Here is a 57,671-nt window from a genome sequence, read left to right on the forward strand (position 1 = left end):
GGCAGCAACTGCTTTTACCTATCTCCTGATTATCATGACAGGTAAAGAGGTAACCCCTCATTTTTGGCAAGAGGTTGGTATTGCGATATCTATTTTCCCACTCCTCGCTATGCTTTATTTACCGATTCATTACTGGTTAGGGGCTAAAGGAACGCAAGTGGTTAATCTCGTTTTTATGATGATTATAATGGTTGGTCCGAATGTGATCGGTAGTTTGCTTCAATGGTTTCCTAACCTAGATAACTGGCAGAGCTTTGGCGCGAAGTCTAGCTTTATTCCTTATATCATACTAGGACTCGCTTACGTGCTTTTACTCAGCTGTTCTTATCTCATTTCTTTGCGGATTTTTGAGAAGAAGGATCTGTGATGTTAATAATTTGAGATTTAGATTGAATTCATATACCATTATCACTACAAAGATAAATACTGTAGGGGAAGGGTATACATCTAATGCCTAAAATGATTTATAGTTTTCGTACAAAAATGATTATGCTGCTGATGGCCAGTATGCTAGTATCCGGTGGGATAACCTTTTTAATCTATAAGGCGCTCCAGCGATATTATCACTCTGAGGTGAAATTTGAGAATCCACTAACCAAAGTTCGCTATGTAATAAGAGATATTGGAGATGTGAATACATTTTTAATTATCTTTATACCATTAGCCATTCTATTTTTCTTCTTATTCACTAAGCCTTATGCAAAATACTTCAAAGAAATATCAAAGGGGATTCATCAACTAGCATCAGGTGATTTCTCCGAACGAGTAGATATACCCTCCAAAGATGAATTTGGAATGATTGGTCATGATCTCAATCTAGCCATTGAGAATATGCAAGAAGCCATTGAGCGGGGAGACATTGCCGAGAGCAGTAAAGATCAACTCGTGTTGAACCTGGCGCATGATTTGCGTACACCCCTAACCTCGGTTATCGGCTATTTGGATTTTATTTTGAAAGACAATCAATTAACCCCTGAACAGACCAGGCATTACACGACAATTGCTTATACTAAATCACAACGTTTAGAAAAATTGATTGATGAGCTGTTTGAAATTACAAGAATGAATTACGGCAAGCTTAAGCTTGAGAAATCCTCGATTGATCTCAGTGAGCTTCTCTTACAATTAAATGAAGAATTATATCCTGTCTTTGAGAAAAATGGCCTAACCTCCAGATTGGATATGACACAACCTCTGATGATTTACGGTGATGGGGAATTGTTAGCACGTGTATTTGAGAACCTTCTTACGAATGCGGCCCGATACGGAAACGATGGTCAATTTATTGATATTCACGGTTACTTGGACGCTAACGAGGTAGTCGTTGAAGTAATCAACTATGGAAATTGTATTGAGCCGGAAGAGCTGCCACGAATTTTTGATATGTTTTACACGGGTGATCGTTCACGAACACATCCAACAGGAAGTACGGGACTTGGCTTGTTTATTACTAAAAATATAGTAGAACAGCATAATGGAGCCGTATCTGCGCAAAGCAGTGTGGTGCGGACAATCTTTGAAGTGAGACTCCCGAGAAACAGTAATTGAAGACCATTTCTATACGATGAAGTACCAACCTAAAGAGGATTCGTTGGTGGGTGATATCTAAAAATCGTCCACCTTTGAAATCCTCTTAAAAACATGATATAATTAGCATGCTAATTAATTTGTAAGGTGGTTCGGGGGAACAAGCTGTGATTGAAAATGAGATAAGAGAACTACTGGATAGAATTTCAGCAGAAATGCGTAGAGATTATGCAGCATTGCTTAGAGAATTTAATCTTCATGTGGGCCAAGAACAGTTATTATGCCGGTTATGGAGATCAGATGGAATGACACAGATCCAGTTAAGCGAAAGTCTGAATTGTGAGCCTCCAACTATTACGAATATGGTGAAATCACTTGAGAGTCATGGGTTTGTTGTTCGAAAAAGAGATCCTGAAGATGGCAGAGTAAGCCGAGTGTATCTAACTCCAGCCGGACGTAATCTTTGTGAACCTGTGGAACGTATATGGAATAAGCAATTGGATAAATTATTAACAGGAATTTTACCCGAAGAACGTTTATTATTAAGAAGGCTTATGAAACAGATGGTTGTAAATTTATTAGCAAGCTAATCAAAACTTAGAAAAGAGGAACATAGATGATTACCAGTTTGACTCGTATTAATGAACTAGCCAGGAAAGAACGTGAAGAAGGTCTGACAAAAAGTGAATGGGTGGAACAGATCGCTTTGCGTGAAGATTATCTACGTGAAATTCGTGGACAAGTTCGTAACAGTCTATCGGGAGTAACGATTGTAGATCCTGAGGGAAATGATGTTACGCCTGAAAAAATTCGTTTATCGCGTAAAGAATCTTTGAACTAAAATGTAGCTAATGAAGTGAATTTACACCTTTAGAATATCGTTGAATGGTCTTATGGGCTAATCAGCGAATATCTAAAGGTGTTTTTTTATGATATCAAATGGACGAAAGTGGAATCATATTTATAAAAGTTATCTTAACGGAAGCTTAATTTGATTTTGTTAGCTGATGCTGAAAGTTAAGGTTCACTTAAACTTGTGTTTCACAGGATCTAAGACTGGATTGTTAGAATGAAATGGACAGAAGAGAAGATATAAATATGTGGGGAGCGGGAATTACATGATGAAAAAGACATTTTTCTTTTTACTGAAAGCAATAGGAGTTATAGTCATAGCCATAGCGCTTTTTCTAGCCATTGTTTTTACTGTTAATGTGATCTGCAACAAAATCGAGAAAGGAAAAATTGAACCCTATGGTCAGCTTGTACCTGTAGATGGAAAAAAAATGAACGTCACGATTCAAGGAAATGGTGAAGAGACGGTAGTATTATTACCAGGATATGGAACTGCAGCGCCGGGTATTGATTTTAAGCCGCTTGTAGACGAGTTATCTCCATTTTACAAAGTGGTTGTGATTGAGCCATTTGGCTATGGATTAAGTGATATCACCGAAAAAGAACGAAGTACTGAAAATATAGTGAGTGAGTTACATGAAAGTTTACAACAATTAAATATAGACCGTTATATTCTGATGGGACACTCCATATCCGGAATTTATGCTCTAGACTATGTAAACAAATACAAAAACGAAGTTAGTGCATTCGTAGGGATCGACAGCAGTGTTCCGGCACAAGGAGCCGGCGATGAACTTCCAACAGCAGCCTTAAAATCACTTAAACAATCAGGTTTCTACAGATTGCTGGTTAAACTCTCGCCTGATCAAATCATTGCACCCGATGTTGATGCTAAAACGAAAGAGCAAAATAGAATGCTTTCGCTGAAAAACATGATGAATCCAAATATCATCAACGAAGCAGATCATTTCTCAAGCAACTTCAAAGACGCAGAAAACTTAAAGTTCCCTAAAGAACTTCCCGTGATGTTCTTCTTAGTAAAAGATAATTCGGATGTTGAGGGTTGGGCAGCTTTACACGAAGAGCAGATCAAAGATTCCTTACATGGGAAGATGATGATGTTTGAAGGCGATCATTATTTACACCATACCCGATCGAAAGAAATCGTGGAGAACTTCAGAAACTTCATGAGTGAGATAAAATAAGAGTGAATAAGAAAACGTCGAACGATTCATATAGTGAATCATTTGACGTTTTTTTTAGCTTATATCATACTACTCATATAACAAGAGATAAACAGCGAGGTAAATCATGAGCAAAAGAAATAGAAAAAGAAACATCCTAGTATCGATATTGGCAGGTATAGTTGGGATATGTTTGGTATCCATTTTATTAAATAAGACCTACCGTACTACGTTTGAATCCTTGCCTGAAACCGATCGGCTGATGCTGACGGAGTTATCCGAGTTGTATAACAATTTCGAGCAATCCAGTGATCAGCTCTGGAATGAGGATTATCGATTTGACACCAAACCTTTGTTGCTGGTGCGAACGACTAAGGATAACGGTCTGATTCGTAGCGAAGGGTTTGCCGTGAATGTACCTATGCAGGAAGGGATTTTTGCCGAAGAAATCAAAATGCCCGAGTCGATGAGCTTACCGAAGGTCTATCGGATCAGTCGTTTTTCACCGACAACCCTCTCGGCATGGTTTCCAGCTAATTTTGGGACGCTAAATCTGAAAGGTATAGAAACAATGTATTTTAAGTATTATCCCAAAATGTTCAGCGATCCCGCGCTATATTTTGATTTTTCTTCTTTTTTATTGCATGAAGGGTTTCATATCTTCAAACAAAAAGACTGGAAGTATGATGCCAATGGGGCTGAGCATATCGATAACTATCCTGTAAATGATGAGAATTACGCTTTGATGGGCATCGAGTTTAAACTGTTGGATCAAGCAATGGCTGAAAACAATCCTCAACGCATTCAACAGTATTTACGTGATTGGACAGTTGTACGAAATTACAGGTACTATAAATGGCCCCAATTAATTGGCGAGGCGAAAGCAGAAGCCATTGAAGGTTCTGCAAGGTATTTGGAATATCGCTATAGTAAGTTAACTGGCGGTAATTTAATGGTGCTGGCCACCAAGCAGGAGCCTTACCATGTGACATTTATGCAGGCATATGATTTTATTGCTAACGGACAAGCGGAGTCACCTTCTTTTTTGGAAAGAAGTATGCGTTATGAAACTGGGGCCGCTTTGGAGTTAACGATGGATAAGGCAAACTTACCATGGAAAGAAGCGATAGAAGATGTACCAGGGAAGAAACCAGGAATGACACCGCACGAGATTTTGAGTGACTATTTTAAAATGAATGATCTAACTACTATTGAAAGCCAGTTAGGTAAAATAAAAGAAGTGTACGATTATGATGCCTTACGCAAACAGGGGGCGAAGATAGTTAAGCAGGTTAATATCGAATAGTAACATTAAACGTCGAACGATTCATATAGTGAATCATTCGACGTTTTTTTATATGTTCTAATTTTCACACTAATTCTTATGAATATTATCATTTCATAATGAAACACTAGAGCTAAGACATATTCAACGAGGGGGGACTTCATATGATTCAGCCTAATCATGAATTTATTGATTTTTTCGATCGGATATTCACAAACTCAACTGGCTCATTATATAGACATCATGGAGCGGAAGGACTATGGGTTGGTTTTGTTGCACGAGGGACAACTCCCGAATCCATAACTTTAGAAAAATCCTGGTCATATAACATAGGCAGTTACGTTTTTTGCGAAAAGGAACCTGCAGACCATAATGCCTTTCTGGATTCCATATTGAAACATATGAACAATCAGCAAGGTCCTTGTTATGAGAGTGACAGTCCAATGTTTGTGTCTAGGTACTTTTTTTGGTGTGACTGTAGCGATAGAGGCGAGGCTGTAATAAAAAACTGCTATCTTGTATCACATGTTAATGGTGGTAGTGGAATATCACAGTTTAACGACCCATTATTTATTAACAACACGAGCCTGAAGCTTGAATTTATCGAAAAGGTCTCTGTTCATCCGACTGCAGGCAATCAATTTCTGTTTAATCAGTATGGAGATCAAGGGATAATTAATTTCCTTTCTTATACTAATTCTTCTGTAGAAATCAGTTATATACAAGTAGGGATTCAAAACTTAGTCCTAGCACTTCATGGCAAAGAGTCAGGTTCATTTAAGTTTGATACACGAGCGAAATTAAATGATAAAGGATTAAATTTCTATCCATCTCCAGAGTTACCTGTGACCCAGTTACCTGTAGGTTTGCGTTATCATTTTTTCTATGACGAAGCCGGAAAACAAAAAACAAAAAGCCAGCATTTCGGAATAACAGGAACTAGAGATACCGATACACCATACCGCTTTCAGTGTGTTTTAAATCCGCTTTTCCCACTCGCCAAAGAAAAGCTTCCAACAGCTTTCCGGTTTGGAATATTACCAGATGAAAGTACTGATATAAACATTAATCTGTTTAAGACTCCTTTTCGTTCCGATTTCGGACATCCCATTATGTTAAAACCTATAGTTTTTAGCTCTGAGTTTAGACTGGAGGATAACGATTATGAACCGTACTGGACTCCAGGTGGACCTTTCCAAATTCAGATGGCGAAACTAAGCGAGCGAACTAAGGATGTGCGACATTTACTCTGTGGATTATCCGGCACTGAAACTATAGGTTTCAGAAACGGGCACATACTTAATTTTGTTTCCTATCAACCGGCGTTAGCCCCGATATTTCCTGTTCCTTCTCTTGAAGAACAAAGGTTCACAAGTGGTGATGCGACGATTCCGGAGCTGTTACAATCTCATCGTACAACTTCATGGATTTCTGTCCAAAATAATCAATCACAAGAGAATATCTACGTCTCCCAACCTGAAGATGCTGTTTTATTTAAAACAACAGAAGTACGATTAACACCACCAAACTTACCCAGTCCATTAATTTACGATCAACAAAAAACTTCCCTGTTAACTGCAGAGCATCTATATCCTCTTGTTCCATACGTGGGTATGAAGAACAGTGATATATCAGATTTTGAGGATGAGGTAGCGACTCAGTATGAATACCAGGTTATTCATCCAGTCCGTAAACGAAATATTACAGGACTATCAAATCAATCGGTCATTACTTTTCCTACTATTGAGGGTGAATTGCGAAAAACGACAACTCCACAAGGTCTACTGGTTGAAGCAGATATAAATGATAATTGGGAGAGTATTTTATTAGCACAAATAGCTAACGGCACAGGGACTACTCAATACCTGAAATTAGGAATGATAAGTTCGCAACTGAAAAGTGCGTTTTTAACCAATCAGTTATTTCTTGTCATCACTAATCCGCTGGATCCATTTGTTGGTCAATTTATGGATGAAATAGATATTTCGGAATGGCCGTTCCATATCAACAATAAAAAGGATGACAATAAATACGGCAACTATCAGAATGTAATAATTTTGAAATTTTGTGAAGGAACGCTTAAGGATTTAGTAGAAAAACCGCAAAATTGGACTAACGCGGATACGTTTAATAAATCTGATAACGGTGAATTATTCGCGCTTTCTGCTTGGTTGCGCGAATATTTCGAGGATGCCTTAACGCAAAAGGACCCTTTCTATGCTCTTTTTAATCATAAAATTCAACAAGCCAGTTGGACTGGGATATTAGCTTTAAAGGTAGACATTAAACAAAAGGCAATGCCGAGTGATTTGAAAGTGTTGAATGCCGGGATGGAGAAGGATCTCTTTCACGCGCATCATATAGGTATTAATGTGAATATTCCTGAGGAAGTGAATGGTAAGATCGTTCTCGAAAAGGATAGCTCTTTATTCGCTTTAGTTCACTATATGGATCCAGTTTACGAACAGGTGAACAACTTTGGAAACCCAATTCCTGTATACACTGAAGATGATTTCGATTTTAAAGTTTTATCTGTACGTGCACTTTTTTTTAACTCAGAGATTCAAGACTTTACAAGCGAAGTACAGTTGACAGTAAAACATATATTTGAGGAATCGGTAAACGAAGTAATTTCGCAGGGAGATCAACTCACTGTATCATCAGGCTTAACATCCATTTTCTTTACAGGGCGTAGAGAAAATCACGGTGAAACCAATCTCTACATCTTTAATACCCCGAAATCAAACAAATGTCAGCTGGAGAGTAGTGTATTCCATCATGTGGAGATTTCTGGAGCAAGCATTGATACTGTACAAATAGCAAATGGACCCAAATTTGAAACAAGGTTTAATCTTATGGGATTTATGGATTTTCAGAACATTAAAGGACTTGATGCTTTCTCGTATGGCAGTTTAAGTGTGGAGGATGCAAGCAAATCGAAGAAATCCGGACTTCCATTTTCGAAACAGCTGATCCGCCTTGTCTTTGATGAATCCACAATGAAACGGGATAGTATCTGGATGGATACTTCAGATATCCTGATAACCCCTGAACAAGTACAACCACGTAAGGAAAGTTTGATCTTTGGATTGCCTTTAAAATTTAAAAAGTTTGTATCGTTCGCTTCTTCTGGAAAATTGCCCTCAGAATTGGGTTATATCCCACTTATCCTCGTTAACACTGCAATTTCTGTACCACAGCCTCTTGATATTAAAGGACCTTGGTCAGGCTTTGAGTTTGAGCTGGATCTGGGGAATGCGGGTATGCTTGCAGCGGATACACTTTTCACTACTCGTGTGTTGTTAGCGTGGACCAAATCAAATGTTCCGGTGAATATTGAACGTCCGAAATATAACTTCTTTCTTGGATTGCAATTACCCGGAGGGGGAGAACAGGGTAAGCTCTTTAATTTACAGGGGGTTATTAAAATGGGCATTGGTGATATCGTGTTAACAGCAGATCCAAGTAGCGGTACAACATCATACTCGATGCAATTTAATAATGTAGGCTTACAATTTTTGAATTTCAAATTTCCACCTGGAGGTACGATGAATTTTGGCCTACAGCCTCACCCTGGAGCTACAGCTGATCAAACCAACGGGCTTGGCTGGTATGCGAATTATATAAAAGATTCCACTAATCCAATTTGTTAAGGAGGGTACCATGAGTATTTTTATTTTAAGCCAGAAATTAATGGAGCAGAAATCATTGTATCAAGCAGTGGCTGAAGCTAATTTGATATCTCCTACTGATCTTGTGACGTTGAGACAATTATTGGTGAATTCGTTTGGAGTCGCAACTGACGATGTCTTGGTCATAACTAATCCCGTAATTGATGATGCAACTGCAACTCATCTGAAGCTCAAAGGCTCTATGCAAGTATTAAAAAAGACCACACATATAGCTGTTGAATTTATCTGGGATGGAACAGAATTGAAAATTGTTCTTGCAGCGGAATTCAGTTCGAAATGGAAACTTCGCGATAGCTTTCCAGGACTTCCACCATCACCACTGGACTTGTTAGAGATGAATGGCATTACGTTCTTCTTTACAACTACGGATTTGACTGATTATCCAGTTGAAGGAGGCCAGTTAATTCCTTATTTGAAAAAAGGGCAAAATTTAGTGTGCGATTTTTCAGTTAAGGATAAGCTATTTCAATCCTATAAAGCCTACCTTCCAGATTCGAAGCTTTATTTGTTCTATACTCCTCTTGATGTTCAAGGCTTATTACGTAAAGAGTTGCCACACTGGGAATGGATACAACAACTTTCTGGCGTTATGACGAACATGCCAGATTTTTTAAATGTATTGAATCCGGGATTAGGATTATCAATTAATGATGTACGAATCAAAGCTTTTTTGGTAGCTGAACTACGCGTTCCGAATGGGTCACTTATTAAGGTACGGTTGGAGCAGCTCACAGACGGCAACTACCAACTAAGCTTAGGAGATGTTAGGGAATTAATCACTCCTCCTCAGGTATTTTCGCTCATGGATGGACGAAATTGGTTTAAAGGAATTCCCACAAAAATGCTATCTTTTTTTGTTGAAATGACGCTGTTAGATTATAAAGTAACTCTAAATGGAACTAATCATCAGATGAATTGTCATGAGATAACTGTTGCTTCCACCCAAGCATGGGAGGTGGGGAATCTCTCTATGACCCCGGAGATTTATTGGAAGGTTGGGGATTGTCTCCATCCGGGTGAACAGGAATTGATTGTTCGAGGGCGCATATTAGTAAGTAGATTCAAGGAAGCCGTTCTTTTATTAGAAGAAGATCTTTCTTTTCATGGGATCTTTGATGCAGAAAATGACACGACTCAGGTGAACGATATTCTATATGCATTTGAAGATAATGTCATCAACATACCTGGAACCTTACACTTTCCAATCAAACAAATGGATTTGACCATTACAAATGCTTTGAATGGTGACTATAAAGTTATACTTATTGGGAAGAGTGATCTCAATCTCTTGAATTTTCAAATTCAAGATCCTACCTTCGAATGGCGCAAATTCAGATATATTAACCAGATAAGATATCATTACGTGTTTCGAGGGAAAGTAGTGATTGGACCATTGAGCTTTGATGTGGAAGCTCAGCCGAATTCAGTGGGGTGGTTATTGAAGGGGATGACTTTGAAAGAGGTCAAGATGAGAGATTTGGCGCCTTCATGGCCATTCTCAAATGTAATTGCTGACAGTATAACCTTTGAATATCAAATCACTGATAATGCATATAACGATTCGTATAGTATATACGCAGATTTCAAATGGAAAATTAATGAACGATTTTTACAGCTAGAAATCGATGCCGTATTAAAGATTGAGGGAGGCTCCACCCATAACAATTATACAATTGAAACGGAAGTGGAGATACCAAGGTTAGGGGCACAAGTGTGTCTAACTTATATTCTAGGTGGAGCTCCAATTTACAAGGTTCGATGGGAAGGTATGACATTTGATTACTCACCAGATCAAGAATATATGCGTTTTGCTTTTACAGGTAATAACATAAGATTCCTACTGACAGCTATGATGAAGTTAACAGGGAGACCTTACTTCCATCTGCCTGAACCCTTAGACCAGCTCTTAAATAAGGTGGGACCTGCTTCCGTTCTTTTTGATTTAGGACCTGCTGAAAAGGTTACTTTAGAGACAGATTTGAACATAAGTATTTTGGGGTTAGATTTGAAAAAACTTAACGTTAACAAAGATAACTTAGATCACGTATTTGTTACTATTACAACTAACCAGTCCGACCTTGAATGGGATCTTAGTGACCCAAAAGAGCAGCCTAACATTAAATTGTTCCCCGATTTTTCAACAACGTTTGACCTTGAGTGGCTAGGACTAGCGCAAAGATACACCATGAATCAAACTAAGTTTGATTCCGTGGGTGATGCGGTCAACGCGATGAAATGTGCCTTTCAAAATGGAGCCGGATCAGCTGAATTACCTTATGATGCGGCTAGCCAGTGGCTGATGGGTACGGAGTTTAATTTGTTACAATACAACACAGGGGATTATTTCCTCAATATGCAGCTTGTTTTTAATGATCCCAAGTTATATGGGTTAAAGATTGCATTAAAGGGTGAATTGGCGAAGCTGTTCGACGGTCTTGAGTTGGAGGTTATGTACACTAAGCTTTCAGAATCCAAGGGGGTTTACTCAGCCGAACTAACACTTCCAGATTCCATGCGATATATTCAAACCCCACCGTTTACGATAATCATTCCGATATTTGGCATCAAAATTTACACGAATGGTGATTTTGAGATTGACGTAGGTTTTCCTCGGGATCTCGATTTTTCAAGATCTTTCACCATTCAAGCTCCCCCATATTATTCAGGTGCCGGTGGGTTTTATTTGGCTCGATTGAAATCGGATGTTTCAGAGTATGTTCCAATAGCAACGAATGGCCATTTTGGACAAGTCTTAGCTTTTGGTTTAGGTATGGCTCTTGGAGTGGGTAAGGACTTCAATAAAGGAGTTCTAAAGGCAGGATTTAATGTGAGTGCGGTTGGCGTCTTCGAGGGTGTTCTCGCAACATTTCATCCCGATAACGCAAATAAGGAGGAACGTTATTTTTCATTAGATGCAATGCTTGGTGTCATTGGACGAATCTATGGAAGTGTGGATTTTGGTTTTGTGATGGCTGATCTTAACATAGCTGTTAACCTGGTCATTCGTACTCTGATCGCTGCTTACAAGAACTTGGTTCTGGAACTAATAGCGACTGTGGATGTATCCATTAAGTATCGTATTAAAATTTGTGGTGTGAAAATCACAGCCTATAGCTCTTTTCATACAGATGTGAATGAATCGGTTGATCTTGGAGGAGGGAGTAAGGCACCGTGGATAATAGAGGGTGAGAGCCTAATTGCACCATACATTACAAATGAGTGTAAAGCACCCGTTTGGAAACAGCTTCCGATAAATCGCAGAATTAAGATCAAGACGTATTTTGTTCCTCAGCTTACAGTAGATCAACCGAAAGAGACGGATTCAGTTAATGCTCATTACGTTGCAATGCTTTATATAAAGAAAGATGAATTTAAAGGCTTGTTAGAATCACTTTTCTTATGGGTATTACAAGCCTTTGGTCAAGGGGATCTGGACCAAAATAACCCTATTATCACTAAGCAAGTTGTTAGTGATGCACTTTGTTGGTTCAGGGATGAAACAAACGGGACTCCGATGGATTATGATCATTTAGTTCAATATTTTTTCACTGATGAAGGTGCGATCCAAATCCATCAACCTGGCAGTGATTTGAGCGATATTTCTGTGTTCCCAATGGTTCCAGCCCTTTCGATGCGAGTTCCCTATTATAACGGGACTTCACCCGTAGATGTAGACTTTAGCTTATACAACGAGTTAACACCAGTATATCTTGATAATCTTAGATTACATTTCTCACAAGTCCGAGCACGTTATTTATCGGAACTTGGTCAATCGATATCAAAACGCAGCTATTCATGGACTACAAGTCATAAATCGGCCTCTAAAGTCTTGTACGAAGATTTCTTTGTTTCACTCGCCAAACAAGGACTTCAAGCTACAATGGATCTATTTAAGGGTGATAACAGTTTAGAATGGGATGCTATAAAAACCGAATTGGAGTCTAAAAGCTCTGATATTTCAGCAATGGCGAGCCATTCATTGTTAAGCGGTATGCGGCCACCCAAACTAGACGGATTTGAAAATAATGTTTCAATGGTATGTACAGGCAATCCTCCAGTCTCCACCATGTCTCTTTACCAACTGACGGGTCAACAGTTTCTTTTACCAATCTTTACTCAGGTGCCTGATTGTAACGATTATGGTATTAAGATATCCTCAAACCAAACCTGGGTTCGTCTCTATGATTCGTCTAATATTGAGACAAGTGAAATCTGTGTGAGCCTCCTACGAGAGGATATCGCAAACATCCAAGAGTTGACAATCGAAGCGAACAATGGCATCAAAACAATGTCTGGTATTGGGATATTGCCTACCATGAAGCAAGTTACAAAGTGGTATACACTTGTTTCCCCTACAACAGTTGGTAATTTGCAGCTATGGAGTTTCCCCAACAGCCTGCTAGGACTTATAGCGAAACAAAGCCCAATAAATGCATCTTTGTATGCTCAAGTGAACCAGGATGGTAACGGGGACGGCGCCATTGATTATCGGTCAGGTGTTATGATTAATGTATCGCTGAAGAAGCTGCCGGAAAGGGATAGTGTTACTGGAGTCAAGCTAGATGGAGCACTGTTTGAACTAGTAGGTACGGATGAAGCCGGTACAACTCTTTTAGAAAGATGGCTTACTTCCAATCAAGGGAATCCAGAAATACAGGTGAGTTATTCAACGAAAAGTGGTGAATGGACTCTAGGTGAAGGTATACCTACCGTTGTGAAAAGCAACCTTTCTACAGAAACCAATCCGATGAATGGTTTATCTTTTCAGAATACGTATGAAAGTATTCTATGGGCATGGGAGTGTAGTATCGTTCGTTCTGGAGGCTTCTATCTCCATTATGAGAATAATGGGAATACACTTCCCGAAGAGATCTTTAATGAACAGGGCATAGGTCAAATCCGTCTGATCCTGTTGAACGAAGTAAACTCAACAACCTTGGATACCTATTCAAATTGCTTAATAACCATGTCTGGACAGACAGCACCACTCTATATGAGTCTGACCAAGAATAGAGCAACGATCGCTAATAACGATGATACACTAATGAGGATTTCTTCTCGCCTAAGCTTACCTTTCATGGATACGGGACGTCTTCTTCAAAATCAGCTACTTAATACGATTGAGCTTACTATTCCGAAATCCGGTGGGTTTGTTCATTCTGTTGCCCGAAGTGAAACCCTTCTGTCTATATCTGAGAGTTATGATGTATCTCTGGAATCTTTACTATGGGAAAACAGGAATCTAAAGAACCTCTTTCTGGTCGGTGATCTCCTTGACGTTTCATGGCCCATTCAAGAAAAGGTTAACACGATGCCTGTGGGGCATGTAGGTTTCTCAGTCCTCAGGGATGAGGTAGCAGATAACGATACTATCGAGAATTATTTGGAACAGATTTATCGACTACTAGGATATCGTATTCGAGGGAATTCGGATTTTTGTCAGAGCATTGATGGACTACCAGTTGCTATTCACAGTTTAAATGATGATGAGGGGAAGTATGAGAACGTAGTTCCTATCTTCCCTTATGCGAAATATAATCCACTGAATTGTATGCCTACGGTTCCGAATAACTATTGTGTGCCGGAGTTTGACTTGAATCCCTATTCCGGAATAGGAAAAACGGTTCAAATCGATTTCTTTTGGCATGATTACTTTGGAAACCAACTGGTGATGAAACAATTCCCAAATTTCATTCAAATCCCAATTGGATTTACTGATCGTTTATTAGCTATTGAACAGTGGCCTGGTATAACGACTTCTTACACATTTAGTGTAAAAGAGATGAAGCGGAGATTGCATATCGAACTTCTGTTGAATTTTGAGTTATATAAACAACAGCCAAATGAAGAGTACGGGGTCTATCTTAAGCGGTTGGAAGCAGACATGCTAATTTACACAAAAATTTATTATCAGCTATGCCAGTGTGACGAGACTGGTAATCCTTTAGTTTCGTACAAAGTGCAAACCAGTCTTGATGAGTATGTAGATCATTTATTTGACACCGTTCAAACTGACGAATTAAAAGCTTTTATCACCGATTGCTGTATCTACTTAAATAACCTGTTAAATCCTCTCGACTGTGATGGGAGAAGTGAAATTAGGAAGTCATTCGATTGGCTCATCGAAGATACGAATCCATTGGATATTTATGAATTAAAAGTACTCTTGTTTATAGAGCGTCCGATTGATTTAGTGGATATAAACTTCAAAGACGAAGACACTGTTCGAGCCGCTGTTTCGGAAATTCGACCGATGATCAAAGAAAACAACTTAGTGGACTCTGATCCTAAGATGCGTTCTCTGAAGAAATTCGCAAGAAACTTTGAGATGGTATTCAATATGGATGCTTATGATCTGAAAGTGGCCATGGGAAGAACTAGGTTCGGCAGTACAGGAACAGATGCTGATAAACTATGGGCTGTCCGTGTTGCAAAACCTGGAATTACAGATCATGATCCAGATGCCACTTGTGGGGACGAGAAAGGACTGCGATATACGGTCGGTGCTTATCCGATATTTTTCGCTCCAAAGTTAATGTCCAAAAGTAAGATTTCCCGGCTTGTTAGCATCCCTGAGTTTGATGGGGCTACTGGAACATTGGGGATATATAGGAATCAATTAATCGGACCGATTGATATGGATAATTGGGCAAGATTGTATTTAAGTGCAATAGAAAATCTATTGTCAGCTTCCATGGGATGCAAAGTGTATGAGAAAGATCCACCTATGTATAGAAGTATACTTAGTCTAAAGGAACAATTAGCTAAGATCATACCGGAAACACTTGACCCCATACTAGAACCTACTGAGAGTGAGCGAATTAATGTTCCAATGGAAAAGTTAAAAGCCGATGCTGCCGAGAAACTTAAACAGCATTTGCTGATAAAGTTAACTAATGCCTATGACATTGAGACCATTGTCTCGTTTCCAGTTTCCGTTCCTTGGAGTCCATGTACCGACTCTCAGGCACAGCTTCCACAATTGTATGGGGGCATTAAGGTTCAAAAAAATACCAAACCTCTACGAAATGAGGAGCAGGGTGGAACTGAATCAGCTTATCAAACCTCGAATTCTAAAGTACTACTTGAGAAAGGGGGTAGTGCTCTTAGTTTTACATTCGATGCGAAGTGCGCTGAATGTCAATCCAGTGTAACGGTTGATTTAGCTTATGAAATTCAACATATTGAGCACGAAATAGGGAGTCTCCCAAATATTGAAGGTTATAAGGCTTCTTCATGGCTAAGTTTTATTCACCCACTGCAGCAAGTTGAAATAGCTAAAGATGTAACTGTCCCGATACCACTTCGTTTTTATCCGGATGAACCTAAAATGATTAGACATGAAGGGGTTTCCATGCTTCAGGGTCTAAACAATACATCTGAGGAAACTACGGTGCAAACAGCCGTGAAGTGGAGATATGGGTTTGAGTTTGAAAGAGAATATGCTTCTCAAGATATTCTGGAATGCCAAGTGATGTTTAATCAGAAATCTAATGATGCATTTGTGAAGGTGGAAGACTTTTATGATAAACTCACTCGATGTGTACAAGTATACAAAAAGATGGAAGAGGTTCTAAAACAAGATAACATTGATGAGGAGCTTCTGCTGAAGATTGTATCTTCCTTTATGTCATTAGCAATTCCAGTAGCGTCTTCTTGGAAAGAATGGTATGAACATGGAAACAGAAGAGCAATGAACGTAATTTCTGATACTGAGTATCGCTTTAGAATTCTACAAACACAATGCGATTACAACGGTGAGAAACAGATTTTCAATACGATTATCAACCCTGTATCTGTACCAGTGGAGCTTAAAGATCTAGCTCCAAAGCTTCAAATTGACGGCTATAATCTGGAGAAGATCGCCGACAATAGTTATGTGTATCAATTAAAGAACCCAGGTGGAGGGAATAAGTATTTAAGTTGGGCGGACGGGTTGGAACTTCCGAAAAGGAGTATCCAATTTGATGATTTACATTTAGCTTATTTACAAGATGCATGGGCTGGATTAATGGTAATTCGGAATGCGGAACTCGTTCCAGGAAGAACAACGAATGAGAATTTTGTATATAGAACACCTGTCATTCGCTTCCCAATGAAATTAACACCTCAATTGGATATCTACCCAACAATCCATATAGCAGCTATAGGAGCAGCAGGAGGGCAATTAGTAAGACGTTCATTGGATGAACATCTTACTGCATTATTTACAAGTTTGTATGGAGAAATGAATACAGGCTCGAAGATAGACAAATCAATTATTAAGGTAAAACCACGGTACCAACAAAAACTAAGTGGTAACTTGAGATTTGGTACATTACCTATATCATTGATTTTACCTTCAGATTATCAACTACCTGTTGATGATGATTTTATCAAAATATTGGGAGGCAACATTCGGGATTGGTATAATCAAGTTGAACCGTTTAAGGACGGGGTTTACCAATTTGAACTTACACTATACACAAGTGTAGATGATGCTAAAGCTCCTTTGGTTCGTCTTAGAAATTTGGTGTTAGATCGTAAGGATATTACACATGAATAAGATAAGGATTGAGAATAGCCTTGCAAAAGAACCAACATAACTACTTCGAGAAAAGCTTGTTCATTCAGGCTTTTCTTTTTTTATTTATTATAAAAAAGTAAATCGTTTAGAAAAAAAGATGATTGATCAACGCAATTGTGGGCACTCTATATCCTAATCTTTACTATAGGAAGGACTACAATAGCATGTGCGGAATAGCAGGAATCTTAAAATGTAATGGACAACCCCCGCAAGAGGAAACCTTAAAACAAATGACAGGTGCAATGAATCACCGAGGTCCTAATCATGAAGGCGTATGGCTCGATTCTCGAATTGGGCTCGGTTTTCGTAGGTTATCCGTTATAGATTTACGTGATGGAAATCAACCGATGACGAATGAAGATCGTTCCCTTTGGATTGTTTTTAATGGTGAAATCTATAATTATAAAACACTACGAGATCAGCTTAAGTTAAAGGGACATCACTTTCAAACGCAATCAGATACAGAGGTCATTGTGCATTTATATGAGGAATACGGTAAGGACTGTGTCCATCATTTACGAGGAATGTTTAGTTTTGCGATTTGGGATGTTAAGGAACAGACGCTTTTTGCTGCCAGAGATCATTTTGGCATCAAGCCTTTTTATTATTACAAAGATGAAAACAACCTTTTATTTGCTTCGGAAATTAAAAGCATTCTTGCAGTTCACGGAGTACCAAGAAAGCTTCAGTATCAAAGTTTATTTAGCTACTTAACTTTTCAGTATGTGCCGCAACCGGATACGATGTTTGAACATATTCATAAATTAGGACCTGCAGAGCGAGTATTTGTTAACGCTAAAGGTGAAATGAAGATCGAGAAATATTGGGAACCCCATTTTCATCCGGTAAAACGATCTTTAGCAGACTATGCGGAAGAAATTCAGTGGAAATTGAAAGAGTCTGTAAACCTTCATTTACAAAGTGATGTGAATAGAGGATGTTTTTTGTCCAGTGGAATTGATTCTACAGCTATAGCTGCAATGATGAAAGCAGAAGAATCCACAAAGACCTTTTCGATTGGATTTGAAGGGGTAAACAATGAAACGATCATTGCAAATCAAACGGCAGCTAAATTGGGAACGGATCATTATTTTCACATTTTATCTACAGAAGACTTTTTTGAGAGTATTCCGAAAACGGTATGGCATCTTGATGAGCCTGTCGCGGATCCTTCCGCCATTGCTCTTTATCATCTAAATCAGCTTGCAAAAGATCATGTCACGGTTGTCCTATCAGGGGAAGGCGCTGATGAATTATTCGGAGGATACCGGATCTATAGAGAGCCTGATGCATTAAGACCCATCACATGGATGCCCAACTTCATTAAGGATACGTTACGAAAATCATTAACCATCTATCCATATCATTTTTATGGCAAAAACTATTTACTTCGGGGGCTGACACCTTTAGAGGAACGCTTTTTCGGTAATGCTAATATCTTTAACAAAAGCGGAAAGATGAACTTGCTCCATGAGTCGGTACACGCTCAAAATAGCTTTTTACATCCGACGGATATCGTTAAGCCTTTTTATGATAAGACAGTGCACCTAGATCCTACGACAAGAATGCAGTTTATTGATATGAATTTTTGGTTGCCTGGCGATATTTTGTCAAAAGCAGATAAGCTGTCTATGGCACATTCATTGGAATTAAGAGTCCCATTTTTAGATAAAGAGGTTTTTGAAACGGCTAGTAAAATTCCAGTCTCCAATCGAATTGGCAAAAATACAACAAAACTCGCTTTGCGTAAAGCTATGGAAGGAATTGTTCCTGATAATATTGTGAATCGCCCGAAATTAGGATTTCCCGTACCGATTCGTGATTGGCTTAAGACCCCGATTTCAGATATAATGTTTGAGCAAATACGCTATAGTGGTATTGAAGAAATATTCAATATGAATATCATCGAAGAAATGTTTATCCAGCATCGGAGTAATAAAGGTGATTATTCTCGTAGAATCTGGCTAATTTTCATTTTTTCAGTGTGGTACACGCTTTTTATGAAAGAAGATCTGAAACAATTAAAGAGTGCCGTGCTGTAATGGGGGAGAGATCGTTTGAACATTGGGGAATATGCTTGGAATAAACATGAGCAGCAAATAAAATCAACTAACGAATTTACTTACAGTAGTCCTAAGATAAAGATTGTAGACAATATTGAATTAAGAAATCAACTTGAAGAGACACTTGAAAAATTACCGCAGAAGTTCCTGGCCAAATGGGCTTTGAGCGTTGCTGTTGAACACCTGGATCATCTGGATCAACATCTTATAAATGACCCGCGCATTGATTTAGGGATAGAAACGCTAGAAAAACGTATAGCTGGTGGTATCAGAGCCTTTGACTTAAGAAAAGTTGGATTCATAGTCAATGAATTAGCGAAAGAGTCCACAACCGAAGCAAGTAAGTATGCTGCTCGTTCTTTTGCACAAGCCATTGCAACTGGACATATGAGAGGACACGCTATGGTAAGCAGTGACTATGCTGTTAAAACGGTAAACATATCCAATAATTCCTCGGTGGCTGAGGCTGCCACTAAAGAACGGGAAAGACAATTAAGGATAGCTAAAGAAATGTTTTAAAATTGAAGCTATAAGACTGAACGTGTATGAAGATACTGATATAAGTTAATTAATGGTAATAATTAGCTTTTTTATTTAAGAGGTACGAAAAGAACAATCAACAATAAACATAACACACAGAGTTTAATCCGAGATTCTGATACACTATAAAGTTTAATATTCGTTAGAGACAAATCAATATCTAAAAAGAGATTCAATTGTTCATGAAAGGGAAGCTATTATGAACAATTTTGAATATTTATAGATATCAATTATGGACAGCTAATTAGCATTAGTTTGGTTTAAATTGGCTTGCTCCATTAATTTATATACTACTTCCTCACAAAACCCGTATTTTGTACATATGTCTTTGAGTTGGAATAAGCCCTGTTTACATCTAGGATGTTTGTCGGATGTCGGAGGACAAGAACATAGTCCCTTGTAGGACAAGAACTTGGTCCCATTGCCGATTAATCCCCTATTTTGGCCACAAAAAAACAACTCACTCGAGTTGTTTTAATAATCATGCTTCTTTATATATGAACTAACGTAATTAATCAGTTCATAATTTTTTGGATATTCGATGGATATCCGTGCCGGTACGTAGGATTTCATTTTTGAAATAGCTCTCTTTTTTCTTAAGCTATAATTTGGGCATTCATATTCAATGTTTTTTTTGTCGATTGTATTCTCATAGTACATCATGAAGTTTATTCTTTTAGCACTCAAAACATTAACCTCTTGATATTTAAATGCAATTTTGAAGTTAGCTTTTGTGTCCATGAGTATCTTATCCCAGTTGGTATTTTTCTTATCATTAACTAAAATATCTTCTGAATATTTTAGACACTCGTAAAAAATATTAGACTAAATCGATATGTCCATTGTTCTTGGATCCACTCCAATGTATCCTTATTTATCTTTTCCCCATTATTCTTTAGTACATATTCTTCCAATAATAATTTTATGTCATCAGTTATTGCATTTGTAAGCAGCTCATAACCAAATCGTCCTCCACTTCGGGCTACATCATTTATTCGAATATCTGAACGATAAAAACGTTCAGTTTTTAAAAGGGTTTTACGCCAGTTGACATAGGCATAAGCGTATGGACAAATATCAGGGAAGTCTTCCCCATCATTTTTTAGTAGCTGCCAAAATTGTTTTATGCAATTAGAGTGTTTCCATAATACGTTCTTTCTTATGTGTCGATCAACAGTCTGGAGGTATCAACATTATTATAGTAAAGCTCTTTATTAAATTGAGTTGAATAATAAAAATCATCAATAGATATTTTTTTATTTTCTTTTGTGAAAGATTTTTTAGCTAGATAAGGATGAAAAACAGATAGTATATTTAGATTCCCGAATTCAGGTAGAATCAAAATTGTTCCGTCCTCCTGATTGGTGTTTGATAACCAATGTAATGTTGCAGAATCCACTATCTTAAATTTTGTGTCCCAATTTTCCCAGAGTGTACTAGAAAAATCAGCGAATTCAAAGCCGCATTTACAGGAAAAAGCGTTTCCGAAAAATCTGTTGGAAAATACAAACGGTATTTTTTTTTTACACCGTGCACAGGTATCTTCTAATTTTACATTGTGAAAAGGACAATGTTCCAAGAGTTTAAATTGATGTAACCAACTATGATGTCCGTAAGATATTCATTGGTTACACCAGCGTAAGTGTTTCGAAAACCAGGATGTATTTGGGAATCTATTACTGTGTAGAGGATTAGTTAGTGATTGTATTGATTGTTGAGTAAACTTAACTAAATTCAGTCCAAAAATCATTTCTAAGATCGACTCGTCAAAACTTCTAAGAGAAACAGATCAATTTTTCGATCCCCTTTTTTAGGGTTGATTTTATTCCTCTCAATACTGTTACCGGAAAGTTTAAAGATATCGTCTCTACTTACGCGATTTGCGAATGACAATTTCTCGAATATAGACCATGGAGTCTCGTATTCATGAACCCATTCATTTCTCCAGATTGCTTGCATTCACAACTCCCCCATTCAAATTAAACAAGGGCCATGTAGATTTCTGACTCTACATATCCCGACATTTCAATTGCTTCCCTCCACTGTGCTTTGTTAATCCAGTAGTGTTGATCTCCATGTACCCCATACTTTTTTAAAGCATTCTCAATTGTGAATGAGAAATATTCCATGGGTATTTCCAACGTTGCAGAAACCCCATGTTCCTTTCGTAAATCTGCGAGTGAAGAACATAAGTTTAATATTAACTTAAGACTAGCCCTTAACATACCAATTTGGCTATCTAAATTCAGTGCTTGTTGCAACTTGAGACATTCATCTCGAGTATTCTACAAGTACCTACTGTGAAAGAAGGCATCAGAAATGAAAAAGACGCTGATTACCCAGCATCCATAGGCAACATTATCTAGCCTAACCTAGAGGAAATGGATACCGAGAGCACCTGAGGAAAGCGGCTTGCCGGCTGATTCGGATACCCGAAGGACAGCCCGGCGATCGGAACACTTTACCTACATAACATGCTCACCCTCCCTAAAACGATAACAAAAAATCTGATCTTCAACAAAATCATTTTCTTCAAGCTATTGGGTGTTTAAATTCGGATGTAAAAAGACTATCTCCATTAGGAAATAGCCTTCGCATTTAGAATTCAATTTTGACGGGTAAACCCCTTTTTAGCACAAATAACCTATATCATTAGTATTTCAGAAATGAATTATCCGATGACACCTTGATATTCCCTTTACGTAGAGGCTTTTTAATGTTGTTCTATCTACAGTGTTTGATCAATATACTCCCTGCCTGGTTTATTGAACAGAGTTGATTATCTAATCGTAGTGAGAATTCTTAATCCCTGTAAGTATTTTTCTGCTGCTTTCTTCTCTACACTCATTCCTCTTGACATTGCCAATCACATGGGGAGAAGAGAAATCTCTTCAGGATCGAATAGTTCTCCCTTTCGATACTTTACTTCTGCAACAACTTTATAACTCTCTGTTCCAGTCAAATACGTTTGAATCGCCTTCATTTTAAATTCTTCTGTGTACGTTTGAAATATTTGCCCCTTTATTGCCATATAAAAAAACCTCCAAGTTCACATCAGGCTTTTGGTGCTTTATGGTTGGGGTCACTTTTGTGTCATTAGACACGATGGTAGGACACAGTCTGTTCTATTGGCAAGTAGCTAAAAGGAACTTTTTTTCCTTTTACTCAATTAATGAATGACGAACAACAGCCCTTCACCACCATTCAGTGGTGAAGGGCTGTTGTTGTGCATTTTGGATGCAAAGACACTACCGACTCCACATGTGTCGATTCCCGTCACTTAACCTGTAAATTTAACATTGTGGCTTCTACTCTCAACTCAACTCTCCGCTGTACCAGTATGTGCGATACGGTTCACCGCACAGGCTAATACGGCAAGTTTTAGCTTTCCATATCATTGGCTTCATTCTTATGCAAAGAAATGTAATGCTCCCCCACTTTTATCATTTGCTCCAGAATGGGTTCCAAGCTTTTTCCAAAATCGGTTAATGTGTACTCAACCTTCGGCGGCATCGTTAAAAATGCGGTACGTTTAACGATACCACCTACCTCTAGCTCACGTAGCTGTGTAGTTAGAACATGCCTGGACACGCCGGGGATGAGTCGCTGGATTTCACCAAAACGCCGGGTTTGCTGAAGCAGTTCATAAATGATCCTAGGCTTCCACTTCCCGCTAATCATTTGAAGTCCCACTTCTACAGGGCAACCAAAAGTACTGTCCTGATAAGGCATCATTACCTCCACAATGGTTAGATTTTTATGACTATGTCATCATTTTCTGCGTACTTAAATTATTGCGAGAATTCTGCTAAGCTAACACATATAACATCATACAGAAAGAGGCGATCTTATGAAATCCCCTAGTCAAAAAAGCCCAGTCATGAATCCGGAAGATATGAATGCTGCATTTGCCGAAGCCTACAACTCTTGCGACATAGGCAACCTGCTTGCTTTATACGAACCGGGTGCCGTTCTGATTAATCCGGATGGCTTCAAGGATCAAGGAATTGATCTTATTCGCAAGACTCTTGAGGACCTATTCCGACTGCAAGGCAGCATGGTATCCAAAAACATTTACTGCATCCCTTTTGAAAATATCGCTTTGCTGCGTGCACATTTTATCCTTAATACAGTGGATGCGGATGGAAGTCCGATACAAATCCAAGGCCATACTTCAGAAATTGTGAGAAAGCAGCCGGATGATAGCTGGCTGTATATCATAGATCATCCGTTTGGCGCGGATCAGTTAAGAGAAACGGAGCCCATCAGCTAACACATAAGCTTGCCGTTATTTGTGGTACAGCTCACCGTAGTGATTTTAAAATATCCTGCTTAGTAAGAAATCAACAAAGAACTGTAACAGAGCCTTTCAAGAAAGCATTATCTCCACTTGAGCTCTACTGGTTATACATTTAGGTAATGTGGCGTTAAATCAATGCTTTCTCACTACCGACACGCAGCACTCCACGTGTGTGGGTGCTGTGACTTACGTACCTACTGTCACTTTTAGCATTGCTGCTTCAACTTTTAACTCAACTCTTTGCTGTACCGGCATGCGCGATACGCATCTCCTCAACGTAGATAACGGCGAAGTGAAAACTTATTATGATACAGTCAAATTTGTAAAATGTTCATTATGTACGCATTTTACCATTAAGCTTAACGTAATGACGATCCGACAAACTGAAATTTAGTTTGTTGTCACATATCCAGCCTTTTTCTAATTTCGTTGTTTTTAATAGGGTAAATTCTTTCTATTGGTATATTTTTAGAGTTTAGTTTTCCCTGCTTTCGCTGTACATTCCATTTCTTCACAAGCGGTGTCAAATCCTCAATGCGGTAAATTCCATCGGCCAGAAATTCTTTTAAAGTGGTTCCTTTTAGACCGATTTGAATTGCTGCACGATTTATGGAATTGCCATTCACATTTCTATCGGGATCCCATTGGCAATAAACTGTTGTTTCCTCAAATGCTTTTTCCCATTGAGTTGAACCTTTGTAAATCATTGAGTCTGGTGAAGTTAGCACCGCTTCCCTTAACAATTCATTAAATTTTTCCATATATACATCCAAAGCCAAAATACATTCCTGATTTTTCTTTGTTCCCCAATTAGACCGATACATCATCCACAAAAAGGAAGGTTTTATCCATGTCATGCGATTGAGATTAAAGTTTTCGCCAAAAGTCTGTAAGGCGACTGCTTCTTTTGCAATTACTGGATTATAAGCCTGATAAACCCGAATACATTGTCTATCGTATTGTGCAAATACTTCTTTTATATATTCCATGTTGTCTCCCTAAATTCAGATTTGTCGCACTGCGTCTTATCTGCCTTATGTGTAATGTGTCTCACTGAATGTAGCAAGCGCCCTGTCCTCCTCCTAAAGTATATCCCCTTATGTAGGGTAACCCCTTCGCTACTAACAAGACGTATCTCATGCTAAACTAAGATTTAGAAATATGGCTTAGGCGTTCCCTTGGTAAAGGTAGTTTACGTCATAAAACCCGCGAAGTGTTGAAAACAAAGGATTTCTACGTATCGATTCCTTGCATTCCTATTACACACTCCACATGAACCGTTTCTGAACACACTTTTGAGTTAACCTGTTATAACTCTCCTTGTACCATAAATATTACACATTCTACGCGACTTGTCTGCTGTCCTTTTTTCTTAAGCTTCATCCACAGCTCTATTTTCGTATACCTTTAAGATGAAAAATGAATTATGCAAAATGCTCAAATATTAAATTAAAGTTAGAACTTGACAAGTATAATTCCAATAATCATCAAAACTATCGTAATAATTTTTCTAGCATCAATTTTTCTTTTTTGCAAACTGAACAATCCAAACTGATCAACTAGAATAGCCATAATCATTTGTCCTAATAAGAAGATCATAACAGTTAAAATTGAACCTAGTACAGGCAATAAAATGATGTTACCTGTTACAATAAGAACACTACATACACCGCCTATATACGTCCAAAGAGGAATTCGCTGCTGTGTATGCTTGTCATACCGTGGAATTTCTATACCACGTTGTGTAATGAGTAGCAAAACAGCTAAAAGTACCGTACCGACAAAGAAAGAAATAAAAGCAGATCCTAAAAAGGAGCCTGTTGCAACACTGAGTTTGCCGTTAATAGCTGTTTGCAAAGGTGCTAAGAAACCAGCCAGTACGCCCACAATACCCCAAATGAATTTTCCGTCTTGCTTTTTTACGCTTGATGATGTCACTGCCATATCATTTTTCTTATTGAACTGTGCCAGAAAAATAGCAAAAATCATAACAATCCCACCAAGCACTCTAGTCGCAGACATAATTTGGGGTGGCACGCCGAACCAGCCAAAGTGATCGATGAGAATCCCAACAATCATTTGCCCTGTTATAGTCAATAGTGTTGTCATCGAAGCACCCAATTTAGCAAATAAAACAATGTTAATGACATTAAAACTCAGGCCAGCTATTCCTCCGCCAATGAAAACATATAATGGATACGAGAAATCAATTCTTGTGCTAATTCCAGCAGGATCAATAATCAGGTTAAGGATAAGCAATATAATTAATCCAGACAGAAACGCAATAAATGATGCGGTTAACGGTGTTTTGGCATGAAAACTGAGACGAACATTTAGAGAGGCTTGAATAGGAAAAGACATACCTATAGCTACCCCTATTATTAAATAGAGTATTATTTGCACGAAGACATCCTCCTTGATGTTATCTATTACAGACTTAATATATCCACAATAACTCTAATAATGTTGTTTTGTCAAAGTATTTCTTTCTCCGTGTTAAGAAACTTACCGTTGTCAAGTACAGGTGAATGTTGTATGATTTCGGGTGCGGTTGTTAATCAAGCGGATGGGCTCGGTTAGTTATCTGTCCGTAACCAATGCACACGCAGCCCACAGGCACATTTAGAGCGCAGAGCTTTATACGTACCCACAGGAAAGTATACTTCCGAGCTTGCAGAGGAACTCAACCAGAAGCTGAAGGAAATAATTTGCAGCCCCGTACTTCTCCTGGCAACTGGACCCCAGCGAGAACGGAAATGGTCTACTAAGGTAATTCTTCCTCAGAGGGCATGACTTCGCAGTATGATAACACAAGGTGAAAATCGAGTATTAAAGATGATTGCTGTAGGAAGTGACGGGGATAATATGCCGCCATGTGGAAGATGTAGTGATTTTATTAACCAAATACATGATGAGAACTTAAGCACGGAAGTTATAGTGGATAATGGGGTGAGTGTTACCCTGAAAGATCCATTGCCGCATGATTGGCGTAAATAAGCCACTGACAATTTGAGGATATTATTTATAATTCAACCTTTCGCGAGTTAATGATGGAATTATATTTCATCATTAACTCGCTAGCGATTGTAGCAGCTTAGATCCTATTAAAGCCAAAGCAAGCTAATTTATAGGTTGGATTGAAAGTTGAAACTTGACACTGTAGCAATTTTGGGGATATTATAGATATATCAAGTCTTTAATTGGGTGACGCGATGAAATTCACAAAAGCCACGAACTATACTCTGCATACCATACTTGCTCGTTGAAGCTTCTACGGATAAGTCGTTAGGCTTACAGCAGTTGGCAGAATCCCGCTGTAGAGTGACTCCCGCTTCATTTAATATCCGGCGAAAGATCGGCTCAGACAGATCTTGTCGTTGATAAGGCCTACCTTATCGGCCAGCACAGGCGTCAGGACTGCCATAACCCGTCCGTCGGTGGTTGCGCCAGTACCCTGGGTCCGATTGTCTTCGTCCAGGCCTGGGTTGACGGTGACAGTAAAGTCTTCATTGCTATAGAGAACGTCTCCGTTCAAAAATTGGACCCGTCAAAAGTCAGTTATCCTTTGTGAAAATAAAGGCATACTTCTTACTTGACTTTTGATTAAGTTCACATCCTAATTCTATATTATTGTAGCAGGGTATAACTCTGTGGCACCAATACATGGTTAAACCATATTATAAAGCTTCACATAGTGACTTGATGGACATGGTTACATAAAAAGCTGGAATCCCTACTAGGAGATGAACCGTTATGAAAAAGAAGTGGAGTGTAGGAATATTTCTCTTCAACGATGTTGAGGTACTTGATTTTGCTGGTCCCTTCGAAGTGTTTTCCGTTACTAAATATCCGGATCAACATGTAGGTACTCCAGAATCCAATCCGTTTCTCGTAAAACTAGTTTCGGAGACGGGAGAATTGGTACAAGCTTTTAATGGATTGAAAGTGCAGCCAGATTACAGTTTCGACAATGCGCCTTATTTTGATATTTTGGTGATTCCTGGCGGACTTGGCGCCAGAGAGAAGGAGATTTACAACGAAAAAGTCATTCAGTGGATTTCGCAGCGTATGGGTAAGGTTAAACTAATGACATCCGTTTGTACAGGTGCCCTCTTGTTGGCGAAGGCAGGTCTTCTAAATGGAAAGATGGCAACGACTCATTGGGCCAGCTACGATAGACTCGAGAATGAGTTTCCGGCTGTAACTGTAAAGAGGAATATCAAGTTCGTTGATGAAGGGAACATTGTGACATCGGGTGGGATATCCGCCGGAATCAATATGACATTCCACATTGTTAAACAACTACTAGGTTCTGAAATTGCTCGAACAACAGCCAAGACAATGGAGTACGACATCACGATTGAGTAACATCAATACTTAGAGTTACGTGTAATGGTCATAATATGGATGTTAATTCCATTTTATGACCTGTTTTATTTAGAAATACCGTCACATGCTCATGAAGCTAAGGCAAATCATTATCTGAAAACGAAAAAACGCTATTATTCTGTAATAGGATGGTTTTTTATCTGTAGCTGGGTTTCAAATGAACTTACTCTGTTTTCTCAGGAATTGTAATGATCTTTGTCCACACAAGCTCTCAACAGCTGGCAAGAAAAGTGGCATGTTTTAAAGGACAAGCGTTGTGCGTATGGTTAAGTCAAAAAGTAGCGAATACTTCCTTGACTCAGTTATGTATTTCTTTAGAATCTTCAACGGGTGTCTTGATAAGTCCCGAAGGACTCAACCAACGTTTTAATCCTTCAGCAGACTAACGGGATAAATAGTCAAATAAACATAACAAATCTGTTGTGATCAAGATTCTGGGACGCGCGGCAAGTATCTGCAATTAAACAGGTGACAAAGATAGCTTCTGTAAAAAAGAACACGTCTTTGTCTCCTCAAAAGCCACAACCGTCTTGATCTTGGATTTGTTAATCGATGATCTTTCTAGTCATAGTATCATCAATAAATGCTTGAATTTTTTGCTCCCTTAACAAGGAAGGAATCTCCCGCAATAGGTAGGGAAAAAATCAATCTGAATAACGAGGCATGAGCATGTACAAACAACTTGTGAAAAATTCAGTATAGAAACTCTACTAATACAAGCATCCTGCGTTCAATAAATTCTTGAATTCAGCTTTGGATGAAAGTAAATCAAGCGCTCATCGTGGTTTAATTTACAAGAAAAGAATAGTATCCCCCACTCCAATGTGAATCGAAAAGTTCCGCTTGGGCTTCTTTTGCCATTCATTCATGAAAGTGAAATCGTTGAATGAGTACGTTATGATGAAGTTCTTATTTTGTTACAGACGTTATTGAGAACACGAATTCATGAAAGGAGACCAAAAAAATGACTTTCTTAACTGATAAGCAATTTTTGAGAATTTCTCGCGCTTTGGCCGAACCAAGACGCTATCAAATGCTCAAGGAAATCGCCGCATCGAAAGATCCGTTACCTTGTGGCGTACTGATCGACACACACCATGTGAGCGCCGCAACGGTATCTCACCATTTGAAAGAACTTGAGACGGCAGGCTTGATTCAAAACATTCGAAATGGCAGACTTTTGAGTCTCGTTTTTCAACATGGTGTCCTGCAAGCTTATTTGGATCAGCTTTCTGAATTATTCTCGGAAGACAAACAATCAAAGAACGTCAAATAATAATCTATAAAGTAAGTATAACAAGGAGATTTCGGGCTCCTTGTTTTTGTTTTTGCAATCACAAAAATACATCTATGCCTCGTATGCCTGTCCGTTGGCACATGATCATAAAGGGATCCTTCCTATTTCTGAGCTCTTCGTATATCGACTCCCTCCATCTTTTCATATAACGGTGAAAACAAGTGAAAATTGAAAAAAACCATATACGTCATATTTTAAATTTTAATCCAATAATTCTTATTATGTGCAACATCCTTATCTTTCGATAAAATTGCATTATCTTTCGATAAAATTGCATATAGAAATCCGCTGAAATCCGAATTATCCGTGCCCTCATCAGCAGTCATCATTAATGGTTTCTTCAACCCGCCTGCGGAGACTTGACGTATGCCATATGGAACACCATCCATATTGATAGCTGCTTTAATTCTAAAATCCGCCATTATCATCTAAGTTGTTGTTGCTCCACCGAATGAATGACCAAACATACCCATATTTTGCATATCCATTCTCCTGTAAAAAGATAGTCTGGATCAGCTTTGGCCAACTTTTCCACTTGGTCCAGTAATACCATGTGAGGATAAGAAGATTCCTGATTGGATATTGTCGCATTCTCAATGGCATGTGTTTTGACATAGCTAAATGTTGTAAATAAAAATTTGGGTAGATTCATCACAGTACTGTACGCCTCGGCAAATACATCCCCATCAGAATAATACTTAATCCACTCACCTTCAGCCGTGGCATCAGCAGGATACCAGATTTGTACCATTAACACTCGCTTGTCTCCAGATTCCGGTGTCAGATTTTCTGCCCGCTGATTATCCCGCCAATCAATGTTACTGTACCAATTTTGTACGTGCCTGTCGGCTTCTCGAAGGTGAACACTGGAAGTATAATTCGCAGAACCACTGCTACGGATGAATATATCACAGCTAGCACTGTTAGCGTAATCAGATTTGCAGAGGATGCCTTGTTGGCTACCCTCTCCTCAGGCTTGGATTTTACTTGCCTTACTCATTATAATTCTATACAACGGGAAGAGCTTCAGTGCCTAACAAGAACAAGATTGTTTCCTATCTAAGCATGATCCAAGCCCATTTTTGCGATGAAACGCAGATGTCCAACATTTTATTTTACTAGGGTGCTATTTTTCAGAAATGTATCTCGGGTCAAGTTCAAAAAGGCTTCGATCGCAGGTGATATCCATTTCTCTTCATGCCAAAACATTTGGGTTGCAAACGATGTGACGGTCAAATCCCATGGCAACAGGACCAGTTCTCCCCGATTCACTTCTGCGGTCACGGCCATTTCAGGCAATATGGCGATGCCCATTCCTATTTTCGAGCATTGTTCAATGGCTGCTGCACTGATAAACTCTAATTCGGTAATGCCTCCCATGCCCTTCGCTGTCAGCAAAAAAGTCTCACCATTAAAATCTTCAATAGCCAACGCTGTACGTGCAGCCAAAGGATGATCGGGCGCTACTAATAAATAAAAGTGCTCATCCAGCATAAAAACAATGTCTGCGTCCCCTTTCCGCAAGCTCTGTTTGAAGTTAGAATTAACCAACGGTCGAAACATCAGCCGAATCCCCGGATAGCGCAAGCGGAACCGGCGCAGTACAGTCGGCAGACGGTACGTGAACAACGTTTCATCTGCACTTATGACCAGTGTACCCGTCACCTCGCCGGATTGCTTGACTGCATGCTGTACCACCACACGCGCCAGTAGTTGGCTGCGTGTTTTTGTGATATTATGCTTTGCTTGTCCCCTCCGCATCAAGCTTTTGATTTCAGCGAGTAGTCCAATGCCATTTAAGAGCTTCTTCTTCTATTTTTTTGACAAACTCATCTTTACCATCACCATAGCCATCAATGTCAGTTGGATATTGGCCAGCTAATTCACTTTTTAATTCCCCATATTTCTTACATATTTCTGGGCTTTGTCGAAGATAATCTCTAAACGATAGGTGTCTTTCGATTTCTTGAATATTATCATACTGGAAAGCATGAATTTGATGAGTTCGATTGTCTCCACCCTTACGGAAGTATCTCCTTCCTTTAATCCCGAATTCACCCATGACTTCATAGCCAAGCTTTTCAAATTGTACTGAATAATTATCTAATTCATTGATGTCGTTGGCTACAAGCAGAATATCAATGATAGGCTTTGCTTTTAAATGGGGTACAGAAGTACTCCCAATATGAAAACTGTTCACTAGTTCCTCTTGAAGAATTCCCTTAATGGCCTGTTCTTCTTTTAGATACTCGTTTTTCCAATTTGGATCATATTCAACTACTATGATATTCATTTTGTAACTCCCTTCATGTCAAAGCTTTCTCCATTTCATATTGCTCGATGTATACTTCAAGACCAATTCTTTCAAGGAGCCGATTTAACTACAGCATAACCACAAATCATGTCGTCTTCCCTTATCGTAATCACATCGTATAAGTGTGAGTTTAATAAAATGGCATGAACGGATTGGTTCACAATTCCAAAAAGAATGTACCGATTTCCAATCGAATTCATCCGGACAAACAATAGTGATGGATGCGTGGTTGTGGTCAGCCGGAAGGTGTAAATCGATACGCCCCTTCAAACAAACCCGTTCCCTATTGATTTGAAATCCTAAAGCGCTATACACTTTAATAGCTTTTTCATTCGTTTGGTTCACTTCAAGCAAACATTTTTGAACATGATGTTCTTTAAGAATGGGAAAAGCATGACGATAGATTTGTGTAACAAGCCGTCTCCCTCTGTATAAAGGAATGGCTCCTTTGTAACATTCATAGAGTTCGAACACCCATAAAGAAGCCATTCTCTAAAGGGTATGGCTTCTTTGTGGTGTAGGTAGGAGTAAAATTCGCGCTCATTCAGGACAACACACTCGCTTCTGTTCGAGCTCTGAAGTTGAGTTTATGTCGAATCTGAATACGGGCATATTCATCGCTTAGTAATAGCGAGACGGCTTGCTCACCAATTGCAGTTTGATGATAATCCACACTTGGGAAACCTAATATTTCACTTAATGGCGTATTCTCCTCACCAATAATCTCGAAATCTTGCGGATAATTGTAGCCGTGCATTTTGGCGGAAGCTATAATTCCTGCAGCGACTTCATCGCCATTCGTAAAAATCGCATCCGGGACGATCGAATCTCGAAACATGAGGTCGCCAACTCTTTTCCCATCTTGATAGTCGAAGCACTGGTCGAAAAACTGACCTTCATAAGCTTCAGAAATGGTTTCTTGATAAGCCTGAATACGTAATCGCGTACTAGGACTCGATTGAAAATCTCTTCCCGATGTGAAATGTATACGTTTATAACCTTTGTTCTTCAAATAAGTGAAGACTTCGATATACGCTGCAAATCGATCTGGGAACACAGACGAGACAAGCTCGACGGGGCAAGCCTCGCAGCATACGATTTTTCCCCACTCGGACAAGGCTAAGATCTGCTCAGGATGAAGTGTATGCGAAGTGAGTAGGATTCCATCGATCATTTTCTTTTTCAGTAACGTAAGATAGCTACTCTCTATGACGTTCTCATAATACGAAGGCAGCAAGAGAACTTGATAATGCAACTCATGCGCTTTCTTCAGAATGCCGTTAATGAGTTCATCATAACAAGAGTTATTATTATACGGCACAATGACACCAATGGTATTTGTCTTTCCTTTGATTAGCTTCACCGCGTTGCCATTCACCGAGTAATTCAATTCCTTGATAACCGCCATAATCTTTTCTTGCTTGTCCTTGGCGACATAAGGATACCCATTGAGAACGCGGGATACGGTTGTAATCGAGACACCTGCCATTCTAGCTACATCTTTGATGTTCGCCATAAGGATCCCCCTCTTTTCTGCATATTCGGAATCATTGTAACATGCTGATTTCTTTTTTAGAAATATGATTTTGAATGCTTGACTTGAAATGCATTTCATTCTTTACAATGAAAAAATATCAGCAGGATGATTCCTATTTTTAGAAGGAGGTTAAGGCATGAGAACCTTTGCGTTCGCTTCGTATTCATTGTATTTTCTAGCAGGACTTGTCATTACAACGATCGGTTCTGTGATGCCGCAATTGCTCGCTCACTATGAACAATCTTATACGGTTGGCGGTCAGATGGTATTCGTGAGTGCAGTCGGCTTTATTGCGGGCGTGCCAATTTCGGCATGGCTCATGAAAGTGTTGAAGAAGGAAAAATACGTACTCGCGCTCTCTGCGATCGTCATTGCAATTGCGCAGTTCAGTGTATGGTCACTTCCGCCGTTCGGCTGGGTTGTGGCATTAAATTTCTTGAATAGTGTCGGTACAGCATCAATCGAGTGTGTTGTTGCGACATTGATGATGGAAGTATTCGTGGGCCGTCGAGCTGTGGTGATGAGTTATCTCGAGGTCTCATTCGGGATCGGTGCGCTCTGTATGCCACTCATCGCTAGTGTATTGATTGCGAATCAGGTTTGGCGGTATTCCTTCCTCGTAACGGCATGTCTTGGAATCATTATGGCAGTCGTATGGTGCTTCATCTCTTTTACCAAGGAGGAAACGGAAGGCGCGGAATCTTTGGATGCCGACATTGCACTACCTCCAATGTTCAAGACTAAGCAGATAAAGCGGTACATCCTTTTCGCATTCGTCTTCTTGATTTTCATTTACAGCGGAATTGAGGGGAGTCTGAATCATTTCATGTCCTCCATCTTCCTGAATCATTTAGAGGTTACCCCTTACTACGCCTCGTTAAGTATTAGCTTGTTCTGGATAGCGATGGTGATTGGCAGGGCTGCTACAGGTTGGATTATTCGAAAAGTAAATTATGCGAGTTATTTGCGCTGGAGTATGTTCGGCACGCTCGTGGTGATCGTGATGTTTGCGTTATCGAGGGATGCTGTTATCGGTTTTATCCTGGTCATCATGATGGGGTTAACGATGTCTGGTGTATATTCGATCACGATGGTGTATGCGAATCATACGTTTCTCGGCATGACGCGTCTCGTGACCAGTCTGATAACAGCTTTTGCCGGGTTCGGAGCCGCGGTCTTCCCTGCACTGATTGGATATTCGATGGACCACTCAGGCACGGTGTCTGCGTTGTGGTATATCGCTGGCTTTGCGGCGATCTATTTGATCATACTGCTGCTAGTTATCGGCAGATTCTACCGTAATCAAGCGGACGTGACCTTAAATTAATGAAAATGGGGAGGACTTTAATATGGATGTACAAATCATTGCAGTAGACATGGATGGCACGTTTCTGAATGACCGCAAGGATTATAATCGAGATCGCTTTCTGGATCAGTATGCCCAGATGAAAAGAAAGGGCATTCGGTTTGTTGTGGCTAGCGGTAATCAATATTACCAGCTGCGGTCATTTTTTCCTGAAATTGAGCATGAAATTGCTTTTGTTGCGGAGAATGGCGCTTATATTATAGACGGGAATGAGGAAGTGTTCACAGGTCGAATGTCTGATGAGACAATTGCGAAGACGCTGGAGCTTCTGAAAGACTATCCTTCCTCGAACATTGCATTATGCGGCAAACAAAGTGCTTACATGCGGCATGATGAATCAGATGACTATTATAACTATTCGAAACAATACTACCATCGATTAATGAGAGTAGAGAATCTAACGCATATTGAGGATCAATTGTTTAAATTTGCCCTTCGTTTTCCACATGAAGATCTGGATCTAGCACTTCTGAACCTGAAGCTTGAGTTAGAGGAGGAAGTTACGGCCGTATCGTGCGGACATGGGGATGTGGATATTATTGTGACGGGTATTCACAAGGCGCATGGAATTCAGCTTCTTCAGCAAAGATGGCAGATTGCGGACGATAAGACGGCGGCTTTTGGAGATAGTGGCAATGATGTCGAAATGCTAAAGCATGTACATTATAGCTACGCGATGGAACATGCGAGTGAACTTGTGAAGAGGACGGCGAAATATCAGATCGGTTCGAATAATGCCGAAGCTGTGCTGGATGCGATAGACTTGCTATTATGATTTTCATCAATTGAAAAATGATATTTGCGCAGTAATTTTTATTTTACTTACCGTTTTAATATCATTGTTTGTAAAGTATCTATAACCGTTCATTTCATTTTTTCTTAGCTTTAATAGAGATTTCACATCGTAATATTTCAATATTATTTGAGATATATTGTTAATTTTGGAAATTAACCAATTTTATATAGCGACAAAATCACCTCTTAACTTGTAGTGGTTAACTAAAAAACAATGGTAGGGGTATTTTGGAATATCGGAAGGGATGAGAAGCTTGGTTTAAAGTGGTATTGTGAATGATTGCTTACGAAGATTTTTTAGAAGCGAGTGAAAGGGTTTGGGAACCAACCCTTTTTTCACTCGCTTCTACTGAAGCCTGGCTGCTCATCGCAGCCATCCGGCGCATGACGCACCGTGTCGCAGGAACTTGAATAAAAAGAATTTAAATTTGAGTCGGACTCTCAGTCAGTGGAGTTAGGAGAAATCACTTCCCACTTTCCAAAGAGCGTCAAACCCGCCGCTTTAGCCAGCGACGTAGACGCCTGGTTATCGATCTGGCATCTGTACAGGGGTTCGTATAAGCTTGAAAAACTTTTAGTTAGAAGCCTTTAGATTATTCGTGGCAATCTATCTCTCCTTTAAGCAGATAATCTTTCTTCTTATGTACCCGTGTGCATTATTTCAAAAGATTAGGGAACTATCCTGTTACGCATTTTTGTTCGATACTGTCCCGGTGATAAACCCGTCCACTTCTTAAAAGCGCTTTGAAATGCGCTAGGCTCGGAAAAATACAGCAAATAGGCAATATCGCCGATGGAATACTCTCTTTTTTGCAAATAAATCATGGACAATTCCTTGCGTACCTTTACAGATAGCTCATTATAGGAAGTTTGTTCGGCCTTCAACTTATGTTGAAGTGTTCTTGTGCTTATTTTGAAATATTCCGCAGTTTGCTGTAAGGTCGGAAAAAAGGAAGGAACACATTCTTTCATCCACTGCACTACCCGGTCTGAAAACGTACTTGCCTGGGACAGCTCATCCTTGGTTTCCCGCGCCATATTCTCGAATACTCCCAGTAGTCTTGCATCAGAGTACAGAATCGGATATTTCAGCACTTCCTTACTCATACGCAGAACATTATCTTTCCCGCCAAAGCGGGGCTCTTTCCCGAAAACCGCCATATAGGGCCATGTATCCGCCGGTGCGCCATGTGTAAATCGAATTTCATGCAACGGGATGTGTTGGTTGCTAAGCTTGTTGATCTTATGATACAGCGAACTTGCCATTTCCTCTACGACATGTCGCGATGTTTGACCGAGATGCTGCAAAAAGAAACGTATAAGGACATCGTCCCCCTCCACTTCCCAATCCAGGTTGAATACGTTGCACAGAATCACATTGTATCTCTGATAAGCGGTAAGCGCATCGACAATGGCTTTAGAATGAAGCATCACATAACCGAGAATGCCCATATCGGCAATCCCTATGATCTGTCCTTGGTGCAAGCCAAAATGATTGTCCTGCGTGTAATTCGCGGCGGCAATCATCAATCGCTCCAATTCCTCTTCGGTAATACGAGCCTCCGTATTCTCTAATAAACTACGGTCAAACGAAGCATACTTGAAATATTTCTCTACTTCATATCCTTTATGAACAATAGTCTTCATTATCGGATATACCATTGTGATGGGAACTCCTGGGTTCTTCAATATCGACTCCCCCTTTGCGTGAATAAGCAGGATACTTGCGCTTTTGATTATTCATTTATCTTTCTATTCATTCTATGCTAATTACAGTCTAATACTAACTATTATATCGCAAACAATTGCAACAGGAGGAACTAGAGATGAAATCAAATATTCTTGTTATTAACGGACATCCCGACCCAGAGAGCTTCTGCTCGGCCTTGTCCCAAGCTTATATGAAGGGGGCTTCGGCTAACCAAGCCCAGGTTCGCTCTATTGATTTGAGCAAGATCCAATTTGACCCGAACCTAAAGTTTGGCTACCGTAAAAGAACAGAATTAGAGGAAGATCTGAGAGATGCGCAAGAGCTAATCCACTGGGCGGATCACCTTGTATTTGTTTATCCTACATGGTGGGGTGTAATGCCGGCCATCCTGAAAGGATTTATCGATCGGGTCTTTCTCCCCGGCTTTGCTTACAAATACCGGGAAAATTCTTCTGCAGTGGACAAGCTTTTATCCGGTAAGTCCTCGCATTTGATCGTCACTGCCGATACTCCGTTCTGGTACAATAAGTTGGCATATAAGAATGCAGAATACAATGTGATGAAACGCAACATATTGAAGTTTTGTGGAGTATCTCCTGTACGTGTTACTGAGATTGGTCCGATCCGAGGATCTTCGGATAAAGCGCGAGCTGAGTGGCTAGCCAAAGTGAATCAGCTTGGGGCGCAATTATCTTGAGCACCTAAAAAGTATAGTTGTTCAGAAGGGGTGATAGGATGAGTAAGCACTTTATTATATTTGGATCAAGCCATGGGCTAGGCGCGATGCATTTGTAAAAGGCTTACCCACCAAGGGAGATACTGTATGGGTGGTGTCACGCACACGACCAAATAGTTTAGATATAAATGATGGCGTAAATCGTAAATGACTTACCATTGATTTATCTAGTCAACAACAAAACAGCAGATTTAGATCATCCGAATAATGCACAAGTTTCGTTTGTCACATCTAAATTTGGATTGCGTGGTATTACAAATGCTTTGCGTGAGCACGTGAGAAAAGATAAGATCTCTATAACGTGTATTAATCCAGGAGAGCATGCTGCTGAAGTTCCTTATGAAGAAGGTGTAGAAAAGGCAATCACGTTGTATGAAGGTACACGTATTCCAGTACAATACATTGCGACCATTGTCCAATAAGTTATTAATTTATCGCCTGTTTCAAGTGTAAAGGAAATAAATATTCCTGCCATAACAGACTTAAATGCATGATTGTATAGCATATGAATAGAGTTTTTCAGTATATTATAAAAATTAATCATTCGGTACTAATTACAGCTCGCATTTTGATCACTCTTTTTTCAAAATGCGAGCTATTTTCTATCCCTAGAATTAATGTTTGCAGATATCTTTCAATCAATCTTTTTAAAGCTACACATTACACTTTTTTATTCAAAATATAAAAGAGTAGCAAAACGCTATCCTTTTAAAACCGCATCGCAATATGAATTAAATTGCCCGCGGCATCCGTTGAATTCTTCAAGAAAGTTTAATAGATCTTTATTTTTTGCGCTTTTTCCTAAAATGATTTCTGCTATTTTTCAGCATATTCTTGAGTATCAAAATCTTCATAATTACTTAATGAAACAATAGTCAAACGTTCTTCTAGGAAGCGCATAAAGTGTGTACTGTAGCCAGCCCAAAGTCCTGAATGTTCTAAGTAATGACAATCAAAATCTTCGCCAATAGACAAGCCTAAAGCATAATCTTCATATTCAATAATTATCTCACCGGTTGGAGAATTATTGGTCCTATTTCTAGTGATTTTATAGCAGTTAATTAATCCGAATTTAAAATCCCCTCTTTTTCAGATAAATCCATATAATCTACTAATCCACCAGTATGATGAATTAAATGTCTTAGAATCACAGGCTCAGCATATGATGATAAAATATTTTTTTCGCTTCGCCGAATATATTAAGAAGACTGCAACCGAACGTCACAACGGTGCATTTTACATTAATTTGTTTGTAAAGTAAATTCCGGGTGATCACCGATGGTTTGCTCTAATAACTTAAATGGCTGTTGTTTTAAATAGTAATTGAAGAAGTCTAGTGAGTAATCGTTAATAAGGCGATGAGCCTCTCTTATATCGACTCCTTCCATCTTTTCATATAACGGTGAAAGCAGATGAGAATCAGAAAAACCGTAATGCGTCATATTTTTTAATTTTATCCAATAATTTTTATTGCGTGCAGCATCGTTATTCTTTGTCATGATCGTCTCTATAAATCCGCCGAAATCCGAATTATCTGTGCCCTCATCAGCAGTCATCATCATGAATGGTTTCTTCAATCCGCCTACGGAAATTGAACGTTTACCATACGGAACACCATCCATATTGATAGCTGCTTTAATTCTAGAATCCGCCATTACCATTTGAGTCGTTGCTGCCCCACCGAATGAATGACCAAACATACCTATATTTTGCATATCCATGCGGCCTGTAAAACGATGATCTGGATCAGCGTTGGCCAACTTTTCTACTTGATCCAGTACAAATTTAGCATCTTCCACCCATATTTCATTAGTTTGGTTTAATTGAGCAACTGAATCTAAGTCATCCGATATAAGACTAGCTACTCGCCCATCTGGAAAAACAGAAACCATACTGTTATAGGTGTGATCTATACCTACGACAATATATCCATGACTAACTAACTGTTCGATCTGGAAAGTGTTCTGATTTTTGTGCCCACTGAAACCATGTGAGAAAATAAGTACAGGATAAGTAGATTCCTGATTGGATATCCTCGCATACTCAATGGCATGTGTTTTAACATAACCGAAATTTGTAAATAAAAATTTAGGTAGATCCATCATGCTACCGTATGCCTTGGCAAATACATCCGCATTAGAATGGTACTTTACCCCTTCACCTTCAGCTGTAGCATCAGCAGGATACCAGATTTGTACCATTAACTCTCGCTTGTCGCCAGATTCCGGTGTCAGAGTTTCTTCCCGCTGATTATCCCGCCAATCATAGGTTACTGTACCAATTTTGTACGGGCCTGACGGCTTCTCAAAAGTGAACACTGGAAGTATAAGTGGCAGAGCCACTGCTACGGATGAATAAATCACAGCTAGCGCTGTTAGCGTAATCCGCTTTGCAGAGGATGCCTTGTTGGCTACTCTCTCCTCAGGCTTAGATTTCAATCTGCTGGCTAGAATTACTAGAGGGACTACTGTCATAGTATAAGCAGGAATCATTTGCCAACGCATGCCTTCAATAACCCCATGCAGCAATGTAATGATGGCGGAAATACCAAAACCAATAAGCAACTGACGCTGCGATTTGTTCTTAGCGAATATGAACCAACCAAATAGAAAAATATTGAAAACAATCAACAACATTTCAAAAAACCTCATAATTCTATGACCTCCGCATGATGCTAGTTTGTCCATTCGCTAAATTAAATAATACATACTCCTGTTGGGGCAGATTCGAGCCTTAGCTGACGAAAATTGAAAATGACAAGACTCCTTTTTTGCCATCCTTCCTATTAACTATTAATAGCATGAGTTAATCCGCTTTTTAAGCGGGTCTTTAAACATATATGTTCTTGTCTCGCTCAGGTGGCGTTCGCACCAAATGGAATATTATCCCTTTTCCAGAATATAATCATCATGCGTGCCAACAGCATTGTTCAATATCTGTAAAGGCGCCCCTTTCAGATAATAATTGAAGAAATCAAGCGTAAACTCGTTGACGACCCGATGCGTCCCGCGCGCGTCCGTTCCCTGTACCCACTCCAGAATTGGCGAAATCAAAAAGTTATCGGTGAAGCTCATATGAGAAGTGTCGGTCAGCTTCAGCCAATAGTTTCCGCCGGCCGTTACCGGTGCATACCGGGCATTTACCTCTTTAAAGTATCGTTCAACTTCGCCGCGGTTCAAGCCCATGGCGGCGAGCTGATCGTCGCTTAAGGCGCCGCTGGAGGCCGCTATCGAATTGTCCGCACTGATCATCAGAAACGGCTTGCTTATGCCTGCCGTCGGAATGCGGCGTTTACCGTACAAGGCTCCGTCCATATTGATGCCTGCCTGAACCCGCGGATCACTCAGCAACATCTGAACCGTAGTCGCCCCGCCGAACGAATGTCCGAGCATGCCAACCCGCCCCATGTCCATTCGTCCCGTAAACCGCTGATCCGGGTCGGTAGCAGCAAGCTGTTCAAGCTGATCCAGCACAAACCGCACATCATTCACCCAAACCTCATTCAGCTTGTCCGTTTTTTCAAATGGCTCTATCCCAGTTCCTGTTTTATCCTGGAACAACGCCACCCGTCCATCCGAGAATATCGAAGCCATACTGCTGTAAGTATGATTGATTCCTGCCACAATGTAGCCCTCGCTCACCAACTGCTCAATCTGGAACATGTTCTGACCCTCGAACCCACGAGACCCGTGAGAAAAAATAATTACCGGATACATCGCTTCCGCATCAGACAGCGCCGCGTGTTCAATCGCATGCGTGCGGACTTCGCCAAGGCTCGTGAAAAATACCTGTGGCAGGCCAAGCAGCTGCTGATGTCCCTCGGCATAAATTTTGGAATCAGGCACATACGGCGCCCGGGTTCCCTTAGCGTCCTTGCTGGCCGGATACCAGATCCGTACGTTTAGTTCCCGCTTGGCCCCGGCCGCCGCCCCAGCGTTCTTTTCCTCACGGGTGCTGTCAATCCAGTGATAAGTGACCGTGCCAATCCCATACGGGCCTGCCGGTTCAGCGAATGTAAACACCGGGAACAGCAAAGTCGCAGCAACGGTTGCCGCCCCGTATAAAACGGCGATTAACAACGCTGCAATTCTGCGTACACCGCGCCTTTTAACGATCCCTTGCCCGGCTCGGGCGTGCCGCCGATGATCGAGCACCAGCGCCAATAAAGGAGCCAGCGTCAATGCATAAGCGGGGATCAGGGGCCAGCGCCATCCCTCAACCCAGCCCTGTACAACGAGAAGAACCGCCGAGACGGCCAACCCTCCCCACAATAACTGTCGATGCTTTTGTTGCCTGATAACCAGCAACAGCAACATAACCACATTAAACGTCACCAGTACAACTTCCATGATTCTCACTTGATGATGACCTCCTCGAATACTGTGTCCGACGAATCTATAATATCCTTAAGGCCCCGCCACCAGATCGCAGATAGAGTTACCTTACCTAATTTTTCGCAATTGACCATACCCATGTTGATATATACGTTTTTACAATCTTTTCGTTCCTGCTTGTATCAAACGGCGTCGTTCCGTTAGTTTGTTGTGATTACCGTTGGCTTCATGCTGACCTCGATCATTTGCGACCTGTCGCTGAATGGGCAGAAATGATACTTACAAAGCATAAATTTTGCACCTAACATGGTATTGTTGACGCATAATCCTTGCTCATCATATGCCGAGAAAGCACCATTCGTTGGCAGCTTGATCGTCATCGTTTTGCCTGTTACCGCTGCCGGGATGGTATTCCATTGGGCATGCCCGTTCGTTGGCGCCGTGACCCTGGACCGATTTCCTGTATAGATCGGTTTTACATTCGTCTCGCTCAGAAGTAAGTACGCATTAACCTTCAAATATTCGATGCCGTCTTCCGTGTAGAACTGGACTTCAGTCGTATCCCGGCAAACCAATCCTGGGAAGTGGATCTGACTCGTCGCCGTGTTCGGACCTGTAGTCTTTTGTCCTCAAAAAAAATTAGGATGTGCTGTTTTGTCTAACTTCTTCACTCATTCTATCTCCTCTTAAAATTTTACTACTCAACTTAACGAAAGCCGCCAATTGGGCTGGCGGCTTTCGTTGGGAGTTTTACGTTGTTTAATTATTTTTATCTGGTATGAACTGTTTTAATTTATCAATATGAACAGCCCCAACAACTTTATCGATCGGCTCACCATTTTTAAGAAGAATCGTAGTTGGAAGGCTCAAAATTCCATAATGAGCGGCAGTATTTGGTTGTTCGTCTACATTGATTTTTAGCACCCTCACTACTTTACTATACTCCTGATCGAACCTCTCGAGTATAGGTGCAAAAGCGCGGCAAGGTCCGCACCAAGGAGCCCAAAAGTTAACTAATGTTAAACCTTCATTTTTCAAATCACTTTCAAAGGTTGTATCCGTAGAGTGACAAATAGTCATGTCTATCTTCCTCCATTTCATAATTTTTCACACATTTCCCACTACCAATGATGAACCGATTGGATATCATCACCTCCTTAAACTTAAACAACACGTCTGAAATCGAAAAACTTTGGTACGTACATCCCCAACTCAACTTTTTGAGATATTAAAGATTTTTTATATCAGTAATTAACCCGTAGGTGAACTACCACGATTTGTAAAGTCTTCCTCCGTCAAATCCATATTTACGCTCATAGCTGTTTGGCTGCCGTCCGCTGCAGCAAAAACCACTTGGGAAGGAGCCACGTACGAAGTATCTCCGGCGATGTATAAACCAGGTATTGCAGACCTCCCCTTTCCGTCCGTTTTAATCCCGCCCGAGGCCGTCATTCCACAGCCTAATCGTTCTGCGAACGGAACGCTTTGCACAAATTTAGGAGTTATGAAACCGCCAGCTCTCGGAATTTGAGTTCCGTCTGCAAAGCGAACATGTTCAAGCTGCCCATTTGGGCCAATGAAAGCTGAAATAGGTTGCTCCATTACCACAATATCTTTTGATTGAAGGTGCTTTTTGTGCACATCTGACAGAGACGCCTTACCGTTCGTACAGACAACCAAATCTTCGCTCCAATTGAGAAGCAGTTTGGCCGTATGAAATAGGTTTGGATATTCGGATACAACAACAAGCGGTTGATCTTGAAGCTCCCAGCCGTCGCAATAGGGACAATTGAACAAGCTTTTCCCGTAAAGCGGATAAAAGCCTTCAATATCTGGATATATCTCCTTTACGCCTGTTGCCAAAATCAGTTTTCGCGCTTTAAGGTGAAGGCCAGCAGAATCAACTAACTCAAATCCGAATTGGGTAGTGTCAACGGAAACAACTTCGTTTTGAAGATGATCGACTAACGGATAACTTTTAACCTCCTCAAGAGCAATTCTGCGGAACTCGGCCGGCGTTACGCCGTCTCTCGTAATAAAGCCGTGAGACGCATGTGTAACGGCATTTCTGGGTTGATTGTTGTCAAAGATAGCCACGCTTCTCCTTGCCCTTCCAAGGATGAGGGCTGCGTTCAACCCGGCCGGTCCTCCACCAATAATGGCGCATTCGTAAATCATGACGCTCAACTCCTTTATATAGACTTTAAAGACTTATTATATCTATGATTGGATAAAAAATATTCTAATGTGTATCAAACTCCTCTCCTCCTTTCAATATAAAATGGCTCAACCTTAAACCTGTGTTTGCTTTTGGACCAGATCCGTCAACTTCGTGTTTTTAAGATGGCTTTCCATTTTCTCTTCTGCTTCCTTCATTACAGCTTGAATCCAGCATTCTTCGCCGTGGACAAAATCACATTCAAATAAGGATGCGGTGCTTCAATAACGTGGGTATTATCCAAAAATGTATTATCATCTTTCTTGCATGGTGTGCAAAGCATAATTTGTTGCTTTTGTAAATATCACGCTAACACCTCATTCAAAGACTTATTGTATCTATAATATCTTTGAAATCGTAAATGTGTCAAGTTATACCTTGGTGAATCATTCACCCAATCGTTATCTGATGCAGATATACTGGTAGCGGGGCTAGCTATTTCTTTTAGATGTTGTGTAATTTCTATTATAATAAGTTTATTGTAAGCGTAAGTTTCGAAGTAATATAAACTATTCTTAATTTAACTTTTGAGGGGGATAACGATGGTTAACTTCACTAACCCGCCAGCAGTACCTCAACAGTAGAATCTGCTGTTAAAGATACTTACTGAGTTTTACGGACCTTTTCCGCAGATCTACTGTGTGCATGTGGCAGCCGACATTAATTTGTCGCCCTATCATAATCCCTTTGCAAGTTCATCTCGCTACCCTATTCACCATCACACGCAGCCAACAGTGGCTGCGTGTTTTTTGAGTGCATATTATTATGCAGTGCTTGTCCCCTCCATCAAACTTTTGATTTCAGTGGATAGTCCAATGCCATTTGAGAGCTTCTTCTTCTATTTTTCTGACAAACTCATCTTTACCGTCACCATAGCCATCAATGTCAGTTGGATATTGGTCAGCTAATTTACTTATTAATTCCCCGTATTTCTTACATATTTCTGGGTTTTGGCGAAGATAATCTCTGAAAGATAGTTGCCTTCCGATTTCTTGAATATTATCATACTGGAAAGCATGAATTTGATGAATGCGATTGTCTCCACCCTTACGGAAGTATCTCCTTCCTTTGATTCCAAATCCACCCATAATCTCATATCCAAGATCTTCAAATTGTAATGAGTAAGTATCTAATTCATTGATGTCAATAACTACAAGCAGAATGTCAATGAATGATATTCATTTCTTAGCCTCCTACTTTAAAGTAATGTTTTTGTTTTCTCGCTCATTCTCATGATTTCAACTGGGTCATTGCTCATAATCATTGTGAAAATCCCCTAGCTCTACCAGGGATATTGAGGATTCCCTTGATTTTCTTTTTCATAATGATTAATCTATTTTACCAATTCTTCAACAGTTGTATGAACTCCTCCATCCCCTGTATGTTCCCAAGGACTTTCATAGATTCCATATGCTCCTTGTTCATTTTTCAAATATCCACTAGCAATCCACAATTGTTGTGTCTTTCATATTCAAATAATTTAAATGATCTAGTATTAACAAAAAAATTTAACACAAACACTTGACCTTAGGTCTGACCTAAGGTGTACCGTTGAGGTATTAAAAGCTTTAGGAGTGAACTTTATGAAGAGTGAAATTACGATCAGTGAATTAGCCAATCTTATGAACGTGTCTGTTCATCAAATTCGTTATTTTGAAGAGAAAGGAGTTCTTGGGCCCGCTTATACAGATAACAATCAATATAGAATGTACAACATTGAGCAAGTCTACCAGCTAGCACATATTCTATTGCTTCGTAAGCTGGGAGTGTCTGTTCAGTCCATAAATGATTGTATGACCTCCTATTCTGCGGATCAATATCAACAGCTTCTCCATCATTCCTTGCGGGAATTGGATGCTGAGTTGCTGCGGCTCAATGAGCTTCAGCATTTCATCAAAAAAGTTTTACATGAACAGCAAAACTTTAATTCGCAGTCCAACCAGTATCACATAAAGCGGCGAGACACCACCTACTTTGCAAGTTGGATTGAAATGGATTCACACACTAAACTTAATGCCAAACTTTTGGCTGAACAAGCGAAGCGCGTTCCGAACTTGTTCGAATCGGACATTCATTATATATATGACGGTTCGAGCACAATTTCCTTATGCCTAGAAACTCAAGGGCCTGGCGATTTTCCCTTACCTGGAGGCAATTACCTTTCCATGCAGAGCCTAATTCATGAAGATGATGAGCTCAAACAAATGATTGAACAGTTGTATGACTATGTGGCTGCGCAATCTTATACCATAGCTGGACCCCTAATTCTTATTGAAAGATCCTATTTATCGTTATTTAGCAAGAACGAGTTGTATTACGAGTTGCAATTCTTGATCGAATCGGCAACAAAATCCGAAAGGAGAAACCATCATGACTGCAGCACAGATAACAATTGAACCTATGCAGGCCAAGTATAATCCACAGGTCGGCCGCTTGCTTGTTCACGGGTTTCGCGGAAAATTTCAAAAGTTGACGAGCATGAATGATGACGATCTCTCTCTTTTTTTCGAAAATCTGTTTGAACATTATCCCACCGAACTGGCAAGTCAAAGAATGGTCGCCCTGCAAGCTGGAGAGGTTATCGGAATGATATCTATCAAATGGAAGCCCGAATCTGACGTGAAGCAAAAGCAAGAGCTTCCTTCGTGGAAGAGCTTCAATAAGTTGGGGAAATGGAACCTGTTAAAAATGCTGATCGGGTTATCTTTATTAGATCATAAACCACAGGCTGGAGAATGTTATATTGCAGACATTGTTGTCCATCAAGACCATCGAAGCAAGGGGATTGGAAAGCTATTATTTCAGTGGGCGCAGCATTTTGCGCAAACTGAGCCACACCTAAATGTTCTGAGCTTGCACGTCGTAGGTAGTAACCCACGTGCCAAGCAACTATACGAGCTCCTGTCATTCCAGACTCATTTACAAAAGAATAGCTTAGTGCGGCATCTTTTGTTCAATGAATCGAAATGGGATTATATGGTCTTGAATTTAAAATAATCAGTAAATTTTATAGGAGGCTATTTAATGAAAAAGAAAAAGATACAAAGTTGGGTGGGGAAAGCGTATGCGTATATTTACTAAAGAAAAAAAATCATTAGTTGTCATCTTATTTAACTTATTTATTGCCTTTGTAGGGGTAGGCCTTGCTGCCCCAATCATGCCATCCCTTGCAAAAGAAATGCATTTAAGCGGCCAAGTGATGGGATACATGATTTCTGCCTTTGCATTTGCCATGCTTCTCGTCTCTCCTATTGCCGGGATCTGGGTAGATACGATTGGCAGAAAGAAAATGATTGTATTCGGTCTATTCCTTTTTTCTATCTCGGAGCTGTTATTTGCCATTGGGAATCAGGTTTGGGTACTGTTTCTTTCCAGAATATTAGGAGGGATTAGCGATGCCCTCATTATGCCAGCAGTAACTGCTTTTATCGCGGATAGCACTTCATTAGAAGAGAGAGCTAAAGTCATGGGATATCAAGCTGCTGCGATTAGTTTAGGGTTCATCATTGGTCCTGGCATTGGCGGGTTTGTAGCCGAATTAGGCATACGCGCCCCGTTCTTTTTCGCAGCAGGCTTTGCCCTGGTAGCTGCTTTCATTTCACTCCTTGTTTTGCAAGAGCCTTTATCTAAAGAACAACTTATAAAAAACAGAAATTTGAGATCAAAAACAAACTTTTTCTCAGAGATTAAGAAATCTTTTCATCCTATATATTTGATGCCCCTGATCATTGTCTTCGTACTATCTTTTGGACTATCTGCCTATGAAATGATGTTCAGCCTTTTTGTAGATTCGAAATTCGGTTTTACTGCCAAAGATATAGCTATCATAATTACAGTAGGCTCCATCTCGGGTGTTGTAGCTCAATTGTTATTCTTTGATAAGCTGGTAAACAAGTTCGGCGAGAAGAAGATTATTCATGCCACGATTATAGTTGCTGCAATTTTCATTGTTGCTTCTGTGTTTGTCAGTCGTTATTGGAGCATTATGGCCGTTTCCAGTATTGTATTTTTCGCCTGTGATTTACTTCGTCCTGCATTGACAACACTTCTTTCCAAATTGGCAGGGAAAGAGCAAGGTTTTGTCGCTGGGATGAATTCCATGTATACAAGTCTTGGAATTATTATGGGACCGGCAATAGGCGGTATTTTGTTTGATGTGAATATTAATTTACCATATATTTTCGCAGCAGTAGTACTGTTTGCCACATTTGTAATGTCAGTAGTGTGGAAAAGTAAAGCAATGGAATCCATTACATAATACCTTGATCTGCTGCAGGGAACATCAGGAAGCGGAGCCTCTATGCACATGATAAACATCTTTTATCCTAGATAGAACTAATAAAAATTTGTAGAGGGTTGGTAGAAGAAATGCGAATTTCTGTCACGTTATCTTTAATTATCTTATTCGCAGGCATCTGTTCGATTCTGGCAGTTTATCAGGGGCATCGTGAATGGTCTTTATTTAGCTTTGGCTTAGGTGTTTTATTACATGCGTTAAAACCGAAGCCTATCCAGAAAGAAGCCTTCTCGCAAAGTATCCATTCTCTAAGTCAATTGATTACATTTGGCACAGTTCCTGGGATTATGTTGTATAAAACTGTCCTAACTCCCAATTCATTTTTGGTTTGTATCGGTATATTTGTCAGCGCCTGTGCAATCCAACTAGCACATAAAAATACGAGGTTCCCTAGTAAAGTGAATAAAAGAATGTCAGTTGCTGCAGGCGGAAGTCTTTTAACTCTGTATGCATTATTTATAGAAAAATATTCAATCATACTAACGACTTTATTAATATTGCTTTTGAGCTTGCTTATTGTTTTTCCTATTCGAAAAAAGAATTAAAGGATGTGATATCGATGAATATTGAAGCGCTATTTGAGCAATATGGATATGCACTCCTGTTCATAGGATTACTGCTGGAGTTCATCGCCCTTCCCTTTCCAGGGGAAATAACAATGCTGTATGTGGGGTATCTGTCTTATCTGGGTGTATTAAACGGATGGACGGCACTTTTTTTAGCGTTTACCGGAACGACATTAGGAATGACTGTGACATATGTTATCGGTCTGAAAGTGGGAATGCCTTTTATTCAGCATTTTGGCAAATGGGTGTTCATTACACCAGGCAAATTCTATAAGACGAAAAAATGGTTTAGCAGGCGCGGTAATTTTTTTGTATTCATCGGCTATTTTATTCCCGGTGTTCGTCATATAACCGGTTATTTAACAGGTATCTTGGGTTCTTCGTTTCGAACCTTTGCAGTCTATGCTTATAGCGGCGCCTTGTTCTGGTGTATTTGCTTCATCGGGTTGGGAAACATGTTTGGCTCACAATGGGACAATTTGTTACACACCATTGAGAGTTATTCTTGGAGCATCGTAATCATCGTGGTACTGTTTGGAGCTGTTGCCTGGCTAGTAAAACGAATGGTTCAATCGTCACGTCGCAAAACACTAAGAGGGGATGAAGTGGAATGAGTCAATCGAAAGCGAGGATAACCGCCCTTGATTTTGCGAGAGCATTGGCGATCTTTGGAATGATTATCGTGAACTATAAACTTGCAATGCAGGCAGAGAATAGCGGACCGGGATGGCTACAATCGATAGCAGGTCTGTTTGAGGGGAGAGCATCTGCATTGTTTGTCGTATTGGCCGGCATCGGAGTAACCCTAATGACCTCCAAAGCCCGAAGCTCAATGAACAGGGAGCTTATTCGACAAAACCGGAACAGCTTATACAAGAGAGCAATTTTCCTGTTTATTGCGGGCGTGCTTTTATTGTTAATGGACTGGAGCGCAGACATTTTGCACTACTATGCGGTATTCATGCTTGTGGCTGCGGTATTGATAACCGTATCCAACAACAAAATACTCGGATTGTTCGCGTTTATCCTGGTAGCATCACAGTTATTTTTAGTCATATTTGATTACACCCAAGGGTGGAACTTGAGTTTTAAAGAATATACGGGTTTTTGGAAAATAGAAGGGTTCATTCGTAATCTGTTATTTAACGGATTCCATCCGATCTTTCCTTGGCTGAGCTTCTTCCTCATCGGCATGTGGATTGGCAGAAAGGGCTGGCTGAGCAAGGAGCATCGATCGAAGTTGTTGATATATTCATTGTCAGGAACAGTTGTTTTTGAATCCCTTTCCTTCTTCTTGATTAAATGGGCTTCCCCTGTACTGGGGAATGAAGCGGCACATTATTTGTTTGGAACGAAACCGATGCCGCCTACAATGCTGTATGTGCTCTCAGGAATTTGTTCAGCTATGACTGTGATCGCGATTTGTCTTTATGTCGTCGAAAAATTTGAGCAGTCCGTTCTTACGCAAGCACTGATCAGTGCCGGGCAGTTATCGTTATCTCATTATATTGGACATGTAGTGATCGGATTGGGGCTGCTTCATACAACGGGCTATTTGGAAAATGGCTCCCTTGTTTTTGCAATGGTATACGGAAGCTTATATTTTATAATGGCCATTATCTTTTCGCATATGTGGAGAAAATGGATGGCGAGAGGGCCGATCGAGTTGCTTATGAGAAAGTTATGCTAAAGTCATGGAAAGATGCAAAGGATCTTTAATATGTCAGTTGCTATTACTGTGTCAATGCCGGAATTAATTTGACCCACTAGTGCAGACTTGAAAGTGACTCACCCCGTTATTTCAAGCGTCCTTGGTAAGCGGCAGAAAAATCGAATCTCCCCTTTGTGCTTTTAGACTTGATTTTGGAGCATCTCAGTAAAGTGGGATAGTCCCCCCCATTAATTTCTATATTTATAGTAGTGAAAATGCAGTTTTGCGAAAGTGAGTTACTAACTAATTCGAAAGAAGATTACATTAAATGAACATAACCCTTACTGATGTAGATAAGAATAATTATGAAGATGTTTGTGACCTAACTGTAGCTGATAAGCAGCATGAATATGTAGCAGACAATACGTGGTCACTCATTGAGTCAAAATTCAACCCCTCATATCAAACACGCGCAATTTGTTTAGACGGCAAGCCTATCGGATTTTTCATGTGAGTGCCTGAGACAAAACGAAGAATATCGATTTGGTGATTTATGGTGGATCAGAACTATCAAAACAAAGGTATCGGGCGCAAAGCTTTGCTGCTGGCCCTTGATGAAATTAAGCGGACGATATCGAAATTAAGTAATAATTAAATTTAGTAATAATCAAATCACAGAAGAAATGGGATGATGTTAAATGGATAAAGAAATTAAAATCTTGGCTATTTCGGGAAGTCTTCGTCAAAACTCTTCGAATAAAGCACTAATGAATGCCATCATCGGATTAGCCAAGGAGAACGTTAAATTTACCATCTATGGCGGGTTGGGCGACCTGCCGCATTTTAATCAAGACATCGATGCAGTCGAAGAACCTGTTCCGGTCAGAGAATTAAGGACACATATTAAGGAGGCAGATGGTGTGCTTATATGTACACCGGAATATGGGAATGGAGTGCCTGGTGTGTTAAAAAACGCCTTGGATTGGCTCGTATCTTCAGGCGAGTTCATAAATAAACCTACAGCGGTAATCAGTGCCTCACCATCTCCAATGGGCGGTGATAAAGCTAATGCTTCACTTCTGCTTACACTTAAAATGATTAATGCTGATATTGTAGAAAGAGGAACATTGATAATACCGCACATTACTTTGAAACTAAATAAAGAAGGCAATATTACAGATCCAGAACTAAAGCAGGAATTATTATCTGTGCTCCAGACACTTGAGCATGCTTGTCATCAAGGCGAGACGATATAAACCATGAAATGAGAATTATCCAACTACGAAAAACGATAGGCTAGATCAACAGAACAGACTTTGTGCTTCTTTTTCTGCAAGCGCCTAATAACCATCTGATAGAGCCGTAAAAAATGACACCAATAACAACACCAATTGTATTGAGTATGATATCGTCTACTAACACGTACAGGAATGTAATCAGATTGAAAATGACCGGATAGCAATTGCCTTAATTAGCAATGCTAAAAGATTAAGTTCACATACGTCTACGACAACCTCCACCCTGCGCTTTACCACTGTTTGTGATACGGTTTGGTGTATCATATTTAAGCAAAGTATGATTTGACCATAACGTTAGATCTGTTCAAAGAAGCCACTCCATTTGTTTGGAGTGGCTTCTTTGAACAGATCTCTCTTTATTAAATCATCGTGTCCGTTAACTCAATGCGCTGTGATACGGTTTCCCGGGGCTGTCTGTAACAGTACGTTTTCGTGAATGCTTCTTACAATTCAAAATAGGCAGAAAATCAAATCAATCTGATATTAATTTTGAATAAATATTGAGATCGTTAAACTTTCCTTCTACTCTTTCATATTGTCTAAGTGTTCCTTCAAACGTAAAGTTGAGCTTTTGTAAAAGCTTTATAGAATTCACGTTTTCGGGGTCAACCTTTGCTTCGATTCGATTCAGCTTTAAAGATGAGAATGCGTGATCTAACAAAGAAATGATAGCTTCTGAAGCGTATCCTCTTCCCCAAAATGATTTAGCAATGTCATATCCAATTTCTGCTTTTTCATTTTCAAAATCAAAGGAATTATAACCACAAGAACCTATAATTTCATTGGACTCTTTTTTAATTATGGAGAAACGAATAGCCTTACTGTCTCGAGAAAGTCCATCAAGAAGATTAATCATCTCTTTTGCTTGATTTTCATCAGTAAAACAACTAACATTCATAAATTTAGTAACATCTGGATCAGACCAAATATTAAACAAACTAGACGAATCCGATACCTTCATTTTTCTCAAATGTAAACGTTCTGTGTGTAACTCTGTAATCAATACTTTTACCTCCATTATATTTTAATATCAGGTTTAAGATATTGACATCTGCGCATAGTTCAGTCCCTTCATTTTTGAAGTTAGTTTCATTATACAAGAGCTTATAGGATTTATCTACGATTGGCTTTTGGTGCTAAACTTTTCCCTTAGCTTATTTCACTGCTAATTCTGAAGCGGCTTCTTCAACTTCTTTATAAGCTTTTTTTAATACTTCATATTTATTCAGTTTATCAGTACCTTGTACTCGAAGAATTTGATAATCTTCAATACCAAAAAAATTGAACATCGACTTCAAGTATTTATGCGAATATTCAACTTCGGTATACCAGTCATTATTGGTATAGATTGCCCCACTTCCTTGTATCACAAGCATACTTCTTCCATCTTTAAGAAGACCAACTGATCCCGTTTCTGTATATTTGAAGGTTTCCCTTGCAATCATAATATTATCCATATAATCCTTTAACTTTGATGGCACATTAAAGTTATGCACTGGATAAACAATTACATACTTGTTTGCACTTTTAAATTGTTTTAATACATCATTCATACGCTCTGTTACTTCTTGTTCTCGACTTGTTAGTTCTTGACCTGTTTTTAATTTTCTCCATCCACTTAAAACAGTTTGATCTATCATTGGTACTACGTCCTTGTACAAGTTAATTTGTTCAATAACTTCATCATTAGAATGCTTTTCCTTATATATTTTCATAAAGTAATTGAATGCATTTAGACTAAATGAAGATGTGGAATCGACTTCAGGATGTGCATTAATGACAAGCAGTTTGCTCATTGGATGTTTTCTCCTTTAAATTTAATTTACTTAATCTTAATTGCATATTATATCAATCGTCGATAAGGTAAATCGTCGATTGATATAATATACAATATAAAGGTGTCATAGGCTTTTGTCAAATTCTATAGATTCTAAAGTTAGTTTTGCTAATTTACAAAAAAACATTTAGGGAGTATAATGATTTTTTTGATAGCCTTTTTACAAGGAAAGCAGGTGAGTCTATATGCAGTATAGTGTTATGGTTGAATATGCGTTGCATAGCCTTGTTTATTTAATAGATGCACCCGAAGAGGAAAGTATTGGAATAAAAGACCTTTCAGAATTTCAAGGGCTTTCAGAAACATATCTCTCAAAAGTTTTTGGCAAATTATCAAAGGCTGGTATTGTGAGTTCTACACCTGGTGTAAAAGGTGGTTATAAATTAGCTAAGTCCCCCGAAGAAATTTCTTTTTGGGATGTAATAGAAGCAGTTGAAGGAGTAAAACCTATTTTTCAATGTAAAAATATTTTGAAAGATAATCTTATGCATTTAGATAAAAAATGCTCTTCCTGTATTTCCGCCAATTCTTCTTGTACGATTAACTTAACGATGCTTGAGGCAGAAGAATATATGCGTGAGTTTCTTCGTAATAAGACCCTTGCATGGTTAAATGATGAACTTAATCACGTTTTACCTGAAAAATTGCGGACAGATAGCCGAGAATACTTTATAAGAAAAAACTCAAACTAGCTCAAAACGTAATTATTCAAATATATAAAGCCCTGAAAATCTTTTTCGAATTTTCAGGGCTTTATATATTTGAGCATTTTGCATAATTCATATTTTGATTCAGAGTCATGGTTAGGGCATAGAGAAATCACAGTGCTGTGAGAGCGGAGCGATAAATGAGCAGACGGGAAGAATTTCGATGAATCTGAAATTTTTAAGCCGTTTTAGACTCGTTTCTTCGCGATGACAAGTGCAGAAGCAAGTAACACAATCGCATTCAAATATTGGTGAGTCGTCACTTTTTGAATCCCCCAGGCATGAAGCTGGTCTGCGGTTAAATAGGCCTTCATTCGAGGATTGCAGCGTTCCACACTGGTTCGTTTATTGTAAAGTTCCTTCCAGCCTCGGCTTTCTCGATGCGGCAGCGCATAGCGCCGGAGATCCGTTTGACTGTTTATTTTGACCACCATTCCATAATTGAAGGACGAATAAGCGGTCATGCCCACTTGATCTGTCGCATGCGGACAACGGGATTTTAAATGTGTCTTCCACACTTCATTCCCATTTATAACAAAAATTACCAGCGTTTAAAGTGCATTCAAAATGCTACTATAGATTTCTCCTGATCTGTAACAAGATTATCCACCACTGGTGTACACAGAAAGATAGTAACAATCGTTAACGCAGCTAATCCCCAAAGTATGATTTTTTTTTCGGCCAAAACGATCAGATAATGGTCCAAAACGTAAGCATCCAACAGCGAAACATAACGTAAATAAACTACTCACCCATACTGCTTGCCATTCTGATACTGAAAACTCCCTTTAAAGTACGGGGGTTAAGGTGATTGTATTTTAGAAGGGGTCACCTCACGAGATGGAAAAAATCGTACGCTAAGCAATTTATTTCAAGAAAAACCGGACTCTTTATTCTACAAAGAAATCCGATTTTAGTAATCGGGTAGCTAGAACTCGTTGAACTAACGAACCCGTTAGTGGAATAAAATGTGTTGACTTGTATTAACAGTTCTGTGTTAGCTCTTTGTACAATCGCCTGACGGATGGAAGTAATCCAGGCCCATATTTTTGTTGTTGTAAATCTGCGACTTCTTTTTCTGTTACAAGTTCTGAAACTAAATAAGCTATTTGACAGCTTTTTACGTAGTCCTTATCGAATTTTCTATTAAGTCCTTTGAAATACTCGTCCCAAATGATGTTTGATTGGCTTGATAAACTGTCATCAGATAAGATCATATTAACTATTGAGATGCCACCTACTCCCCATAATGCATCTCCCCAATCAATTATCATAACATTTTCATCTTTTACTGCTATATTTCCTGACCAAAAATCCTTATGAACGCACGTAGAAGGAATACTATTCAGATTTTTCTCATGATCATCATAATAGTCAGAACTTATGGATAAAAGACGTTGAATTATTTCGGATTCTTCAGCATTAGAAAACTTTTGGGCCCACCTGCCTACATTATCCACTGCTTCTTGTAAACGTTGGGCCTCACACTGTGGCAAAAGTTTTGAAATGAAAGAACCTTCAATAAACGTAATTCTCTGCAGTTTTCCCAAATTGAGCGCTGCCTTTAAAGCACACTTCAACTCAATTCCTTCATAGCAACATGTTCCAGCGTTTGTAACTAAAAACCATCGCCATGTAGATTCCGGGATCAAATCATCATTGATAACTTCAGGTACAATGTTAGGTAAAAGTAAATGAAGATGTTTTGTTACCGACGCTTCTTTCCTTTGCCGAGGAGTACCTTTAAGGAAATAAGTCAAGTTATTATTTAGCGATATTTTATAGCACTGTGACCATGCACTATGTTCCCAAGGTACACCGATGGTTTTTACTAAACCATGAAAGATTTCTTTCGATTTACTAAGAGCTTTTTGAGAATCGTTATCCATAATACCCCCTAAGATCAACTACAGTTTATATCTCAGCTGTTGCTGCATTATCCTGCCCGTTAGAATTCCTGTAGGTGGATTATTTTCGGCTTTGTAAAAAAACGAGCGCCTCAGTACGATGGAAGTACACAAAGGGTCAAAAGTTCGGTGAGTCCCTGTCTTTCTTTAATAACGAAGACGGATTCAGTTGCCTTTTACATTGGATCCATAAGTTGCTGGTATCCTTTCAACTTAGCGAAGCCATAGTCGGTATAGAGCTGATCGGAGATTACTGGTTAGCCTTATCACGCTGGCTTTTCGACCATAAGTTTCAAGCAGTGCTAGTGAACCCACAACTGGTTAAAAAAAACAAAGAAAACCGAGATAATACCCGTTCTAAAAGTGATGTTAAAGATGCCTTAGTCATTGCAGATATGATCAAAAACGGGTACTACTCATGGATTCGCACCACAACCGAAGAATTCGTGGAACTACGTGTTTCTTGTCTAACCGTGATGCCGTCGTCAAGCGTTTGGTAAGCGCTGTAAACCAGTTACACCGCTGGGTCGATCTTGTTTTCCCCGAAATGAGACAAGTATATAAACACTTTAATTGCACCGGGGCCATAGCAACACTCCGCCTGTTTCCAACGCCATCTGAGCTTCGTAACATACAGCCACAAGATGTGATTGACGGTTGGCGAACACTAATGAAACGGCATTATGGAAAGCGAAGAGTACA

Annotated in this window: 52 protein-coding genes and 5 pseudogenes (2 of these 57 cut by a window edge); 29 read left to right on the forward strand and 28 right to left on the reverse strand. The window is 39.5% G+C overall.

The genetic code is table 11. The features are described from left to right. The 10 genes from PAENI_RS27670 to PAENI_RS27715 all read left to right on the forward strand — a co-directional run. Positions 1-367: the 3' portion of an ABC-2 transporter permease gene (locus PAENI_RS27670; RefSeq protein WP_149647470.1), read on the forward strand. The gene continues 272 nt to the left of window position 1, outside the view; only the last 367 of its 639 coding nucleotides appear in the window; its start codon lies beyond the left edge, outside the window; its stop codon occupies positions 365-367. An 83-nt stretch (positions 368-450) separates the two neighbouring features. Beyond that, positions 451-1,548, forward strand: coding sequence for a HAMP domain-containing sensor histidine kinase (locus PAENI_RS27675; RefSeq protein WP_149647471.1), 1,098 nt, complete (start codon positions 451-453; stop codon positions 1,546-1,548). 146 nt (positions 1,549-1,694) lie between these two features. Beyond that, positions 1,695-2,117: a MarR family winged helix-turn-helix transcriptional regulator gene (locus PAENI_RS27680; protein ID WP_262495757.1), complete on the forward strand. Its 423-nt coding sequence runs from the start codon at positions 1,695-1,697 to the stop codon at positions 2,115-2,117. 26 nt (positions 2,118-2,143) lie between these two features. Continuing rightward, on the forward strand, positions 2,144-2,368 hold the full coding sequence (locus tag PAENI_RS27685; RefSeq protein ID WP_149647472.1) for a DUF896 domain-containing protein: 225 nt from the start codon (positions 2,144-2,146) through the stop codon (positions 2,366-2,368). A gap of 277 nt (positions 2,369-2,645) precedes the next feature. Then, entirely contained in the window at positions 2,646-3,584 is a 939-nt protein-coding gene (locus tag PAENI_RS27690; protein WP_149647473.1) for an alpha/beta fold hydrolase, read from the forward strand. Positions 3,585-3,690: 106 nt separating this feature from the next. Continuing rightward, positions 3,691-4,869: a hypothetical protein gene (locus PAENI_RS27695; protein ID WP_149647474.1), complete on the forward strand. Its 1,179-nt coding sequence runs from the start codon at positions 3,691-3,693 to the stop codon at positions 4,867-4,869. Between the two features lie 143 nt (positions 4,870-5,012). After that, entirely contained in the window at positions 5,013-8,501 is a 3,489-nt protein-coding gene (locus PAENI_RS27700; RefSeq protein WP_149647475.1) for a hypothetical protein, read from the forward strand. A 10-nt stretch (positions 8,502-8,511) separates the two neighbouring features. Then, positions 8,512-17,085, forward strand: coding sequence for a hypothetical protein (locus PAENI_RS27705; protein ID WP_149647476.1), 8,574 nt, complete (start codon positions 8,512-8,514; stop codon positions 17,083-17,085). A 185-nt stretch (positions 17,086-17,270) separates the two neighbouring features. Beyond that, on the forward strand, positions 17,271-19,148 hold the full coding sequence (asnB, locus tag PAENI_RS27710; RefSeq protein WP_149647477.1) for an asparagine synthase (glutamine-hydrolyzing): 1,878 nt from the start codon (positions 17,271-17,273) through the stop codon (positions 19,146-19,148). A 15-nt stretch (positions 19,149-19,163) separates the two neighbouring features. Next, a complete protein-coding gene (locus tag PAENI_RS27715; protein WP_149647478.1) occupies positions 19,164-19,688 on the forward strand; it encodes a putative immunity protein in 525 nt (174 codons plus the stop codon). A gap of 1,180 nt (positions 19,689-20,868) precedes the next feature. On the opposite strand, the gene PAENI_RS32340 is transcribed toward PAENI_RS27715, so the two are convergent. The 4 genes from PAENI_RS32340 to PAENI_RS27725 all read right to left on the reverse strand — a co-directional run bounded on the left by PAENI_RS32340 (position 20,869) and on the right by PAENI_RS27725 (position 23,444). Beyond that, positions 20,869-21,051 (reverse strand): hypothetical protein, encoded by a 183-nt coding sequence (locus PAENI_RS32340; RefSeq protein ID WP_149647479.1) that lies wholly within the window; start codon positions 21,049-21,051, stop codon positions 20,869-20,871. Between the two features lie 637 nt (positions 21,052-21,688). Further along, positions 21,689-21,970, reverse strand: a complete 282-nt coding sequence (locus PAENI_RS32345) for a hypothetical protein (protein WP_223179013.1) — start codon at positions 21,968-21,970, stop codon at positions 21,689-21,691. Between the two features lie 605 nt (positions 21,971-22,575). After that, entirely contained in the window at positions 22,576-22,740 is a 165-nt protein-coding gene (locus tag PAENI_RS32070) for a hypothetical protein (protein ID WP_188114712.1), read from the reverse strand. A gap of 350 nt (positions 22,741-23,090) precedes the next feature. Continuing rightward, positions 23,091-23,444 (reverse strand): winged helix-turn-helix transcriptional regulator, encoded by a 354-nt coding sequence (locus PAENI_RS27725; RefSeq protein ID WP_410477496.1) that lies wholly within the window; start codon positions 23,442-23,444, stop codon positions 23,091-23,093. Between the two features lie 115 nt (positions 23,445-23,559). Here PAENI_RS27725 and PAENI_RS27730 point away from each other — a divergent pair, with 115 nt between their 5' ends. Beyond that, positions 23,560-23,982 carry a YybH family protein gene (locus tag PAENI_RS27730; protein ID WP_149647480.1) on the forward strand — a complete coding sequence of 141 codons (423 nt, stop codon included), beginning with the start codon at positions 23,560-23,562 and terminating at the stop codon, positions 23,980-23,982. A 428-nt stretch (positions 23,983-24,410) separates the two neighbouring features. On the opposite strand, the gene PAENI_RS27735 is transcribed toward PAENI_RS27730, so the two are convergent. Beyond that, a complete protein-coding gene (locus PAENI_RS27735) occupies positions 24,411-24,998 on the reverse strand; it encodes a DUF4291 domain-containing protein (protein ID WP_076298676.1) in 588 nt (195 codons plus the stop codon). 466 nt (positions 24,999-25,464) lie between these two features. Then, positions 25,465-26,412 (reverse strand): DMT family transporter, encoded by a 948-nt coding sequence (locus PAENI_RS27740; RefSeq protein WP_149647481.1) that lies wholly within the window; start codon positions 26,410-26,412, stop codon positions 25,465-25,467. A 432-nt stretch (positions 26,413-26,844) separates the two neighbouring features. Between PAENI_RS27740 and PAENI_RS32350 the strand changes: the two genes are divergently transcribed. From PAENI_RS32350 to PAENI_RS27760, 4 genes and pseudogenes are all read left to right on the forward strand, one after another. Then, complete coding sequence (locus PAENI_RS32350) at positions 26,845-27,006, forward strand: hypothetical protein (protein ID WP_223179015.1); 162 nt, start codon at positions 26,845-26,847, stop codon at positions 27,004-27,006. Positions 27,007-27,762: 756 nt separating this feature from the next. Continuing rightward, on the forward strand, positions 27,763-28,377 hold the full coding sequence (locus PAENI_RS27750; protein ID WP_149647482.1) for a DJ-1/PfpI family protein: 615 nt from the start codon (positions 27,763-27,765) through the stop codon (positions 28,375-28,377). Positions 28,378-28,536: 159 nt separating this feature from the next. Continuing rightward, a pseudogene (locus PAENI_RS32775) lies at positions 28,537-28,778 on the forward strand (IS4 family transposase); the annotation flags it as partial. A 584-nt stretch (positions 28,779-29,362) separates the two neighbouring features. Then, positions 29,363-29,674, forward strand: a complete 312-nt coding sequence (locus tag PAENI_RS27760) for an ArsR/SmtB family transcription factor (RefSeq protein ID WP_149647484.1) — start codon at positions 29,363-29,365, stop codon at positions 29,672-29,674. Between the two features lie 215 nt (positions 29,675-29,889). On the opposite strand, the gene PAENI_RS27765 is transcribed toward PAENI_RS27760, so the two are convergent. The 7 genes from PAENI_RS27765 to PAENI_RS27790 all read right to left on the reverse strand — a co-directional run bounded on the left by PAENI_RS27765 (position 29,890) and on the right by PAENI_RS27790 (position 33,525). Beyond that, on the reverse strand, positions 29,890-30,117 hold the full coding sequence (locus tag PAENI_RS27765) for a hypothetical protein (RefSeq protein WP_223179016.1): 228 nt from the start codon (positions 30,115-30,117) through the stop codon (positions 29,890-29,892). A gap of 2 nt (positions 30,118-30,119) precedes the next feature. Then, a complete protein-coding gene (locus PAENI_RS27770) occupies positions 30,120-30,452 on the reverse strand; it encodes a hypothetical protein (RefSeq protein WP_149647486.1) in 333 nt (110 codons plus the stop codon). A 23-nt stretch (positions 30,453-30,475) separates the two neighbouring features. Next, positions 30,476-30,616: a hypothetical protein gene (locus PAENI_RS32355; RefSeq protein ID WP_223179017.1), complete on the reverse strand. Its 141-nt coding sequence runs from the start codon at positions 30,614-30,616 to the stop codon at positions 30,476-30,478. Between the two features lie 189 nt (positions 30,617-30,805). Beyond that, entirely contained in the window at positions 30,806-31,456 is a 651-nt protein-coding gene (locus PAENI_RS27775) for a LysR family transcriptional regulator substrate-binding protein (RefSeq protein WP_149647487.1), read from the reverse strand. A gap of 13 nt (positions 31,457-31,469) precedes the next feature. Beyond that, positions 31,470-31,988, reverse strand: coding sequence for a GrpB family protein (locus PAENI_RS27780; protein ID WP_149647488.1), 519 nt, complete (start codon positions 31,986-31,988; stop codon positions 31,470-31,472). Positions 31,989-32,072: 84 nt separating this feature from the next. Next, entirely contained in the window at positions 32,073-32,498 is a 426-nt protein-coding gene (locus PAENI_RS33120) for a GNAT family N-acetyltransferase (protein ID WP_149647489.1), read from the reverse strand. A gap of 55 nt (positions 32,499-32,553) precedes the next feature. Next, positions 32,554-33,525, reverse strand: a complete 972-nt coding sequence (locus tag PAENI_RS27790) for a LacI family DNA-binding transcriptional regulator (RefSeq protein ID WP_188114713.1) — start codon at positions 33,523-33,525, stop codon at positions 32,554-32,556. Positions 33,526-33,682: 157 nt separating this feature from the next. On the opposite strand from PAENI_RS27790, the gene PAENI_RS27795 reads away from it, so the two are divergent. Both PAENI_RS27795 and PAENI_RS27800 read left to right on the forward strand, forming a co-directional pair. Continuing rightward, positions 33,683-34,873 (forward strand): MFS transporter, encoded by a 1,191-nt coding sequence (locus PAENI_RS27795; RefSeq protein ID WP_076298668.1) that lies wholly within the window; start codon positions 33,683-33,685, stop codon positions 34,871-34,873. Positions 34,874-34,895: 22 nt separating this feature from the next. Further along, complete coding sequence (locus PAENI_RS27800; protein WP_149647491.1) at positions 34,896-35,687, forward strand: Cof-type HAD-IIB family hydrolase; 792 nt, start codon at positions 34,896-34,898, stop codon at positions 35,685-35,687. A gap of 6 nt (positions 35,688-35,693) precedes the next feature. On the opposite strand, the gene PAENI_RS33125 is transcribed toward PAENI_RS27800, so the two are convergent. Both PAENI_RS33125 and PAENI_RS27815 read right to left on the reverse strand, forming a co-directional pair. Beyond that, on the reverse strand, positions 35,694-35,861 hold the full coding sequence (locus PAENI_RS33125) for a MerR family transcriptional regulator (protein WP_149647557.1): 168 nt from the start codon (positions 35,859-35,861) through the stop codon (positions 35,694-35,696). Positions 35,862-36,376: 515 nt separating this feature from the next. Continuing rightward, positions 36,377-37,396: an AraC family transcriptional regulator gene (locus PAENI_RS27815; protein WP_149647492.1), complete on the reverse strand. Its 1,020-nt coding sequence runs from the start codon at positions 37,394-37,396 to the stop codon at positions 36,377-36,379. A 137-nt stretch (positions 37,397-37,533) separates the two neighbouring features. Between PAENI_RS27815 and PAENI_RS27820 the strand changes: the two genes are divergently transcribed. After that, entirely contained in the window at positions 37,534-38,115 is a 582-nt protein-coding gene (locus PAENI_RS27820) for an NAD(P)H-dependent oxidoreductase (protein ID WP_149647493.1), read from the forward strand. Positions 38,116-38,153: 38 nt separating this feature from the next. Continuing rightward, positions 38,154-38,648 (forward strand): annotated as a pseudogene (locus PAENI_RS27825) (hypothetical protein). A 322-nt stretch (positions 38,649-38,970) separates the two neighbouring features. On the opposite strand, the gene PAENI_RS33130 reads toward PAENI_RS27825, so the two are convergent. From PAENI_RS33130 to PAENI_RS32780, 9 genes and pseudogenes are all read right to left on the reverse strand, one after another. Continuing rightward, positions 38,971-39,129: a hypothetical protein gene (locus PAENI_RS33130; RefSeq protein ID WP_223179018.1), complete on the reverse strand. Its 159-nt coding sequence runs from the start codon at positions 39,127-39,129 to the stop codon at positions 38,971-38,973. A 266-nt stretch (positions 39,130-39,395) separates the two neighbouring features. After that, entirely contained in the window at positions 39,396-40,805 is a 1,410-nt protein-coding gene (locus PAENI_RS27830; protein ID WP_149647494.1) for an alpha/beta hydrolase family protein, read from the reverse strand. Between the two features lie 231 nt (positions 40,806-41,036). Then, positions 41,037-42,503 carry an alpha/beta hydrolase family protein gene (locus tag PAENI_RS27835; RefSeq protein WP_262495762.1) on the reverse strand — a complete coding sequence of 489 codons (1,467 nt, stop codon included), beginning with the start codon at positions 42,501-42,503 and terminating at the stop codon, positions 41,037-41,039. Positions 42,504-42,688: 185 nt separating this feature from the next. Continuing rightward, on the reverse strand, positions 42,689-43,063 hold the full coding sequence (locus tag PAENI_RS27840) for a hypothetical protein (RefSeq protein WP_223179019.1): 375 nt from the start codon (positions 43,061-43,063) through the stop codon (positions 42,689-42,691). A gap of 184 nt (positions 43,064-43,247) precedes the next feature. Further along, positions 43,248-43,568, reverse strand: a complete 321-nt coding sequence (gene trxA / locus PAENI_RS27845) for a thioredoxin (protein WP_076298663.1) — start codon at positions 43,566-43,568, stop codon at positions 43,248-43,250. Between the two features lie 171 nt (positions 43,569-43,739). Next, entirely contained in the window at positions 43,740-44,666 is a 927-nt protein-coding gene (locus tag PAENI_RS27850) for an NAD(P)/FAD-dependent oxidoreductase (protein WP_149647497.1), read from the reverse strand. A 114-nt stretch (positions 44,667-44,780) separates the two neighbouring features. Beyond that, a pseudogene (locus PAENI_RS32365) lies at positions 44,781-44,968 on the reverse strand (transcriptional regulator); the annotation flags it as partial. 538 nt (positions 44,969-45,506) lie between these two features. Continuing rightward, positions 45,507-45,884: a GrpB family protein gene (locus tag PAENI_RS27860; protein WP_149647498.1), complete on the reverse strand. Its 378-nt coding sequence runs from the start codon at positions 45,882-45,884 to the stop codon at positions 45,507-45,509. Positions 45,885-46,042: 158 nt separating this feature from the next. Beyond that, positions 46,043-46,181: pseudogene (locus PAENI_RS32780) on the reverse strand (serine hydrolase domain-containing protein); the annotation flags it as partial. A gap of 108 nt (positions 46,182-46,289) precedes the next feature. Between PAENI_RS32780 and PAENI_RS27870 the strand changes: the two are divergent. The 7 genes from PAENI_RS27870 to PAENI_RS27905 all read left to right on the forward strand — a co-directional run bounded on the left by PAENI_RS27870 (position 46,290) and on the right by PAENI_RS27905 (position 52,476). Further along, entirely contained in the window at positions 46,290-47,102 is an 813-nt protein-coding gene (locus PAENI_RS27870; RefSeq protein WP_149647499.1) for a helix-turn-helix domain-containing protein, read from the forward strand. After that, positions 47,077-47,703: a GNAT family N-acetyltransferase gene (locus PAENI_RS27875; protein ID WP_149647500.1), complete on the forward strand. Its 627-nt coding sequence runs from the start codon at positions 47,077-47,079 to the stop codon at positions 47,701-47,703. The genes PAENI_RS27870 and PAENI_RS27875 overlap by 26 nt, the downstream gene beginning before the upstream one ends. A 67-nt stretch (positions 47,704-47,770) precedes the next feature. Further along, positions 47,771-48,964, forward strand: a complete 1,194-nt coding sequence (locus PAENI_RS27880) for an MFS transporter (RefSeq protein ID WP_149647501.1) — start codon at positions 47,771-47,773, stop codon at positions 48,962-48,964. A 110-nt stretch (positions 48,965-49,074) separates the two neighbouring features. Next, complete coding sequence (locus PAENI_RS27885; RefSeq protein WP_076298658.1) at positions 49,075-49,548, forward strand: CDP-alcohol phosphatidyltransferase family protein; 474 nt, start codon at positions 49,075-49,077, stop codon at positions 49,546-49,548. 14 nt (positions 49,549-49,562) lie between these two features. Beyond that, positions 49,563-50,183: a DedA family protein gene (locus tag PAENI_RS27890; protein ID WP_149647502.1), complete on the forward strand. Its 621-nt coding sequence runs from the start codon at positions 49,563-49,565 to the stop codon at positions 50,181-50,183. Next, complete coding sequence (locus tag PAENI_RS27895) at positions 50,180-51,259, forward strand: DUF418 domain-containing protein (RefSeq protein WP_149647503.1); 1,080 nt, start codon at positions 50,180-50,182, stop codon at positions 51,257-51,259. The genes PAENI_RS27890 and PAENI_RS27895 overlap by 4 nt, the downstream gene beginning before the upstream one ends. Positions 51,260-51,918: 659 nt before the next feature. Then, positions 51,919-52,476, forward strand: coding sequence for an NADPH-dependent FMN reductase (locus PAENI_RS27905; protein WP_149647504.1), 558 nt, complete (start codon positions 51,919-51,921; stop codon positions 52,474-52,476). A 514-nt stretch (positions 52,477-52,990) separates the two neighbouring features. Here PAENI_RS27905 and PAENI_RS27910 read toward each other — a convergent pair. Beyond that, positions 52,991-53,521, reverse strand: coding sequence for a GNAT family N-acetyltransferase (locus PAENI_RS27910; protein WP_149647505.1), 531 nt, complete (start codon positions 53,519-53,521; stop codon positions 52,991-52,993). Positions 53,522-53,672: 151 nt separating this feature from the next. Next, positions 53,673-54,314, reverse strand: a complete 642-nt coding sequence (locus tag PAENI_RS27915; RefSeq protein WP_149647506.1) for an FMN-dependent NADH-azoreductase — start codon at positions 54,312-54,314, stop codon at positions 53,673-53,675. Positions 54,315-54,540: 226 nt separating this feature from the next. Here PAENI_RS27915 and PAENI_RS27920 point away from each other — a divergent pair, with 226 nt between their 5' ends. Continuing rightward, positions 54,541-55,047, forward strand: a complete 507-nt coding sequence (locus PAENI_RS27920) for an RrF2 family transcriptional regulator (protein ID WP_149647507.1) — start codon at positions 54,541-54,543, stop codon at positions 55,045-55,047. 203 nt (positions 55,048-55,250) lie between these two features. Here the strand turns inward: PAENI_RS27920 and PAENI_RS27925 are convergent. Together PAENI_RS27925 and PAENI_RS27930 are read right to left on the reverse strand one after the other, a co-directional pair. After that, positions 55,251-55,565 (reverse strand): annotated as a pseudogene (locus PAENI_RS27925) (transposase); the annotation flags it as partial. 480 nt (positions 55,566-56,045) lie between these two features. Next, on the reverse strand, positions 56,046-56,951 hold the full coding sequence (locus PAENI_RS27930) for a phosphotransferase (RefSeq protein WP_149647508.1): 906 nt from the start codon (positions 56,949-56,951) through the stop codon (positions 56,046-56,048). 74 nt (positions 56,952-57,025) lie between these two features. On the opposite strand from PAENI_RS27930, the gene PAENI_RS27935 reads away from it, so the two are divergent. After that, positions 57,026-57,469, forward strand: a complete 444-nt coding sequence (locus tag PAENI_RS27935; protein WP_149647509.1) for an IS110 family transposase — start codon at positions 57,026-57,028, stop codon at positions 57,467-57,469. Positions 57,470-57,516: 47 nt separating this feature from the next. Continuing rightward, positions 57,517-57,671 carry the beginning of a hypothetical protein gene (locus tag PAENI_RS27940; RefSeq protein ID WP_223179020.1) on the forward strand. The gene runs 286 nt beyond the window's last position, so only the first 155 of its 441 coding nucleotides appear in the window; it begins with the start codon at positions 57,517-57,519; its stop codon lies off the right edge, out of view.

It is taken from the genome of Paenibacillus sp. B2(2019) (assembly GCF_008370385.1).
In the GTDB taxonomy this organism is placed as follows: domain Bacteria; phylum Bacillota; class Bacilli; order Paenibacillales; family Paenibacillaceae; genus Paenibacillus_AQ.

What these genes read in the sequence shown, in the direction of transcription:
- PAENI_RS27675 (WP_149647471.1), top strand. Translation starts at nt 451, where the DNA reads ATGCCTAAAATGATTTATAGTTTTCGTACAAAAATGATTATGCTGCTG.
- PAENI_RS27685 (WP_149647472.1), top strand. Translation starts at nt 2,144, where the DNA reads ATGATTACCAGTTTGACTCGTATTAATGAACTAGCCAGGAAAGAACGT.
- PAENI_RS27690 (WP_149647473.1), top strand. Translation starts at nt 2,646, where the DNA reads ATGATGAAAAAGACATTTTTCTTTTTACTGAAAGCAATAGGAGTTATA.
- PAENI_RS27695 (WP_149647474.1), top strand. Translation starts at nt 3,691, where the DNA reads ATGAGCAAAAGAAATAGAAAAAGAAACATCCTAGTATCGATATTGGCA.
- PAENI_RS27700 (WP_149647475.1), top strand. Translation starts at nt 5,013, where the DNA reads ATGATTCAGCCTAATCATGAATTTATTGATTTTTTCGATCGGATATTC.
- PAENI_RS27705 (WP_149647476.1), top strand. Translation starts at nt 8,512, where the DNA reads ATGAGTATTTTTATTTTAAGCCAGAAATTAATGGAGCAGAAATCATTG.
- asnB (WP_149647477.1), top strand. Translation starts at nt 17,271, where the DNA reads ATGTGCGGAATAGCAGGAATCTTAAAATGTAATGGACAACCCCCGCAA.
- PAENI_RS32070 (WP_188114712.1), bottom strand. Translation starts at nt 22,740, where the DNA reads ATGGCAATAAAGGGGCAAATATTTCAAACGTACACAGAAGAATTTAAA.
- PAENI_RS27725 (WP_410477496.1), bottom strand. Translation starts at nt 23,444, where the DNA reads ATGATGCCTTATCAGGACAGTACTTTTGGTTGCCCTGTAGAAGTGGGA.
- PAENI_RS27730 (WP_149647480.1), top strand. Translation starts at nt 23,560, where the DNA reads ATGAAATCCCCTAGTCAAAAAAGCCCAGTCATGAATCCGGAAGATATG.
- PAENI_RS27735 (WP_076298676.1), bottom strand. Translation starts at nt 24,998, where the DNA reads ATGGAATATATAAAAGAAGTATTTGCACAATACGATAGACAATGTATT.
- PAENI_RS32350 (WP_223179015.1), top strand. Translation starts at nt 26,845, where the DNA reads ATGATTGCTGTAGGAAGTGACGGGGATAATATGCCGCCATGTGGAAGA.
- PAENI_RS27750 (WP_149647482.1), top strand. Translation starts at nt 27,763, where the DNA reads ATGAAAAAGAAGTGGAGTGTAGGAATATTTCTCTTCAACGATGTTGAG.
- PAENI_RS27760 (WP_149647484.1), top strand. Translation starts at nt 29,363, where the DNA reads ATGACTTTCTTAACTGATAAGCAATTTTTGAGAATTTCTCGCGCTTTG.
- PAENI_RS27765 (WP_223179016.1), bottom strand. Translation starts at nt 30,117, where the DNA reads ATGGCGGATTTTAGAATTAAAGCAGCTATCAATATGGATGGTGTTCCA.
- PAENI_RS27775 (WP_149647487.1), bottom strand. Translation starts at nt 31,456, where the DNA reads ATGCGGAGGGGACAAGCAAAGCATAATATCACAAAAACACGCAGCCAA.
- PAENI_RS27780 (WP_149647488.1), bottom strand. Translation starts at nt 31,988, where the DNA reads ATGAATATCATAGTAGTTGAATATGATCCAAATTGGAAAAACGAGTAT.
- PAENI_RS33120 (WP_149647489.1), bottom strand. Translation starts at nt 32,498, where the DNA reads ATGGCTTCTTTATGGGTGTTCGAACTCTATGAATGTTACAAAGGAGCC.
- PAENI_RS27790 (WP_188114713.1), bottom strand. Translation starts at nt 33,525, where the DNA reads ATGGCGAACATCAAAGATGTAGCTAGAATGGCAGGTGTCTCGATTACA.
- PAENI_RS27795 (WP_076298668.1), top strand. Translation starts at nt 33,683, where the DNA reads ATGAGAACCTTTGCGTTCGCTTCGTATTCATTGTATTTTCTAGCAGGA.
- PAENI_RS27800 (WP_149647491.1), top strand. Translation starts at nt 34,896, where the DNA reads ATGGATGTACAAATCATTGCAGTAGACATGGATGGCACGTTTCTGAAT.
- PAENI_RS27820 (WP_149647493.1), top strand. Translation starts at nt 37,534, where the DNA reads ATGAAATCAAATATTCTTGTTATTAACGGACATCCCGACCCAGAGAGC.
- PAENI_RS27830 (WP_149647494.1), bottom strand. Translation starts at nt 40,805, where the DNA reads ATGAGGTTTTTTGAAATGTTGTTGATTGTTTTCAATATTTTTCTATTT.
- PAENI_RS27835 (WP_262495762.1), bottom strand. Translation starts at nt 42,503, where the DNA reads ATGGAAGTTGTACTGGTGACGTTTAATGTGGTTATGTTGCTGTTGCTG.
- trxA (WP_076298663.1), bottom strand. Translation starts at nt 43,568, where the DNA reads ATGACTATTTGTCACTCTACGGATACAACCTTTGAAAGTGATTTGAAA.
- PAENI_RS27850 (WP_149647497.1), bottom strand. Translation starts at nt 44,666, where the DNA reads ATGATTTACGAATGCGCCATTATTGGTGGAGGACCGGCCGGGTTGAAC.
- PAENI_RS27870 (WP_149647499.1), top strand. Translation starts at nt 46,290, where the DNA reads ATGAAGAGTGAAATTACGATCAGTGAATTAGCCAATCTTATGAACGTG.
- PAENI_RS27875 (WP_149647500.1), top strand. Translation starts at nt 47,077, where the DNA reads ATGACTGCAGCACAGATAACAATTGAACCTATGCAGGCCAAGTATAAT.
- PAENI_RS27880 (WP_149647501.1), top strand. Translation starts at nt 47,771, where the DNA reads ATGCGTATATTTACTAAAGAAAAAAAATCATTAGTTGTCATCTTATTT.
- PAENI_RS27885 (WP_076298658.1), top strand. Translation starts at nt 49,075, where the DNA reads ATGCGAATTTCTGTCACGTTATCTTTAATTATCTTATTCGCAGGCATC.
- PAENI_RS27890 (WP_149647502.1), top strand. Translation starts at nt 49,563, where the DNA reads ATGAATATTGAAGCGCTATTTGAGCAATATGGATATGCACTCCTGTTC.
- PAENI_RS27895 (WP_149647503.1), top strand. Translation starts at nt 50,180, where the DNA reads ATGAGTCAATCGAAAGCGAGGATAACCGCCCTTGATTTTGCGAGAGCA.
- PAENI_RS27905 (WP_149647504.1), top strand. Translation starts at nt 51,919, where the DNA reads ATGGATAAAGAAATTAAAATCTTGGCTATTTCGGGAAGTCTTCGTCAA.
- PAENI_RS27915 (WP_149647506.1), bottom strand. Translation starts at nt 54,314, where the DNA reads ATGAGCAAACTGCTTGTCATTAATGCACATCCTGAAGTCGATTCCACA.
- PAENI_RS27920 (WP_149647507.1), top strand. Translation starts at nt 54,541, where the DNA reads ATGCAGTATAGTGTTATGGTTGAATATGCGTTGCATAGCCTTGTTTAT.
- PAENI_RS27930 (WP_149647508.1), bottom strand. Translation starts at nt 56,951, where the DNA reads ATGGATAACGATTCTCAAAAAGCTCTTAGTAAATCGAAAGAAATCTTT.